Origin of the sequence: Streptococcus saliviloxodontae (genome assembly GCF_016908655.1) — a bacterium.
Classification (GTDB): Bacteria; Bacillota; Bacilli; order Lactobacillales; family Streptococcaceae; genus Streptococcus; species Streptococcus saliviloxodontae.
This window is the reverse complement of record NZ_JAFBEI010000021.1, coordinates 1-44,284: the sequence shown is the minus strand read 5'-3', so window position 1 is coordinate 44,284 and position 44,284 is coordinate 1. Positions and strand designations below refer to the sequence as shown.

Here is a 44,284-nt window from a genome sequence, read left to right as displayed (position 1 = left end):
TTTATCCTTTGACAAATATCTAAGCCGACTACTTTAGGTCAAAAAAGGTTCTGTCGTTCAGAAAATGAAATGGAGTATCTCATGCGTTTGTCGTGGCTTTTTAAAAAATAATTTGCTAAAATAGAATCATTATGATTCAGGAAACGAAAAAGAAAAAAATAGTTGCTATTTGGGCAGAAGACGAGGCAGGACTCATCGGAGTTGATGGCGGTATGCCGTGGCATTTACCCAAAGAGTTAAAACATTTTAAAGAAACAACAACTGGGCATGCTATTCTTATGGGTCGTGTGACTTTTGATGGCATGAATCGCCGCTTATTACCTAACCGTCAAACGCTGATTTTGACGCGAGATGAGCAGTATGACGTCGATGGTACCAGCGCCTTTACCTCACCAAGTGATGTCCTTACTTGGTTTGAACAGCAAGACAAGAATCTTTACATTGTTGGAGGTGCTGGGGTCTATAATAGTTTTGCACCTTATTTTGATGAAATCATCAAAACAGTTGTTCACGGGACTTTTCAGGGAGATACTTATGCACCAGATGCGGTGGATTGGTCGAGCTATCATTTAGCGTCAGAATCCTTCTATGAAAAAGATGAGAAGAATCCCTATGATTTTACCGTCTATACCTATTTGAAAAAGTAGAGAGGTCATTATGCAAAGAAGTATTTTTGGGGTCTTTACAGCATTCTTATTTATTATTTGTATCTTATGTGCTATTCCAGCTTTTCGTAAGCATCGTTATGGCTTAGGTGCTTTTTTTCTGTTGAATGCTTTTACAAACATCGTTAATACGATTCACGCCTTTTACGGCACCCTATTTTAAAAAATTAGATTAGATAAGAGGAAAAAATGGCAAATAGAACACACGATATTACCGTCAATTGCTCTTTCTGTGGTAAAAACCAAGATGAAGTTAAAAAGATCATTGCAGGAAACAATGTTTTTATCTGTAATGAGTGCGTTGCCTTATCACAAGAAATTATTCGAGAGGAAACTGCTGAGGAAGTCTTAGCTGATTTAGCAGAAGTTCCAAAACCAAAGGAGCTACTTGAAACCCTTAATCAATACGTTGTTGGACAAGACCGTGCCAAACGTGCCCTATCAGTAGCTGTTTACAATCACTATAAGCGTATCAGCTTTACTGAGAGTCGTGATGACAATGATGTTGAATTGCAGAAATCCAATATTCTTATGATTGGTCCGACTGGATCAGGGAAAACCTTCTTAGCGCAGACATTGGCAAAAAGTCTCAATGTTCCATTTGCGATTGCAGATGCGACATCGCTGACAGAGGCTGGTTATGTTGGTGAGGACGTTGAAAATATTCTGTTAAAATTGATCCAGGCAGCCGACTTTAACATTGAACGTGCGGAACGTGGTATCATCTACGTTGATGAGATTGATAAAATTGCCAAAAAAGGTGAGAACGTCTCTATCACTCGTGATGTTTCTGGTGAAGGTGTTCAACAAGCCCTTCTTAAGATTATCGAAGGAACTGTGGCTAGCGTTCCACCACAAGGTGGTCGTAAGCACCCTAACCAAGAAATGATTCAAATTGATACGAAAAATATTCTCTTCATCGTGGGTGGAGCTTTTGACGGTATCGAGGATATTGTTAAACAACGTATGGGTGAGAAGGTTATCGGATTTGGTCAATCAAGTAAAAAAATCGATGACGATTCTTCTTACATGCAAGAAATCATTTCAGAAGATATTCAAAAATTCGGTCTCATTCCAGAATTTATTGGACGCTTGCCAGTCTTGGCTGCTCTTGAGCAGTTGACAGTTGACGACTTAGTGATGATCTTAACTGAGCCTAGAAATGCCTTGGTAAAACAATACAAAGCCTTGCTATCTTACGATAATGTCGATCTTGACTTTGACCAAGAGGCGCTTGAAGCCATTGCTGCTAAGGCTATTGAACGTAAGACAGGGGCGCGTGGTTTACGTTCAATTATTGAAGAGACCATGCTTGATGTGATGTTTGAGATTCCCAGCCAAAGCGATGTTAAAAGTGTTCGTATCACCAAATCAGCGGTTGAAGGCTTAGATAAGCCGGTTATTGAAACAGTATAAGGGGAGCTAAATGGCAGAAGAACAGGTTTTAAACACACATAATGCCTCTATTCTTTTGAGCGCAGCCAACAAGTCGCACTATCCGCAAGATGACCTACCAGAGGTCGCCTTAGCTGGACGTTCAAATGTTGGAAAATCTAGTTTTATCAATACCCTTTTGGGACGCAAAAACTTAGCACGCACCTCAAGTAAACCAGGTAAGACGCAGCTGCTCAATTTCTACAATATTGATGATAAATTACGATTTGTCGATGTTCCTGGCTATGGCTACGCTAAAGTGTCAAAAACTGAGCGTGCCAAATGGGGTAAAATGATTGAAGAGTATCTCGTCACACGAGATAATCTCCGTGTAGTGGTCAGTCTTGTTGATTTACGTCACGACCCCTCTCAAGATGATATTCAAATGTATGAATTTTTAAAATATTATGAGATTCCTGTTATTGTTGTTGCCACTAAGGCGGATAAAATCCCACGTGGGAAATGGAACAAGCACGAGTCAGCAATCAAGAAAAAATTAAACTTTGATAAAAATGATCATTTCATCGTCTTTTCATCGGTTGACCGTACAGGACTTGATGAATCATGGGATACCATTTTATCGGAGTTATAATGAAGAAGCTATCCTAAAAGGGAGTCTATCATGATGTTTGAGAGCCTTCTTTTAGCAGTTATAGAAAAATGGCCTTTGTTTTAGACAAGCGCCATTTTTTTATTATGGCTTCGAGCCAGTTTTTCTCTGAGAGAAAAACAAGAAAACCACCAGCTATGCTGGTGGCTGATAAGACTTTGAGCTTCCATTTATTTTTCCTGTATAATCTAAGTGTTCAGGTCAGATAAGGAGGAGTAAACTAGTCCAGTGGACTAGTTTAGCATGGCAAAAACCAGTTACAGTTTATCACACACGAAATGGATGTGCAAATATCACATCGTTTTCACACCAAAATATCGCCGTAAGGTGATATAATACAAGGTTCGAGAGGATCTGATAAGTATTATTCGTCAACTTTGTCAATATAGAGGAGTTGAAATTATTGAAGGACATATGATGCCCGACCATGTTCATATGCTTGTTCTTATCCCACCAAAACTTGCGATTTCCGATTTTATAGGATATTTAAAAAGCAAGAGTTAATTGATGATATTTGATAAGCATGCCAATCTGAAATATAAGTATGGAAATCGTAAGTTTTGGGCAAGAGGGTATTACGTCGGTACGGTCGGACTGAACGAAAAAACTGTTGCGAAATACATACGAGACCAGGAGAGAGATGACATTGCTCTTGATTCTTGAGTGTAAAAGAATATGAAGATCCATTTTCAGATGGAGGCTTTAGAACATGATAAAAGCCCGTTGTTACGGGCATTAGTCTAGTAATCAAGCAAGACCTGAACAACGTTCAGCAAGCGTCTTTAGACGCTGCTGGTTTTCAACGCCTTACAGGCGGTGTACAAGCCACCCGTTTTCACGGGTGGTTATGACTGGTTATAGTTTTTGCCTAATGACTCATAGTTTCTGCCTATTACCCAAGCAAGGCATATTATGATAAGATGAAACTATTAGTTTTTTGGAGGTAATTATGGAAAATCATCGTTATGAAGATGAAGGAAAATTTCAACGTAAAATGACCAGTAGGCATTTGTTTATGCTGTCACTTGGTGGTGTCATAGGAACAGGTCTCTTTTTGAGTTCAGGTTATACGATTGCTCAAGCAGGCCCACTGGGTGCTATTTTATCTTACTTTATTGGTGCCATCGTGGTTTACTTAGTGATGTTATCCTTAGGTGAGTTAGCAGTTGCTATGCCCGTGACAGGCTCTTTTCATACCTATGCGACTAAGTTTATCAGTCCTGGGACTGGTTTTACAGTAGCTTGGCTTTATTGGATTTGTTGGACAGTAGCACTTGGAACGGAGTTTTTGGGGGCAGCCATGTTGATGCAGCGTTGGTTCCCGCAAGTTCCGGCTTGGGCTTTTGCGACCTTCTTTGCCTTGGTTATTTTTGGCTTAAATGCCTTGAGTGTTCGCTTCTTTGCCGAAGCTGAGTCTTTCTTTTCAAGTATTAAAGTTATTGCTATCTTGATTTTTATTATCTTAGGCTTAGGAGCCATGTTTGGCTGGGTGAGTTTTGACGGACAACATAAGGCTATCTTGTTTACTCATTTAACGGCTAACGGAGCTTTTCCAAATGGCTTTGTAGCTGTCGTTTCAGTTATGTTAGCAGTTAACTATGCCTTTAGTGGGACAGAATTGATTGGGATTGCAGCAGGAGAAACCGATAATCCACAAGAAGCCGTACCACGTGCTATTAAGACGACAATTAGCCGTTTGGTTATCTTCTTTGTATTGACTATTGTGGTCTTGGCTTCTCTGTTACCAATGAAAGAAGCAGGAGTATCGTCAGCCCCCTTTGTTGATGTATTTGACAAGATGGGAATTCCTTACGCAGCAGATCTGATGAACTTTGTTATTTTAACGGCGATCTTATCTGCTGGTAATTCAGGTCTTTATGCCTCAAGTCGTATGCTCTGGTCCCTGGCCAATGAAGGGATGCTTTCAAAATCAGTTGTTAAGATTAACAATCATGGTGTTCCGATGAGAGCTCTTCTCTTATCGATGGCAGGTGCTGTATTGTCACTCTTTTCAAGTATCTACGCAGCAGATACAGTGTACTTGGCACTGGTTTCCATCGCAGGTTTCGCAGTTGTAGTGGTTTGGTTGGCGATTCCGATTGCTCAGATCAATTTCCGTAAATCATTTTTGAAGGAGCATTCCTTGGAGGAGTTGGCTTATAAGGTACCTTTTACACCAGTACTTCCTTACCTAACAATTATCCTTCTGGTCATTTCGATTATCGGAATTGCGTGGGATAGCTCGCAACGTGCAGGTCTTTATTTTGGTATTCCTTTCATTGTGGTTTGTTATCTTTACCACAGATTACGTTATAAGAAATGGTGAATCAATGTCTCGATTAAAAGAACTTTTAAATAATAAAGCACCGCTTATTTTACACGGTGCTCTCGGAACGGAACTTGAACAAAGAGGTTATGATGTCTCTGGGAAACTCTGGTCTGGCAAGTATTTGATTGAAAATCCTATGGCAATCCAGGAGATTCACGAGGATTATATTCGCGCAGGAGCTGATATTGTGACGACATCAACCTATCAAGCGACCTTTCCAGGTTTAGCAGAAGTAGGAGTATCCTCAGCGAAAGCTGCAGAATTAATTAAGTTAACGGTTCATCTTGCGAAGGCAGCAAGAGATCGTGTTTGGAACAGCCTATCTGATGAAGAGAAATCTAAGCGCCCTTATCCGTTGATTTCAGGAGATGTGGGACCTTATGCCGCTTATTTAGCAGATGGTTCTGAGTACACTGGAGATTATAAGATTGATAAAGAAAGCTTGAAGGACTTCCATCGTCTTCGCATCCAGATACTACTTGATGAAGGAGTAGATCTCTTAGCTTTAGAAACTATTCCCAATGCCATTGAGGCTCAGGCTTTGATAGAGTTGTTGAGAGACGAGTTTCCCCAAGCAGAAGCCTACCTATCTTTGACCTCACAAGATGGTAAAACCCTGTCTGATGGGACAGAGGTAGGAGACATTGCACATCTGGTTGATTTGAGCGATCAAGTTCTCGCTGTTGGTATTAATTGTTCAAGCCCACTAGTGGTTGCGACATTTTTACAAGAACTTAGACAAGAAACCAAGAAACCATTGGTTACTTATCCAAATTCAGGAGAGGTTTATGATGGTGCGACTCAGTCTTGGACGGAAAGCCCTGTTCAATCACAAACCCTTTTGGAAAGTACCACAGCATGGCAAAGCCTAGGTGCAAAAATTGTCGGTGGTTGTTGTCGGACACGACCGGCAGACATTGCCAGCTTGGCAGCTCATTTACATTAAATACTCAAAAAGAGTTGGAAACCACTTGGTCTTCAACTCTTTTTTGTTTTATTCTGTGATGTAGATTTGTCCCTTATTGACATCTGCCTTAAGATGTTTAGCTTCTGTATGATCAAGGTAATAGTCTGTGATGCGATCTCTAATTTCTTGTTCAATCACACGACGTAGAGGACGTACCCCCATTGCCTTGTCATAGCCAAGCTCGATTAAATGCTCCTTAGCAGCATCAGAGACATCAAGCGTGATGCCTTTCTTGGCAATTGTTTGGTTAACATCGTCTAACATCAGATTGACGATATCTTTCAAATCTTCTTTACTTAAGTGAGTAAATTCCACTACCGCATTGAAACGGTTAAGGAACTCTGGACGGAAGAAAGGAGAGATACGTGTCATGATATCGCCTTTTTCGTCTTCGTTATCGAAGGTTTCATAACCAAATCCAGCATTTGAAGTAGCGATAATCACAGTGTTTTTAAAGTTAACCGTATTGCCTTGCCCGTCAGTCAAATGCCCATCGTCTAAGACTTGAAGAAGGAGGGTAATAACTTGAGGATCAGCCTTTTCGATTTCATCTAATAGAATAATCGCATAAGGATTCCGACGAACACGCTCAGTCAATGTATTGCTATTGTCATCGTATCCGACGTAACCAGCAGTAGCACCAATCAATTTTGAAACGGCAGTACGGTCGCTATATTCCGACATATCGAGTCGAATAATCGCTTTCTTAGATCCAAACATATCAAGTGCTAGCTGTTTTGCTAATTCTGTTTTACCAACCCCTGTAGGACCGACGAACAAGAAACTACCGATAGGACGGTTACCATCATCAAACCCAGCACGATTACGTCTAATAGCACGTGAAACAGCTTCGACAGCACGATCTTGACCGATAATCTTACCCTTAAGGCGACTATCGATTTCTTTTAATCGCTCAATATCACTCGCTCCCATATTAGAGACAGGAACCCCTGTCAGGCGTTCTACTGATTCGGCGATATCGTTGACAGTAGCAGTAGCTTTCTGAGTTTCAGAATGTTCTCCAAGTTGTTTTTCTAATTCTTGGATACGGGTTTTGGCATTGAGAGCAGCTTCATAATCTTCATTTTCAACAGCCTTTTCTTGTTTTTCTTTTTCGGCTGTGATTGCTTCTTCGAGGGATTTGACGTCAGTTACAGGATGTTGTGCTGCAAGATGGGCAGCAGTCATATCAAGCAAATCAATGGCCTTATCTGGTAAGCTACGTTGAGGAATGTATTGGACAGAATAGTCAACAGCAGCCTTTAGAACATCATCTGGAAGGACAATGTTGTGGTGACTTTCGTATAGGCTACGAATACCTTTTAAGATTGTTAACGTGTTTTCGGCGGACGGAGCATTTACCTTAACTTCATTGAATCGACGTGCCAAAGCAGCATTTTTCAAAATGGTGTTACGATACTCATCTTGAGTAGATGCACCGACCAATGTTAATTCACCACGTGAAAGAGCCGGTTTTAGAATATCAGCGAGCCCTTTGGAACCAGCGTCGCCACCAGTTGAACCTGCGCCTAAGATTTGGTGGATTTCATCAAAGAAGAGGATAATATTACCAGCTTCTTTAACTTCTGTCATCAGATTTTGAATGTTTTCTTCAAAAGAACCACGGTATTGAGTTCCAGCCTCTAGACCAGAGATATCGATGGAAATAAGCTCTTTATTTTTAATAGCCGCTGGGACATCACCATTGACAATAGCTTGAGCGAGTCCTTCAACAACGGCAGTCTTACCAACGCCGGCATCCCCAACAAGAACAGGGTTATTTTTAGTACGACGTGCTAGAATCTCAGCTGTTTCTTGAATTTCCTTGTTACGGCCGATAACAGGATCTAACTTACCTTGTCTAGCCAGTTCAGTCATATTGGTACCTAATTTCGCTAGGATTCCATCAGATTTAGGAGTAGTAGGCGTTTGTTTAATCTCTTCATTACCAGGAAGTTTTCCGGTATTACGATAGTGTTCGAACTCTTCTGGAGTGATCTCGCGACCGTTTATCATATAACGGCGTTTTTCTGAGTTATATCCTCCCATGTTTCCCATTAATTGATTAAAAATGTCATCCATATTTCCAAAAGGATCTCTGTTATAAAAGTTTGACATAAAAAACACCTCGTTTCAATTTGTACAATAATACTATTTAATAATAGTAGTCCGAAAGTTGTTCCCCAGTTCTTTACTCGTAAAATCACAGTAGAGAGGTCATATTTGGGGTTTCTTTTATATTTCCCATCCAACCTTCTGATACTATTGTATTACTTATTTGCAAATAAGTCAACAAAAAAGCTATAAAATAATACTATAATACCATTCCACCAGAAATAAATCCTACTTGACTAATCTCTTTAATATTTTCGTTTGAAAGATTATTAATGAAAGAAATAAAAAAATAGTATTTTTTTTTGCTAAAAAGTGTTGACAGTATATCGAATACGTGATATTATAAATGAGGTTTTGTAATAAAACTGACCTAAGACAGCAGGGGAGCAGTGCTCATAATATTCCTGCCGAGGCACAAAACGTAACTATAAATTTGTAACGTATTGTACTTTCGTGTCTAGGTTTAGGTGCGATTTTTTTGTGCCTAGCCCAAAAATAATTACGGAGGTAAAACTAAAAATGAGTGAAGCTATTATTGCTAAAAAAGCTGAACAAGTCGAAATTGTTGCTGAGAAAATGAAAGCTGCAGCATCTATCGTCGTTGTTGACTCACGTGGTCTTACTGTTGAGCAAGATACTGTACTTCGTCGTAATCTTCGTGAAAACGATGTTGAGTTCAAAGTTATCAAAAACTCAATCTTGACTCGTGCAGCTGAAAAAGCAGGTCTTGATGATCTTAAAGAACTTTTTGTTGGACCATCTGCAGTAGCATTTTCTAACGAAGACGTTATCGCACCAGCTAAAGTTATTAACGATTTTGCTAAAGACGCAGAAGCACTTGAAATCAAAGGTGGTGCAATCGAAGGCGCTGTTTCTTCAAAAGAAGAAATCCAAGCTCTTGCAACATTGCCAAACCGCGAAGGTATGCTTTCTATGCTCCTTTCTGTTCTTCAAGCGCCAGTGCGCAACGTTGCATACGCTGTCAAAGCTGTTGCAGAAAGCAAAGAAGACGGTGCTGCATAAGCATCTCTTCAAAACAAGTAGCTTAGGCTACGCAATTATTTAACATTTAATTTATATTTGGAGGAAATCACAATGGCATTGAACATTGAAAACATTATTGCTGAAATTAAAGAAGCTTCAATCCTTGAATTGAACGACCTTGTAAAAGCTATCGAAGAAGAGTTTGGCGTAACTGCTGCTGCTCCTGTAGCTGCTGTAGCTGGACCTGCTGATGCTGGTGCTGCTAAAGATTCATTCGACGTTGAATTGACTTCAGCTGGCGACAAAAAAGTTGGCGTTATCAAAGTTGTACGTGAAATCACAGGCGAAGGTCTTAAAGAAGCTAAAGCTCTTGTTGACGGTGCACCATCAGTTCTTAAAGAAGGTGTTTCTGCAGCAGAAGCTGAAGAACTTAAAGCTAAACTTGAAGAAGCTGGAGCTTCAGTTACTCTTAAATAATAAGGTAACTACGCAAGTAGCCTAAAAATATAATAAAACCGCTATTCTTCGGAATAGTGGTTTTCTTGTTTTTCTCTCAGAGAAAAACAAGAAAATCACCAGCTATGCTGGTGGCTGACAAGGCTTTGAGCTTCCATTTATTTTTCCTGTATAATCTAAGTGTTCAGGTCAGATAAGGAGGAGTAAACTAGTCCAGTGGACTAGTTTAGCATGGCAAAAACCAGTTACAGTTTATCACACACGAAATGGATGTGCAAATATCACATCGTTTTCACACCAAAATATCGCCGTAAGGTGATATAATACAAGGTTCGAGAGGATCTGATAAGTATTATTCGCCAACTTTGTCAATATAGAGGAGTTGAAATTATTGAAGGACATATGATGCCAGACCATGTTCATATGCTTGTTCTTATCCCACCAAAACTTGCGATTTCCGATTTTATGGGATATTTAAAAAGCAAGAGTTCATTGATGATATTTGATAAGCATGCCAATCTGAAATATAAGTATGGGAATCGTAAGTTTTGGGCAAGAGGGTATTACGTCGGTACGGTCGGACTGAACGAAAAAACTGTTGCGAAATACATACGAGACCAGGAGAGAGATGACATTGCTCTTGATTCTTGAGTGTAAAAGAATATGAAGATCCATTTTCAGATGGAGGCTTTAGAACATGATAAAAGCCCGTTGTTACGGGCATTAGTCTAATAATCGGCTCTATAATATCTGTAGTGGGTGAATCTCATTCAGATATTGTAGGACTTTTTGACGGTATGCAAACATACTAATCTTAGTATGTTTTTTGTATATTAATCTACAGTTGTAGTTTTTTGAAGTGGAAGCATTATTGTAGTTTGGAAGTATTTGCCTTGCTCACTGGTAATTTCCATACTTCCACCATGGAGAGCAACAATTTGGTTAGAAATTTTTAAGCCCATACCACTTCTACGAACTCCTGATATATCAAAATTGAATTTTTCAATTTTATTAATACTTTTAAGTCTATCTGAAGAAGTACCAACTCCATTATCTCGTACAGTAACAGAAAAACCATTCTCTCTTAGATGTTTAATAATAATTTGAATATCACAGCCTGAGTGGTTATGTAACACTGAATTATAAATAAGATTATGAATAACTCTTGAAATAAGAGCCCCTTCTACATACATTTTTTTATCAACTAATTTGTTATCAGGGACAAATTCAAAATTGAATTCATCCCAGATTTCTTGATTTATAATTTGGATTAATATTTCTTTGAAGAAAGGTACAATGTCAATAATTTCCTGTTTTAATTTTAAATTACCATTTGTTAGTCTAGCAAAAATATTTAAGTCATTAAGCAAATTTTGAATATAATGACTTTCAACTAAAGTAGGTTTTAAGTGTTTTAGTAAGTTAGAATCTTTTGTTTTTTCAATTGCTAGAGACGTGTTAGATACAATTACTGACAAAGGTGTTTTAATATCGTGAGCAATTCCAGAAATCCAATTTTCTTTAAATTCCTCATTTTCACGAAGTTTTTGGTTTGCAGAATTAATAGCAAGTGTCAATTTGTCGAGTTCTCTCACCGACCTAACCTGAGAGAGTTCACCATTTGGTAGTTTTATAATTGCATCAATAATTGGTTTAATATTTCTATTTACGAAAGTAATACTGTATATGTATAGTAATAAACAGAATAAAATATTAGCAAAAATAATTGCTAGCAAGATGATAGGAATTATTTGTATCCTTTTCAGATCAAAATAATTATTACTGTATCTAATTATACTATCTTTAGGAAATGCAATAATGTAAATATCCCCATCATCATCTTTTATTTGAGTAAAAACAGGATAATCTTCTAAGTAAAAGCGAGAAAATCGAATTACATCAGCAAAATCAAATTGACTATTAATCTCTTTTGGTTTATCAATACTGAACTTTTCCTTACCGCTATTTTTATCAATAATCATAATCCACAAATCATTTTTATCAATTAACTGTTTAGCTGCAGGACTAACAATATAATTACCATTTGATAAATTAATCTCAGAAGATACCGTCTCAATAATATTTGAGGCAGATTGTTGACTTCGAATATAGTTAGCAGCAATACTTAAAAGGGTAATATCAACTATAATAATAAACATAAATGATAAGATGAATCTTAGTATATTCTTTTTGAAAATATTCATAATATATACCTTAAATATTTAAATAATAAGCTTATAACCAAGGCCCTTGACTGTAATTAAATGATTGGGTTTAGAAGGTGTGATCTCGATTTTTTCTCTAATATTTCGAATATGGACCATAAGAGATTTTTCATACCCGAAACTTTCAATACCCCAAACAGTGTCACAAATAGTTTCAGTAGACACAATATAATTTTTATTAGCGTATAGTTTACGAAGAATCTGGATTTCTGTAGGTGTTAAGGATAGATTTTTACCATTTTTTTTGACACTTGCATTATTTAAATCTATAGTGCAGTTAGTTAATTCAATCAATTCAGATTCATCTTTATAGGATCTTCTCAATAGTGCAATAATCCTATAGGTTAAAGTTTTAGGAAGAAATGGCTTTGTAACATAATCGTCACCTCCAGAATCAAGCCCCTTTATTTCATCATCTGGATTGTTTTTTGCAGTTAAAAATATAATTGGAACATCAGAAGACTTTCTAACATATTTAGAAAGCAAGTATCCTTCACCATCTGGGAGCATAACGTCTAAAATTATTAAATCAATATGTGATACAGAGAAAATATCAATTCCCTCGCTAATACTGTAGGCACAGCTAATCTTCTTGAAACCTCGATTAACGAGTACTTCTTTTATAGAATCGTTCAATGCAATATCATCATCTACTATTAGTATACGCTTATTCAATAACTGTTCTTCAAAGTTCATGCAATCACCTCTAAATGTTTGTTAAAATTATATCACAAAAATTGTACTAAAAAATCTTAAAATTAAATTTATGTTTTCTTAACTCTAGCTTTAAGTTGTAATCGTAAAATGAACTCGTAACAAGGAGAGGATAACTAATCCAGAAACTAAATTATCCTAAACAGAAAGGAGAAACCAATTATGCAAAAGCAACAAGAATTAGTTGAAACTATCCGAGAACTCAGTCTCGAGGAACTCGATCAGATTATTGGTGCTGGGAAGAAAGTTGGTGATGGTATACAAAGATACTCATAAGAATCTTATGGAAACAAATCTAAGTTATAGAAAATTTATCGAGTCTAAGATTTAAGGTAAACTTTTCTCTGTCTTAATGTTATCTTTAACTTAGATGGATATAATTATAGTATAAAGAAAGGGTCTTAAAAGTTGAGACTTAGCAAAGGTGAGTAAAAATGAAAAATGTTATTGAACTCCATAACTTATCAAAAGTCTACAAAGAGGTTACAACTGTAGACTTGGAAACAATTACGGTCCGAGAAGGAGAGATTTACGGTTTTCTCGGTCCAAATGGTGCAGGTAAGACGACAACCATGAAAATGATACTGTCTCTAGTTACTCCAACTTCAGGAAAGATACTAGTTAATGGTCGAGATACTAAAAAAGATAAGACATACCTAGATCAGATTGGCTCAATGATTGAAGAACCATCTTATTATCCTAATCTGACGGGTTATGAAAATCTACTGGTTTTTCAAAAAATGCTAGGATTTGATGAAGAAGCGATTTGGCCGACCTTGGAATTGGTAGGACTATCAGAGGAGAAAAATCGCAAAAAACTAGTTAAAAATTATTCTCTAGGAATGAAGCAACGCTTGGCGTTAGCTTTTGCACTGGTTAAGAAACCTAAGATTCTGTTACTTGATGAACCAACTAATGGACTTGACCCCGCTGGTATTCACGAAATTCGTGAATTGATTGTAAAATTGGCAAAAGAAGAAGGATTAACAGTCTTTATTTCTAGTCATATCCTACCAGAGATTGAACATATTGCTGATCGAGTAGGTATTATCAATCGCGGTCGTCTAGTGTACGAAGGGGAAATTGAAGCCATTAAATCAAATACATGGATTGAAATTGGGGGAGATTTTTCGCATCAAAATATCGTTCAAAGCTTAGTCGAGTTTGATTTAGTAGAGGTTTTAGGTGTTTCTGCTAGTCATGTTAAACTAAGTAATATGGAAAACAGCCAATTGGCAGATCTTGTCAGCTATTTAACAGGAAATGGCTATCGTATTTTCCGCGTGGTCAGAGAAAGCGAAACACTAGAAGATATTTTCCTATCCTTAACGAAGGAGGCGTAAGATGAAAGGTATTTTTATTGAGTGGTTAAAAAGTAAACGTACAAAATCTTTTTCCATAGTTACTATTCTGATGCTGGTTGCTACACTATGGAATATTGCGACCTTTATGTCGGTTTTGTCTTCTCATCCAGATCTTAGAAACGTAGGTACCCTATTCAGTAATCAAAATGTCAATCTTCTGATGTTGCCTATTGCAATTTGTGTATTTGCAACTCGTATTGTAGCCAATGAACGGGAAGGACAGACTTTCAAACTTCAAGCAGCAAATGGACAAAGCCTGTTAGGTATTTTTTACCATAAATTCCTATTTATAATGGTATTCTTTGCTATTATGTTTGTTATCGAAATTGTCATCATTTATCTTTTTGGAACACAGACGGGAATTTCAATTCCTTTGCAGATTATTGGTATTCAATTTGTAGGGCAGATGCTTGCAATTTTTTCGCTAACTTGCCTTTATCTGACCTTAGCGATGATTTTGGAAAAGCAAGGACTGTTGTTAGCATTAGGTTTGTTAGGTGGTTTTCTAGGAATCCTCCTAAACCCAAGAAGTTACAGTTTTGTAAGTTTACTCAATCCCCTTACAGGTTCAGGGAGCCTAGCACCTTATAAATATCAATTCCTTGGTGAAGGGACATTTACTTATAATTTAGATGAACAGTTGATTTTGAAATTTATTGCTTACACCTTTTATTGCTTGGTGTTATTCATTATTGCTAAAATCATTATAGGAAAGAGAGTGGATTAAGATGAAAAGTTATTTCTTGGCTGAGTGGAAAAAAACTCGAAAAGTTCAGCTTTTAACGATTGGTATTACCTTCTTAAGTTTTTCTAGTTTTATTGGCTTAGGGATTTATTTTGCTAATCGATCTGTCTTGATTGATGGAACACAGTCTCTCATCTTGTGGGGGCAGTTGACTTTTTATTACAGTACTTTGCTTTATCCTCCTATGTTAGCAATTATTACGGGGTTATTACTTGTTCCTGAATTCGAGAGAAAAACTCTCGAAATGTTAAAGGCAAATCAAGTTTCAATGCATAAATTATATTTAGGAAAAATATTCAGTGGTTTTCTTATTATTCTTCCGATTCAATTTCTACTGTTGCTGGTTTTCTTTGTCACAGCAAAAATTGACGGTATTTCATTTGATCTCAGTTTGACAACTCATGTTAAATGGATTGCTTTGTCACTTTTATCCTCACTCCCAATCATTACCCTTCAGTCTTATGTGACAGTAAAAACTAGGAATTTTAGCAAAGCTATAGGGATCGCTACAATTGGAAGTATGATTAACTTTGTCCTTATTTTTATCAATGAAGGTTTGACAAAGTTTTTCCCTTATTCTCAACCGATGATTGCTCTTAGAAGTAGAGCACTAGAAGTAATGTCTTGGAATGATAGTATTTTACTTCTAGTGATTAATGTATTATTTAGTTTGATTTTCTATATCTTAACTGTTAATACCTTAAGAAGCAATGATTAAGAATTAAATAACATTATCAAACTAGAAGGAAAGTTTAGTTAAATGAGTCTCGACTAATCTAAATAGAGTGTCATCGTAACAACTTCCCTTCCTCAAAATTTTTTTTGCCAATTTGGCATAAAATTCATTATTCGTTCAAAACTCAGCTATAATTTTAATAGGAGTGAACGATGTGTAGGCGTGTCAAAGATTGAAAATGGTAAAAGACGATTATCTATTGATTATTTACTTGATCTAACAGATTACCCTTATCGCCTAGCAATGAAAACATACTAATCTTAGTATATTTGCATACCGTCAAAAAGCTCTATAATGTCTGAATGAGATTTATCCACTATGTTTTGTCACTTACAGTATAGTCCTTTAATATTCGATATTATCATTATCGTTGGTATAAATAATTCTATTATATTGCTTTGAAAACCCAGTATACAAAGTTTATTAAATTGCATAATAATTTAAGTTCAATAGGAAGTATTATGGAACAACCAACGTTGATAATTAGACCATTATACGATTACGTGATTTCGGAGCGGCTATTTAAAAAATTATTACAAAGGATGCCGTACGCAATTACTGAATTTATTCGTGGAGGACACAATGTAATCTATGAATTCCCTAAATTAATAGGTAGTTCTATCGCTCGTTTTATTTAGGAAAGATTATGAAATTAACTGTTTTTTTTGAGAACGCTTTTTGGTATGGCTTAATTGAATATATGGATAATAATCATTATAAAGTTATTAAACATCTATTTGGTAGTGAACCTAAAGATTTTGAGATTTTTGAATTTATTTATGAAAAATTGCCTCGTCTTATAGATGAAAATAATAAGATTGTAGTGTCGTCTTCTGCGATAAAATCAGTACCAAAAGATAAAAAAATCAATCCCAAAAGAATGCAAAGGGAGATAAATAAAGCAAAAAACAAGCCGGTAGTATCTACTAAAGCACAAATGGAATTATCCAAGGTTCATGAATTGATAAAGAAAGAAAAAAGAGCACATAGAAAAAAGTATAAAGAAGAAATGAAAGAGCGTCAATTTCAGTTAAAGAAAGAAAAACGCATGGAGAAAAGAAAAGGACACTAACAATATTGACTCTTTGTCAACTATAGTGGGTTGACTTATAATCAGCAGCGAGAGAGAATCAGATGGGTTCTCTTTTTGCTAGTTGTCCATCAAGACCTTCTCTGCAGGCAATCGTTTTTGCTAGTTATCAGATAGGCAGTTCACTTGAGTTATTGGCTATAAATTTTTCTTATAGTGGGCTATAAGAAATTTAGATTATGCAAGCTTCTAGTGGCGTGTTAAGATAGTATCAATCAATTAGATGAGGTGAAACAATGTCACAATTTACAATTCATACTATCGAAACAGCACCAGAAGAAGTGAAAGATGTTCTTCGTACCGTTAAAGAAGATAATGGTGGTTACATTCCGAACTTGATTGGTTTGCTTGCAAATGCGCCAACAGCACTTGAAACCTATCGCACAGTGGGTGCTATCAACCGTCGTAACTCATTGACACCTACAGAACGTGAGGTTGTTCAGATAACAGCCGCTGTCACAAATGATTGTGCTTTCTGTGTTGCAGGACATACAGCTTTTTCAATTAAACAGATTCAAATGGCTCCTAATCTTCTAGAAGCTCTACGAAATGCAACACCGATTGATGATGATCCAAAATTAGATACTTTAGCTAAATTTACCATTGCTGTTATGAATACTAAAGGTCGTGTTGGAGACGAAGCTTTGGCAGATTTTCTTGAAGCGGGTTACACACAACAAAATGCCCTTGATGTTGTCCTTGGTGTTAGCTTGGCAACGCTTTGCAACTACGCTAACAACCTAGCAAGCACACCGATTAATGACGAATTGAAACAATACGCTAAATAAAGAAGCAAAGGAGATGCCTATGGGCTATTTATCAAAAGAGTTTGTAGAGTGGTTAGAAGAAAACGCTCAGGTTATCGACCAAGAATCTGGTGAGATAGCTGACCAACTATTGGAGAAGATTGCTGCTGAAGGTATCTTCAAAATCGGTTTACCAGAATCTCTTGGAGGAGATGGGGCTGACAAGACCAAGGTTGTTGATTCCTTGTCAGAATTAGCTCGCTATTCATTGACTGCCTCTTTTATTGGATGGGGACAAAGAACCTTTATTGAAACGGTATTGGCGAGTGAGAATGACTATCTGATCGATAATTGGTTGGATGATTTGGTAACAGGACGATTGTCTGCAGGAACAGGGTTATCAAACGCCACTAAATTTCTTTCTCAGATTGAAGAGCTCAATGTTACGATTTTTGAAAGAGATGGTAAACGTTATCTCAGAGGTCGTTTACCTTGGGTAACTAATCTTCGTTCAGATTATTTTACAGCTAGTTTTGTAGCTGGTTACCAAGATAATAGTAAAAATCCTGTGGCTCTTGTCATTCCATCTACTGCTGAAGGTTTGAAACGCTCTAAAGATCTTGAATTTGTGTCTTTACAAGGGGGCAATACAGCAACTTTGACCTTTAATGATGTGGAATTAGATGATCGCTGGGTTCTATCTGAAAATGGTACTGAATTCTTGGCTGATATTAGACCAGAATTCTTAGGTTATCAGTTTGGTTTGGCTTTTGGTTTGGCAGAGCGTTCGCTTGATGAAGTTGAGCAATCGCTTAATAGCAGCCGTTCTGTCCTAGAAGGTGAGTGGCAGGCGACAAAACAGCAGTTGGAAGCTATCCGTCAACCTCTCTATAAAGGTTTGCAGACTGACGGTTACTTTATTGAAAATCCTAAAGAACTGTTCCAGTTGCGCATAGACATTGTTGATGTTGTTGCTAGTGCTTTATTGCTTGAACTTCAAGCAGGTGGCGGTAGAGCTTACTTTAAACACTCAAGTTCTAGTTTCACACGTCGCTGGAATGAAGGTGCCTTTCTTCCAATTGTATCCCCAAGTGCTGTCCAATTACGTCATATTTTAGCTGAAATCGCCTAGACAAGGTGGCTCTTTCATGATAAGATTGACTAAATTCTAAAGTGAGGTTAATCTTTTGTCACAAAAACCATCAAGTTCATTGTCCTATCAATACCTTTCCTCTTTCATCTTTATTACACTTTATTTCATTGGTATGATACGTGGCATTATGCGAGGCAATATTGTAATGGCTAGTCTATGGGGAGTCTTGTTAGTGATTAACATCAGCTACCTCATCTATTATTGGAAGAAAATAAGCAAAAACCAAGATAGCTCTAAGTAATCAGCTTAGAGCTATCTTGGTTTGGTGGCTTAGTTTGAAAAAATCTAGTTAGTAGTTATTTCTTGAAGAAGGCTGTCTGCAGTAGTGGTCGGTAACATCCGAACACGATTTAGGCTAAGTAGCCCATCGTCTTTACTGGCTAAACCTTCGTTAGTTGTAACGCCTAGCGAGTAGTTGTTAGATGCTAGAGACAGGGTTGTGTCAGAGTAGCGACCCGCTGGATAGGCGATTGCCATGACATCCTTATTGAGAGTTGTTTGAAGGTAATCGTCGGATTGGCTAATTTCAGATCTTTGCGTGTCAGTACTAGATACTTCTAAGTCTGGGTGTGTGACCGTGTGGCTTTCTATGGACATTCCATTAGACTGCATTTCTAACATTTGCTCAGGAGTATAGTAGCCTTTGGTACTATCTTGGACATAGCCTGTAATAGCAAAGCTGGTGGCTTTGACTTGGTATTTTTTCATGATAGGGTAAGCATTGCTATAAAAATCCCAAAGACTGTCATCAAATGTTAGCCAAACTATCTTGTCATTCCCGTTGGGGAGTACATTTTCTGTAAGAACCTTATAGGCCTCTTCAGGGGTTAGGAAATAGTAACCAGCCTCAACCATAGCTTTGATTTGACTCTCAAAATTTGTTGGGTCAATGATGAGATTTGCATTTTGTGACTCCTCGGGAGCCATGACATGAATGGCGTGATACATCAATATAGGAAATTTGATGGTATCTACTTGTTTAACCCATTCCACCTGTTGACTATCACTCTGAGAAGAGGAACTTTGACTTTGGCTTGAGTTTGAACTTGTAGTTACTGATGTCGATGTATTTGACGTCGTGTTTTTTGTTTTTTTTAGGTAGATATTGCCTGCGACTGTAAGGCAAATGACAATGGCGATTGCTAACAGACAATTTAATACTATTAACAGTTTATTTTTCTTAGATTTGAGCATGGAGACCTCCTGATGGTATTACTGCTCTATTATAGCACAAATAAAAATTATTTTTTTCTGTAAATTCAGATAATATTTTGGTATAATGTTAAGAAATATCATTGTATCTTACAAAGGAGAATTTCATGTCTATTAAAATTGGTTTACTAGGTTTTGGTACCGTTGCAAGTGGTATCCCGTTCTTGCTCAAGGAAAATGGAGACAAGATTGTCGCAGCAGCAGGTACTGATCTTGAGATTGCCAAGGTCTTGGTTAAAGATGATGATGAAAAAAATCGTCTTGTTGCGGCAGGCCACGATTATAACTTTGTTACAGCAATTGATGAAATTCTAACAGATAATGACATTTCAATCGTTGTTGAATTGATGGGACGTATCGAGCCAGCTAAGACCTTTATCACACGCGCTTTGGAGGCAGGTAAACACGTGGTATCTGCCAATAAGGACTTGATTGCGGTTCACGGAAAAGAGTTAATTAGCCTTGCTCAAGATAAAGGTGTGGCTTTCTATTATGAGGCAGCAGTTGCTGGTGGTATCCCGATTTTACGTACGCTAGCGAACTCATTGACATCTGATAAAGTAACTCGTATTTTGGGTGTGCTTAACGGAACATCGAACTTCATGATGACCAAAATGGTTGACGAAGGCTGGACTTATGAAGCAGCACTTCAAAAAGCGCAAGAACTTGGTTATGCTGAAAGTGATCCAACAAATGACGTAGAAGGTATTGATGCTGCCTATAAAGCAGTTATCCTCAGTCAGTTTGGATTTGGAATGACTATTGATTTTGAAGATGTTGCTCACAAAGGGATCACGACTATCACACCAGAAGACGTTGCTGTCGCTCAAGAATTAGGTTACGTTATCAAACTAGTCGGAGATATTCGTGAAGTTGAGTCAGGTATCTCAGCTGAGGTTTCTCCAACCTTCCTACCAAAAGATCACCCACTAGCTAGCGTCAATGATGTTATGAATGCTGTGTTTGTAGAGTCGATTGGTATCGGTGAATCAATGTACTATGGTCCTGGAGCAGGTCAAAAACCAACTGCAACTTCTGTTACTGCTGATATTGTGCGTATTGCTCGTCGTGTGACAGATGGAAATGTTGGTAAATTGTTCAACGAATTTAGTCGTCCAACACAATTGGCAAATGCAGAAGATGTGAAAAGTAACTACTATTTTGCAATCGATACAGCAGATGAAAAAGGTAAAATTCTTCGTTTAGCAGAGATCTTCAACTCAGAGGATATCTCATTTGAGCAAGTTCTTCAACAAAAAGCTAACGGAACAACTGCACGTATTGTCATCATCACACATTCTCTTTCAAAAACACAATTGGAGGCTGTTACAGCTAAACTCAATGCTGTTGAAGATTTCACGATTGTAAATACTTTGAAGGTGTTGGGAAACTAGACAGCTTTCTTTGATTGGGATGATCTTATTGTAAATAAGAGATAAAGACTTAGGTATAGGGGTTATCTCTAGATTACAGTTGATTTTATTGTTAGCTTTTAGTAGCAGGTTTTATGCGACAAAGTATGGCTAATTGTAGTGATAAAGGTCACTTTACAATTACCTTCTACCAGCAAAATTGCAAGCGTGAGAGGCTGGGAAGTTTTCCCAACCTCTCTTATGTTACATAGAAAAGGAGATGTAGGAGAGTCTTTACTAGCTTTCCTCTTAGTACTTATGAAAATTATTGTTCCAGCAACTTCAGCGAATATCGGACCAGGATTTGATTCTGTAGGTGTTGCTTTGTCAAAATACTTGATTATTGACGTTTTAGAAGCTAGCGATACTTGGTTTGTGGATCATGATCTTGGAGATGATATCCCAAATGATGAAAATAATCTCTTGTTATCTGTTGCTCTTAAAGTAAAGAGCGATCTGACACCCCACCGTCTGAAAATGGTCTCTGACATTCCGCTCGCACGTGGTTTAGGGTCTTCTTCGTCAGTAATTGTGGCAGGTATTGAATTGGCTAATCAGCTTGGCCAACTGGAGTTGAGTGATGAAGATAAGTTGACTATCGCAACAGAAATTGAAGGACATCCAGATAATGTCGCGCCAGCAATTTTTGGTAATTTAGTGGTGTCGTCCTATGTTGATCAAACGGTCAATAGTATTGTTGCAGATTTCCCAGAAAGTTCATTTATTGCTTTCATCCCTAACTATGAGTTGAAAACATCTGATTCTCGTGGCGTGTTGCCATCAGAGCTTTCTTACAAAGAAGCTGTAGCTGCTTCATCTATTGCTAATGTAGCAATCGCAGCGCTTTTCTCAGGAGACTTGGAAAAAGCCGGCCAAGCGATTGAAGGAGATCTTTTCCATGAGCGATATCGTCAGCAATTGGTTAAGGAATTTGCAAGGATTAAGGCAATTGGTCAAGAAAATAATGCCTACGCAACATACCTTTCTGGTGCTGGTCCGACAGTTATGGTCCTTGCTCCAAAATCTGTTGAAAATGATATCAAGTCAGCAATTGATGCTTTGGATCTTGATGGAGAAACCTTCTTATTAGAAGTTGATAAAGAAGGTGTACAAGTTGTCGACTAAACAAAAAGGGTTACTTTTAGCCTTAGGCACCTATTTAATGTGGGGGTTTTTATCTCTATTTTGGAAGCAACTCAGCCATGTCAATGCCTATAATACCTTTTCTTATCGTATTATTTGGACCTTAGTGACCATGTTAGTTTATATGGTATTGGCTAAAAAAAAGGATAAGTATCAGTCAGAGATAGCAGACCTCATATCTAGTCGTAAGAATCTCGCAATGATGCTATTAGCTAGTGTTCTGATTGCGACAAACTGGCTAGTCTATATCTATGCGGTCGGTAACGGTCAGGCAACCGAGGCAAGCTTGGGGTATTATATCTTACCCTTGTTTTCGGTAGTCTTATCCTTAGTTTTTCTTAAGGAAAAGTTGTCGATGTGGACCTGGATTTCAGTCTTTATCGCCGTGACTGGTGTGGGTCTTTTAGTGGCCAATACAGGTAGTTTACCAGTCATTTCACTGATTTTAACCATCAGTTTTGGTCTATATGGTTTTGTGAAAAAAGGCGTTAAACTATCTAGTGATGTTGCCATGCTCGTAGAAGCGGTAGTCATTGCACCTTTTGCTTTGGTATATCTCATCTTTTTTAGCAAGGAAAGTTTTCTAGATTATAGTTTGTATGAAAACTTCCTATTGATTATTTCGGGTGCTGTCACAGCGATTCCTCTTTTGTTGTTTGCTGAAGCGGTCAAGCGCGCTCCACTTAATCAAGTTGGTTTTATTCAATACATCAATCCAACCATTCAACTATTGATTGCTATCTTTATTTTTGGAGAAACCATTACAATAGGTGAATTAAAAGGTTTTGTCTGCATTTGGCTAGCGATCGGAATTTTTATTTTGGGTCAAGTGGTAGAGTTGAGACAACGAAAATAGATAACTCGTATCCTAGAGGTCTGGACTTTTGGTTCAGGCTTCTTTTTGTTATACTAGATTTATGCATAAGAAAACGGTTATTGATTTTAAAGAATTAGGTAAACGTCTTATTTTTCAGGAAGCCCTTCATGAGTTAAAAGCGCAAGAGTTGTCTGAAGTAAGAGGGATTTTGGAACGTGTCGAACAGTTTCAACAAAAAGGGTATTATGTTGTAGGTTATTTGTCCTACGAGGCTTCTAGGGCTTTTGATGACAAACTAGCTGTCGCTGACCATGCCTTGGCGGGTGAGTATCTAGCCTATTTTACGGTGCACAATGGTGTCAGGGAGGAAGAATTCCCTCAGACTTATGAGGCGGTCGAGATGCCAGAAATCTGGGAAGATTTAGATAGTAAAGAGCATTATGAGGAAGCGATTCGACAGATACACGATAACATTCGTCAGGGAAATACCTATCAGGTCAACCATACCATCCGTCTTAAATCTAGTCTTACTGCTGATAGTTTTGCAATTTACAATCGATTGATGGTAGAGCAGCAAGCAGGGTATAATGCCTATATTGCTCATGATGATGTTGCTATTTTGTCGGCCAGTCCAGAGCTTTTCTTTAAGAAGGAAGGGAGGACTTTGCAGACCCGTCCTATGAAAGGAACGACGAGTCGAGGTCTGACTTATCGTGAGGATTTGGCAAAGCAGTCTTGGTTAGCACAAGATACTAAAAACCGTGCTGAAAACATGATGATTGTTGATCTACTGCGTAATGATATGGGAAAAATCTGTCAGATTGGTTCTGTTGAAGTGGTTGACCTATGCCGGGTTGAACAGTTTTCAACAGTGTGGCAGATGACGTCAACAATAAAGGGTACCTTGAAAGAGGATGCTTTACTGAGTGTTTTTGATGCCCTCTATCCTTGTGGATCGATCACAGGGGCACCAAAGATTGCAACAATGGCTATTATTAATTCCTTAGAAACCCTGCCACGAGGTGTTTATTGTGGGGCTATCGGGGTATGTCTTCCCAATGGTTCAGCTATTTTTAACGTTCCTATCAGGACGATGCAAGTCCAAGGAGACCAAGCCTACTATGGTGTTGGTGGCGGTATTACCTGGGATAGCCAATGGCAGGGAGAATTTGAAGAGACTCGGCAAAAATCAGCTGTTCTTTATCGTCAACAGCCGGTTTATGAGCTTATGTCGACAGGTAAGGTGTCAGGTGGTAAGCTGTACTTAGCTGAAGCTCATACGAGACGTTTACGAGAGGCAGCTGTTTATTTTAACTATAGTTTTGATGAAGCTGCCTTTAGCTTGGAGTTGGAAAGAGTCATTGCAACTTTATCTAGCTCACCACATCGCCTCAGAATGAGGTTGGCTAAAGACGGTAAGGTGTCATTTGATGCTAGTCCTCTAACGGATCTTCCTGAGTCTTATACAACAGTTGCATTGCAAGAACGTGATGTCACTTTATCAGCCTTTGTAACCTTTAAAACGACTTATCGACCGCATATTCCTACAATGGCTAAGGATGTTATCTTTTTCGCTGAGGATGGTCGTTTACAGGAGACAAGTGTTGCCAATCTGATCCTAGAGATTGATGGGCAGTGGTTCACTCCTAAGGTATCAGATGGTTGTTTGGCTGGTCTTTACCGTCAGCGACTCATCGAACAAGGGCAAGTGGTAGAAAAAACCTTGTACTTAGAAGATCTACGACGTGCCGATCGTCTTTTTGCTTGTAATGCTGTTCGAGGATTGTATGACATAGAGCTGATAGAATAAGTAAGAGAGAAGATTGTTGCTAATGCTAGCGAAATCTCACTGTCGTTGAGCCAATTAGGCTTATGGTATAATAGAAGGTATTGTCTTGTAGAAAGAAGGGGTTTATGACTTATCAAGAAGTATTGGATTGGATTCACAGTAAATTGGCTTTTGGAATCAAACCTGGCTTAGAGCGGATGGCTTGGATGCTAAATGAACTAGGAAATCCTCAAGAGTCGCTTAAGGCGATTCATGTTGTAGGGACTAATGGAAAAGGCTCGACAGTTAATGATTTGCAGCATATTCTAACGGCGTCTGGCTATGAGGTGGGAACCTTTACTTCACCTTACATCATGGATTTTAGAGAGCGTATCAGTCTAAATGGCCACATGATGTCAAAGGAGGATTTAGTTGCAATCGCAGAATTAGCAAAACCAGTCGTTGAGCGCTTACCACTAGAGACAGACCTAGAAGCAGCGACAGAGTTTGAAGTCATCACGTTGCTGATGTTCTTATATTTTGGTGCTTATCATCCAGTAGATGTAGCCATTATTGAGGCTGGCATGGGAGGGCGATACGACTCGACCAACCTCTTCAATGCCTTGGCAGTGATCTGTCCGTCTATCGGATTAGACCACCAAGCCGTTTTGGGAAATAGCTACGCTGAGATTGCTAGAGAAAAAGCAGGGGTTTTAAAGGCTGGTGAACCTTTTATCTTTGCATCTGAGAATGCTGATGTTCTTGCCGTTTTTCAAGAGGAGGCGCAAAAACATGCTAACCCTCTTTACCAATATGGTAAAGATTTTGCTATGAAAGAAGCAGGGCAACTCAGCTACATTTCTCCAACCAGCCGTTTATCAGATATAGAGCTAGCGATGCCAGGACACCATCAGGTGGTGAATGCTGCTTTGGTATTGAAGACTTTAGAACTCTTGCAAATAGATTTCCCAAAAGTGACAGAAGAATCGATTCGTCAAGGGTTAGCACAAGCGAGCTGGCTCGGTAGGACAGAATTAATGAGGCCTAATCTGATGATTGATGGTGCTCATAATAATGAGAGCATCGAAGCCTTGGTTGAATTGATGACATCTCGATATCGTGATAAAAAGGTTCATATTCTGTTTTCAGCTATTGATACCAAGCCAATCGAAGGGATGTTGCAACAGCTAGAGCAGTTAGGTGATGTGACAGTCACTAGTTTTGATTACCCTAATGCAGTGGCTTTAGAGGCTTATCCTGAGCGTTACCAATCAATTTTAGATTTTAAAACCTGGTTATCTGAGTGCCAATCTGATAGCACTGACGATTTTTACTTGGTTACCGGATCGCTTTATTTTATTTCGCAGGTTCGACATTATTTATTAGAAAGTAGTTATGACTAAAAAACATTCCCTCTTTTTTGTTCCCGGTATTGTACTGGTTGGAACGGTTTTACGAATTCCTTTTACGACTATACCGACAGTTTTGACAGATGTGGCAGAAGGGCTATCTGTTCCCGTTAGTTCTCTAGGGATTTTGACAAGTATTCCTCTGATTATGTTTGCGACATGTTCTAGTTTGGCTCCCAAGTTAGCTGAAAAATTTGGGTTAGAAAAGCTCTTTACAATGGTACTTTTAACTATGGTTGTAGGCTCAGCGATGAGGGTATTGAACTTACCGTTACTTTATATGGGAACCATGTTGCTTGGTGCAGGGATTGCTATGATGAACGTTTTATTACCGTCAATCATTCAAGCCAATCAACCAGATCGTGTAGGTCCTTTAACGGCTATCTATACGACCTCCATGGGCTTGGCATCTGCCATTGCTTCTTCGGTCGCAGTTCCCGTGGTTCTTGCCACATCTTGGAAGGGGTTGATTTTGATTTTATCTGCGATCGTATTCGTAGCTTTTATCATTTGGCTTCCAAATACAAAATACAACCATTACCCTAAAGTTAATCAAACTGCCTCTTCACAAAATCTTTGGAAAAACAAGAAAGCTCTGGCTTTACTAGTCTTTGGAGGCTTGCAGTCACTGATGTTTTACACTGCTTTGACCTGGTTGCCGACAATGGCAACGCAGTCAGGTTTATCAGCTGAGGCAGCAGGGCTTTTAGCTTCGATTTATTCTCTGATTTCGCTTCCTTTTTCAATAGTTGTCCCAAATCTGACTGAAAAATGGCATGGGAAAAAACGCCAGATTTCTCTAGGCGTGGTTAGCTTATGCGGAGTCATCGGAGTGAGTCTTCTCTTTTTCCAAAACGCTTCTTTTGGCTATTGGTTGATGGTCAATTTACTCATTGGAGTAGCTGTTAGTGCCTTGTTCCCTTATCTACTTGTCATTTACTCGTTAAAAACAGATACGCCAGCACAAACAGCCCAATTATCTGGGATGGTACAATCAGGTGGTTACCTCTTAGCCGCTTTTGGTCCAGCCTTGTTGGGATTGAGTTATGACTACTTTGGGTCATGGCATTTAGCGGTATTTATTTGGCTTGTGTTAGCAATTGTGATGATAGCAGCTCTTTTTTACACAGAAAGATTTGACAAAATCAGTGATTAGAGAGTGGTCGTGTTGATAGAGGTAGAGAAGTTTTCAGGCCTTGGAGTCTAAGATGTCCTATGAAGTTGTAAGAGGCGCCGATGATGTCTGTCAAGGCTAATAAATCGCATCTAAAAAGACTTTTTCAAAATCAAAGAGGTTGGTGTTTCCAATCTCTTTTTGTGTTTTAACAGCTGTTTTTGACCTACCTCTCTTTTAGTTTCCTATAAAATAAGGTATAATAAAGCTATTATTGACAAAAAAGAGGTAGATATGATAGATCAGAAAAAAGCTGAAGCAGCTGTATACCAACTCCTGTTAGCTCTTGGTGAAAATCCTGAACGTGAGGGCTTACTTGATACACCAAAACGCGTTGCTAAGATGTATACTGAGATGTTTGCAGGACTAAAAGAAAATCCGAAGGATCAATTTACGGCAGTCTTTTCAGAAGATCATGATGAGTTGGTTCTTGTGAAGGACATTCCTTTTTATTCGATGTGTGAGCATCATCTAGTACCGTTTTATGGCGTTGCTCATGTTGCATATCTACCGAGTGATGGTCGAGTGACAGGGCTTAGCAAATTGGCGCGTGCTGTAGAGGTAGCAGCTAAACGTCCGCAGTTACAAGAACGATTAACAGCTCAGGTCGCAAGTGCTCTAGAAGAAGCTTTGAATCCCAAAGGTGTGTTCGTAATGGTTGAAGCAGAGCATATGTGTATGACAATGCGTGGCATTAAAAAACCAGGAGCTAAAACTGTTACAACCGTAGCAAGAGGCTACTATAAAGAAAATGCCGACGATCGTCGAGAATTGCTATCCCTCATCCGTGAGAAATAAGAGGTAAGGTATGAAAATTGGTAAGTATGAGGTGGCTGGAAATGCTGCTATAATGGGGATCTTGAATGTTACACCGGATTCTTTCTCAGATGGAGGTGCTTACACTCAGATTGAAGCTGCTTTGAGTCAGGTTGCAGAAATGATTGAGGCAGGAGCAAGCATTATTGATATCGGAGGAGAGTCGACACGACCGGGGGCGAGCTTTGTTTCCGCTGAAGAAGAAATCGAAAGAGTTGTCCCAGTTATTAAGGCGATCAGAGAGCGATTTGATGTGCTAATCAGCATTGATACCTATAAGACAGAGACGGCACGCGCCGCTCTTGAGGCAGGGGCTCATATTTTAAATGATGTTTGGGCCGGTCTTTACGATGGTCAGATGCTTGCACTTGCAGCTGAGTATCAGGCTCCGATTATCCTCATGCATAACCAAGAAGAAGAGATCTACCATAAGATAACTGATGATGTCTGCACCTTCTTGACAGAGCGAGCACAGGTTGCCCTTGATGCAGGTGTCTCTAAGGAAAATATCTGGATTGATCCAGGATTTGGTTTTGCTAAAACAGAGGCGCAAAATATCGAATTGCTAAAAGGACTGGAACAGGTTTGCCAGTTAGGCTACCCTGTTCTCTTTGGTATTTCACGTAAGCGTACGGTCGATTATCTTTTAGGAGGGCAAACCAAGGCATCTGAGAGAGATATGGGAACAGCTGCCTTATCAGCGCATGCTATTTCAAAAGGCTGTCAGATTGTTCGTGTTCATAATGTTTTGGCTAACCGTGATATCGTCAAAGTGGCTAGCCAGTTGGTGTAAGGAGTTTTGATGGATAAGATTATCTTAAATGCCTGTCGTTTTTATGGTTATCATGGTGCATTTCAAGAAGAGCAAACTTTGGGTCAAATCTTTGTCATTGATGTCGAGCTGAGTGTGGACTTACAAAAGGCATCTCAGTCAGATCTTTTAGAAGATACTGTCCATTATGGTCATGTTTTTGAGGTTATTCAAAGACATGCAGAGCAAGAAAAATACGTACTGATTGAACGGTTAGCAGGTGCTATTTGTGATGATTTATTTGAGAAATTTCAACCGATCCAAGCTATTTCAATCAGAATCACCAAAGAAAATCCTCCGATAAACGGTCACTATACGTCAGTCGGTATCGAATTGGAGCGCAGTCGATGAGTTCAGTTTTTTTAAGTTTGGGATCTAACATGGGAGATCGCAAATGGTATTTGCAGACCGCTATTGAGTTACTAGATCAACTGCCTCAGACTCGCCTCGTAGAGGTATCGTCTCTCTATCAAACAGCTGCTTGGGGAAAGACTGATCAGGATGATTTTTTAAATATGGCTTGTCAACTAGAAACCAGATTAGATAAGTTTGATCTGCTTCATCATTGCCAAAGAATTGAAAAGGAACTCGATCGTGTTCGCCATGAGCATTGGGGGCCTAGAACGGTTGATATCGATATCTTACTTTATGACGATGAGATAAGTCAACAAGACGAATTACAGCTTCCTCATCCTTTCATGACAGAGCGCGCCTTTGTTTTGGTACCACTGTTGGAAATTGTCCCAACCTTGAAAAGCCCTGTGAGTCAGGTTGAATATGCCACCCATTTAGCGCAGTTAGATTCTAGTGATGTGGTGAAGGTAGAAAGCTAACAGCTATTATCCTTTATCCTTGCTGAAAAGTAATAGTAGCTACTCGTCAAGAGAAGACTTTTTTGATATAATATTGAGGTTAGGATGAACGTCCTACCTCTTTTTAAATGACTATAGAAATACTTATTTAATATAGTGGATGATTGGTTATTCTAGCCCCTTTGTGGTAAGTGATAACCTCATCCGTAGAGGTCGGATATCTTAAGTGATTTTGATTAAAGTCAGCTTGAGGTCCTACCTCTTTTTCATAGAGGATGATAAGATTGTTAGAGAAAGAAAAAAATGATTGAAAAAATGAAAGAGCTCTTAGTCGGTATCGATATCCGTCATAATGAGCCATTGAAGAAGTACACTTATACGAAAGTTGGAGGACCGGCAGATTACCTTGCTTTCCCACGAAATCGTTATGAGCTTTCACGCATTGTCAAATTTGCCAATACTTATAATATTCCGTGGTTGGTCTTAGGAAATGCAAGTAACCTTATTGTTCGCGATGGTGGTATCCGTGGATTTGTCATCATGTTTGACCGCCTAAATACCATCACCTTGAATGGTTATACGATTGAGGCAGAAGCTGGTGCTAACCTGATTGAGACAACTAAGGTTGCTCAATTTCATAGTCTAACGGGATTTGAGTTTGCTGCAGGTATCCCTGGTAGCGTCGGTGGTGCTGTCTTTATGAATGCTGGTGCTTACGGTGGTGAGATTGCTCATGTCCTTGTATCCGCTCAAGTGATGACTAAAGAAGGTGATATTAGAACCATCGAAACTCGTGACATGCAGTTTGGTTATCGTCACTCTGTTCTACAAGAGACTGGTGAGATTGTCATTTCTGCGAAATTCGCACTCAAACCAGGTGACTATACGATGATCACCCAAGAGATGCACCGTCTTAATCACTTGCGTGCCTTGAAACAACCGCTGGAATACCCCTCTTGTGGGTCAGTCTTCAAACGTCCACTGGGTAATTTCGCTGGTCAGCTTATTATGGAGGCTGGACTCAAAGGGCACCGAATTGGTGGTGTAGAGGTGTCTCAAAAGCACGCTGGCTTTATGGTGAATGTTGCTGACGGTAGTGCTAGAGATTATGAAGACCTTATTGAGGATGTCATTAACAAAGTTGAAGTATCATCAGGGATTACTTTAGAACCTGAGGTTCGTATCATCGGCGATATTGAAAAGGAGTCGTAAGCTCGTTTCGGTTTTAATGATAAGAATAGAAGATGAAGGTGGGATACACTTTGGGTATCCCCTTTGTACTGCCACTTGGCATTAGTGATTGAGCCATCAAATCGAGATAGATAAGGTAGGCTTGTGGAGGATTTATGACAATTGACTAATTCAATTATTGCATTTAATCACGTATCCAAAGTATTTGAGGATAGTGGTACGGTTGTTTTAAAAGATATTAATTTCGAGCTGGAAGAGGGAAAATTTTACACTCTTCTAGGAGCTTCAGGGTCAGGGAAATCAACGATTCTGAATATTATTGCAGGGCTTTTGGATGCGACAAGTGGTGACGTCTTTCTAGATGGCAAACGTATTAATGACATCCCCATTAACAAGAGGGATGTCCATACTGTTTTTCAGTCCTATGCGCTCTTTCCACATATGACAGTCGCAGAAAATGTGGCATTCCCCTTAAAATTAAAGAAAGTTCCTAAAAAAGAGATTGATCAACGTGTTCAAGAAGCTCTTCGCATGGTGCGCCTTGATGGCTTTGGCAAACGTTCCATTCAAAAGTTATCAGGAGGGCAACGCCAACGTGTTGCAATTGCACGTGCTATTATCAACCAACCCAAGGTTGTCTTGCTTGATGAACCCTTATCTGCCTTGGATTTGAAGCTTCGTACTGAGATGCAGTATGAGCTTCGTGAACTCCAACAGCGATTGGGGATTACCTTTGTCTTTGTCACGCACGATCAAGAGGAAGCTTTGGCAATGAGTGACTGGATTTTTGTCATGAACGAGGGAGAGATTGTTCAATCAGGGACGCCTGTCGATATTTATGATGAACCGATTAATCATTTTGTGGCAACCTTTATTGGTGAGTCAAATATCTTACCAGCTGTCATGATTGAAGACTATCTGGTTGAGTTTAACGGCAAACGATTTGAAGCTGTTGACGGTGGTATGAGACCTAATGAACCTGTTGAGGTTGTTATTCGTCCAGAAGATCTACAAATTACCTTGCCAGAAGAAGGAAAACTCCAGGTAAAAGTAGATACGCAACTCTTTCGTGGAGTTCATTATGAGATTATTGCATACGATGATCTTGGAAATGAGTGGATGATTCACTCAACTCGCAAGGCGATCGAAGGTGAAGTCATTGGTCTTGATTTTACTCCTGAAGATATTCACATCATGCGTCTCAATGAGTCCGAGGAAGAATTCGATGCCCGTATTGAAGAATACGTTGAAGTAGAAGAACACGAAGATGGCTTGATCAATGCCATTGAGGAGGAGCGTCATGAAGAGAACCTTTAATCTTTTCTCGATTCCTTACCTTCTGTGGATATTTCTCTTTGTATTGGCACCACTTGCTCTCATTGTCTATAATTCTTTTTTTGATATCAATGGTCGAGCAACTCTGGCCAACTACCAGACCTTCTTTTCATCGTGGACCTATCTACGTATGGGATTCAACTCGATACTTTATGCAGGAATTGTCACCGCTGTTACTCTCCTGATTTCCTATCCGACAGCACTCATCCTTACTCGACTTAAACATAAGCAACTCTGGTTGATGCTGGTTGTTTTACCGACATGGATAAATCTCTTGCTTAAGGCTTACGCTTTTATGGGGATTTTAGGACAAAATGGAAGTATCAATCATTTTCTAACCTTTGTAGGAATTGGTCCTAAGCAAATTTTGTTTACTGATTTTTCATTTGTTTTTGTTGCGAGTTACATTGAAATCCCATTTATGATTTTACCAATTTTCAATGCTCTTGATGATATTGATAACACTGTTATCAATGCTAGTCGAGACCTTGGAGCTAATAGTTGGCAAACCTTTACAAAGGTTATTTTTCCTTTATCACTAAATGGTGTTCGTTCAGGTGTGCAATCTGTTTTTATTCCCAGTCTTAGCTTGTTTATGCTGACGCGTTTGATTGGGGGTAATCGCGTGATTACACTTGGAACTGCCATTGAGCAACACTTTTTAACGACGCAAAACTGGGGTATGGGCTCTACTATAGGTGTCGTCTTGATTGTTGCTATGTTAGCTATTATGTGGGTGACTAAGGAGAGACAACGATGACAAAACTATCTAAAATTTATTTGGCTGTGGTTTTTTTGATCCTCTACCTACCCATTGCTTATTTAATCTTCTATTCCTTCAACAGTGGCGGTGATATGAATGGCTTTAAAGGGTTCACTCTTGAAAATTACCAAACCATGCTATCTGATAGCCGTTTGATGTTGATTTTGGTGCAGACCTTCTTTTTAGCTTTTCTGAGTTCCTTGCTAGCTACAGCGATAGGGACCTTTGGAGCCATTTTTATCTACGAATCACGTCGTCAGTACGAGACAGCTCTCTTATCCTTTAATAATGTGTTGATGGTGGCACCAGATGTTATGATTGGTGCAGCCTTCTTGATTTTGTTTACACGGATACATTTTTCATTGGGACTACTTTCAGTTTTGTTGAGTCACGTTGCCTTTTCAATCCCGATTGTTGTCTTAATGGTTCTGCCTCGATTAAAAGAGATGAATCCTGATATGATTAATGCAGCCTATGATTTGGGTGCAACTAGATCGCAAATGCTTAGAGAGGTCATGTTGCCTTATCTGACACCAGGGATTATCGCAGGTTATTTTATGGCATTCACCTACTCATTAGATGACTTTGCGGTTACCTTCTTTGTGACTGGTAATTCCTTTTCAACCCTTTCAGTTGAAATTTATTCACGAGCACGTCAAGGAATCTCACTTGAAATAAATGCCCTATCAACCTTGGTTACTCTCTTCAGTATTCTTTTGGTAGTCGGCTATTACTTTATCTCTAGTGATAAAAAGGAGGACAAGAATGCGTAGATTATATAGTTTTCTAGCTGGTATTGTACTCATTGTAGCAGCGCTTTGGTCTCTTTCATTTTGGATGCAAAAGCAATCTGGTACCGCATCAGATAAGCTGGTTATCTATAACTGGGGAGATTATATTGACCCAGAATTATTAACCAAGTTTACTAAGGAAACAGGTATCCAAGTTCAATACGAGACCTTCGATTCCAACGAAGCCATGTATACTAAGATCAAGCAGGGGGGAACCACTTACGATATCGCTGTTCCATCTGATTATACGATTGATAAGATGAAAAAGGAAAACTTGCTCGTTAAGTTAGATAAGTCTAAGATCCAAGGGCTAGATGCGATCAGTTCGGATTTCTTAGGGCTTAGTTTTGATCCCAACAATGATTATTCGATTCCTTATTTCTGGGGAACCGTAGGTATTGTTTACAATAAAAAGTTACTGAAGGATTATCCAGAACACTGGTCAGATCTCTGGAAGTCCGACTATAAAAATCAGATTATGCTAGTGGATGGTGCTCGCGAAGTAATGGGGGTTGGTCTCAGTAAGTTAGGTTATAGTTTGAACACTAAAGACTTATCACAACTGAAGGCGGCTGAATCAACCTTAACCCAGCTTATGCCTAATGTGAAAGCCATAGTTGGTGATGAAATGAAGGGGTATATGATTAATGGCGATGCAGCTATTGGAATTACTTTTTCAGGAGAGGCTAGCGAGATGTTAGAGGGTGATAAGGATCTCGTTTATGTGGTGCCAAGTGAAGGATCCAATATTTGGTTTGATAATATTGTCATCCCTAAAACAGCTAAACACTATAAAGAGGCCTACGCCTTTATCAATTTTATGTTGAAGCCAGAAAATGCTGCGCAAAATGCGGAGTACATCGGTTATTCGACACCAAATAGTAAAGCTAAAGAGTTGTTACCATCACAAATAACCAATGATAAGGCATTTTACCCATCTGAATCAACCTTGAAACGTCTAGAAGTTTATGACAACCTAGGGTCGAAGTGGCTCGGTATATACAATGACCTTTATTTACAGGTAAAAATGTATCGTAAATAACTATAGTTGAAAAGAAGTTGGAGCAATTATCTCGAGCTTCTTTTTGTTTATCGTTTCATTCGCTTTAAAAGGAGTTATCAGCTTTGTTAATATGCTTCTTAAAATAACCCTATACTTCAAAATACTTTTGGAAGCACTTTATTTTATGGTTTTTATCTGATACAATGGAAATCAAAAGAAGACGTACTCATTGATGTAAAAGAGGAAATTATGATAATTGACAAGGTATTTAATAACAATATTGTGCAAGTTATAGGACAAAATCAGCTAGAATATATCGTCATGGGGAAGGGATTGGGCTTTCAAAAGAAACCAGGAGATTTTGTCGACCTTGATAAAATAGAGAAAAAGTTTGTTTTAGAAGACGGCGAAACTACTCAAGAACTCTATCGTGTTTACTTGGATTTGCCTACTGAGCAGATGGAGCTGTTTTTAACCATTATTAAATTTGCAGAAGCAGTTTTGGATCAGTCTTTTGAACCGTCACTTTTTATTGCTTTGGCGGACCATTTACAATTTGCTATCCAACGGACCAAAGATAACCTTCCCCTTCACAATCCGCTTGCTTGGGAGGTTAGAAAATTTTACCCTCGGGAATATGAGATTGGCAAGCAAGCTTTGAGACTAACCCAGCATTATTTAGGTATTGAAATGGCAGAAGATGAAGCTGCCTCAATTGCACTCCATTTTGTAAATGCTCAAAAAGATGGTGGCTTGGTGGAAAAAAATCATCAAATCACTCAAATTGTTGTTGATATTTTAGAAATTGTCCGTTTGCACTTTGGTGTCATACCTACTACAGACTCGATTTCTTATAACCGATTTGTGACACATATTCAGTATTTTGCCCAACGTGTGGCAAATGGCTTGATTCAAGGAAAAAATGACGCCTTCTTATTTGAGCAAGTCCAAGTGAATTATCCTAAAGCCTTTCAATGCACGTCACGTGTCAAAAATTATGTAGAACAAGCCAATCCTGACTTTAAAATGGGGCAAGACGAACAGGTGTACCTAACAATTCACATTCAACGTCTGAATGAGAGTCATCACTCCTAAAATTTTCCGTCAAATTGTTTGCAATGTTCAGAACAAACTGATACTATTTGTGAGTAGAGTAAGATAATTATTAGAGCTGAATGGATACAGGATAAACAGCAGGCGGTATGTGTGCTTGTTGCATTTATTTGGTATTTGTTTGGTTTTTTATGTTTTCTTAGCCTAACAAATGGAGAGGAGCCAAACATGGCCTTGTATACAAAGTTAGCCCAAGCTATTTTAACCCATATCGGTGGTAAAGAGAACGTCGATAGTTTGCAGCATTGTGTGACCCGTTTACGGTTTGAATTGAAAGATGAGTCAAAAGTGGACGAGGAGTCACTGAAAAAACTATCTGGTGTTGTTTCAGCTGTTCAAGCTGGTGGACAATACCAAGTCGTTATTGGAAACCACGTCGCAGATGTCTACGACGAACTAGATCGTCTAGGAGGTTTTTCAAGGACAGGCTTATCAGAAGAGAACCCTACAGCAAAAAAAAGCAATCCGTTTAATCGTTTTGTTTCGCTTGTTTCAAGTATTTTCCACCCCTTCCTAGGTCCTTTGGCCGCTGTTGGTATCATTAAGGGTGTGATTGCTATTATGGCTGCTTTTGGGCTAACTGCTACGAATAGCTCAATGTATGTGATTCTAAAAGCAGCAGGAGACGGATTCTTCCAATTCTTCCCAATTTTGATTGCTATAACATCGGCGCGTCGTTTCAAAGTGAACGAATTTACCGCCTATGCGATTGCGGCAGCTTTGGTGTATCCAGATATCTCAACGGCAGTAGGAGATTTGGCTAAAGCACATTCTGATCAGGTTTTAGGTGTCATTCCATTTGCCTTGCCATCAGGTGGTTACCTGTCAACAGTTATGCCAGCTATTTTAGCTATCTGGGTTGCTTCTTATGTTCAACATTTCTTCGAAAAAATCACCCCTAATGTTATCAAGGTGTTTATGGTACCATTGTTGACGATTGTGATCACTGTCCCACTGACTTTCTTGGTGGTTGGACCTGTTGCTAATACCTTATCAGGCTGGTTAACCTCAATCTTCCAAGCGATTATGGGACTTAGTCCAGTAGCCTATGGCTTTATTTTAGGGCTTTTGTGGCAAGTTCTCGTTATGTTTGGACTTCATTGGGCCTTGGTACCACTCGGTATTTTGGATATTGCAACCAATGGACACTCAGCAATCTTATCAGCAGGCTTATTGCCTTGCTTTACGCAAGTCGGTGTTCTAGGGGCTATTATGTTGAAAACAAAAGAAGATAAGGTTCGTACTATTTCTGTACCCGCTTTTATCTCAGCTATCTTCGGTGTCACTGAACCAGCGATTTACGGGGTAACGCTACCTATGAAGGTACCGTTTTACATTTCATGTCTTGTCTCAGGGTTTATGGGAGCTGCAATGATGGGACTCAATATTCCTATGTATGCTGCAGGAGCAAAAGGAGTCTTTTTATTCCCAACCCTAATTGGGGCAGATGGTAATTTGGAAAAACTTTGGTTTGCCCTTATGATTGCTGCTGTAGGAACGGTCGTGTCATTTGCTGCTCAATTGATGCTACCTGTTTCTGCCCTTTATGATAAAGATCTTGAAAATAATATTTAGTTAAGAATTGTTGTTTAAAAAGTCACTTTTGTGTGACTTTTTTTCTTATTATTGTGATGAAACCACTTGCAATTTTCAGAATAAACTGTTAATATAACAACATAAGGATTGTTACTGGTTAGCAGGCAAAACCTAAATAAATACGAAATAGATGACGAGTTTTTGGCTTGTTGGATTTATTTGGTATTTGTTTAGGTTTTTTCTATTTTAGCTTTAAAATACCAGTAAAGATGGAAAGGAGCCGTATATGGCTAAAGATTATACAGAATTAGCTAAAGACATTTTAGATCACGTCGGTGGTAAAGAAAATGTTAATAGTCTAAAACATTGCGTGACCCGCTTGCGTTTTGATTTGAAAGATGAATCAAAAGCAGATGATGACTACTTGAAACAACGTGATGGCGTTGTAACGGTTGTCAAAGCAGGGGGACAATACCAAGTGGTTATTGGAAACCACGTTCCAGATGTCTATGCAGATGTGATTAAAGTAGGAGGTCTTTCTGCTGGAGGAAGTATAGACGTGGATGAAGGAGATGCTCCAAAAGGAAATTTATTTGACCGCTTTGTTTCTTTAGTTTCAAGCATTTTCCAACCTTTCTTGGGGCCTTTGGCAGCTGCAGGTATTATCAAGGGTGTTGTTGCTATTATGGCAGCGTGCGGGTTGAGCGCAGCAAATAGCTCTATGTATGTTATCTTGAATGCGGCTGGAGATGGATTCTTCCAATTTCTTCCAATATTAATCGCTATTACATCAGCACGTCGCTTCAAGGTTAATGAATTTACAGCTATTGCGATTGCGGCTGCCTTGGTTTACCCAGACATCTCAACTGCTGTAGATGGCCTTGCAAAGGCTAATGCTAACCATGTTTTGGGGCTTATTCCTTTCGCTCTACCTTCAGGGGGCTACCTTTCTACTGTAATGCCTTCTATTCTAGCGATTTGGGTAGCATCTTATATTCAAAAATTCTTTGCAAAATTCACACCTGATGTTATCAAGGTTTTCGTTGTCCCTTTCTTTACCATTGTCGTTACGGTTCCATTAACCTTCTTACTAGTAGGGCCAATTGCTAATGCCTTCTCAGGATTCCTAACTTCTTTCTTCCAAACTATCATGGGATTCAGCCCGATCGTTTATGGTTTTGTTCTTGGTATGCTATGGCAAATCCTTGTTATGTTTGGAATGCACTGGGCCTTGGTACCACTTGGATTATTAGATGTGGCGACAAATGGACACTCTACTATTCTAGCAGCGGCATTGTTACCATGTTTCACTCAGACTGGGGTTTTGGGAGCAATCATGCTTAAAACTAAGGAAGATAAAGTCCGTACAATCGCTATGCCAGCCTTCATTTCATCTATCTTTGGGGTGACTGAGCCAGCAATTTATGGTGTGACTCTTCCGATGAAAGTACCATTTTATATCTCATGTGCGATCTCAGGTCTTCTGGGAGCTGCGATGATGGGATTCAATATTCCGATGTATTCTGCTGGGGCAATGGGTATCTTTGTTTTCCCAACTCTTATCGGACCAGACGGTAATCTCAGCAAACTATGGTTGGCTATTATTATCGCTATTGTAGGTGGTATTCTTGCCTTTGTTATTCAATTATTTGCTCCCGTTCCTTACCTCTATGGTGGACCAAAAGAAGAAGCTCCAGCTCCTAAAACAGAAGAAGCTGACTTGAAAGAACTTCAACAAGAAATTATTGCTAGTCCAATGATTGGTAATGTTATCGCTCTTGAAAATGTGCCAGATGAAGTCTTTGCATCAGGTGCTATGGGAAATGGTATTGCCATCGATCCATTGGATGGTGTGGTTGTCGCACCTGCAAATGGTGAGATCACCCTAGTATTTCCAACAGGACATGCGATTGGAATGCGTACAGATAATGGCGTAGAACTCTTGATCCATGTCGGCATGGACACCGTATCTTTGGCAGGTAAAGGCTTTAAGACATTTGTAGAAGTTGGGCAAAAGGTGCAAGCAGGACAAAAAGTGTTAGAGTTTGATCTAGCAACCATTCGAGATGCAAAATTGCCTGTTATTTCTCCAGTTATCGTGACTAATTCAGCAGATTTTGAGGATGTGTTAACAACCCAAGAAGCTCGTGTCAACAGTGGTGATTACCTACTAACAACTGTAAAATAACTAAAAAACGTTTGACCAATTAGTCAAACGTTTTTTGATTAGCGATTGTAAGTAAAAGGTTAGTCATCTAACCAATCATGATTGGCGGGGTTGATAAGCGTACGTCCTTCTTTGGGTTTCGTAAACTGTTTACGGTATTGACTTGGAGTCATCTGGTAGTAGCGTTTGAACTGTCGATTAAAATTAGATAGGTTATTAAATCCAATGCTGGTAGCAACTTCTAGAATAGGAGTTGTCGAATTGATTAAGATATCACAAGCCTTGTTTAAACGGACTTGTATCACAAATTCAGTACAAGATGTCCCTGTATGTTGTTTAAAAATGGTCATAAAATGTGTTTTGCTGTAACCTACAAACTCAGACAGAAATTCAATCGATAGACTTTCTTGGTAATTATTATTGATGTAATCAATAAGCTCACGGATTTTTTCATTTTTTCGGTAAGTGTCATCAGTATGCTTTCGAACAACATAGCGATAGTAGTAGAGGAGATAGATAAATTCGTGTAGTTTTGATTTTAGCAAAATTTCAAAGTGACGTCCTTCGTCTCGGCAGAGAGATAGGATAGACATCAAACAGCTTTTTATAGCATCGTAGCCCTCCATACCCTTTTGAATACGGGGAATAAACTTGAAATTACTCGTTTGTAAAGGCTGAAGATAACGCAAACTCACCTGATCAACGATAGAATAGCCAATCATATCTAAGTGAAATTTGACAGTCTCCATGTCATGCTCTGTTTTGATGATGGGGTGAATAGAGTGCATCCCGTTAGGACGAATCAGTATGATATCCCCTTCTTGGCTATCAAAATAATCGTAGTCAATGTGAAATCGTGCAGATCCCTTATGGATGTAATTGATTTCCATCTCGGGGTGCCAATGAAAGAGGATATCGGGTCTGCTATCAATCACATGCGTTTGGAAATAATCATAGGGTAACAAATGCCCTAGAGATGATGTTTGAGTTGTATTAGAAACCATAGGCCTCCCTCCGTATGAAAGATTTTGATAGTACTATTCTACCATAAAACGGCTGAAAATTCAGACGATAAAAGAGGATAGTACTAGTTTTTGACAGGATAGTGTTGGTAAGGTTTTCAAAAATCATCTATAATAACAGTATCTTAAAGCAATGATGGAGGTTAACAAATGACAAACGTATTTCCAGAGAATTTCTTATGGGGTGGAGCAACAGCAGCCAATCAGTTTGAAGGAGCTTATAACGTGGATGGCAAGGGACTTTCAGTCCAAGATGTGACACCAAGAGGAGGTGTTCCAGCAAATGAAGGGGACCTTAATCCCTTGATCACTGAGGAACCAACAGTTGACAACTTAAAACTTGAGGGGATTGACTTTTATCACCGTTATAAAGAAGACATCGCTCTTTTTGCAGAGATGGGCTTCAAAGTGTTCCGTCTGTCTATCGCCTGGAGCCGTATTTTTCCAAATGGTGACGATAAAGAGGCTAATGAGGCGGGGCTGGCCTTTTATGATGCTGTTTTTGACGAGTTGGCTAAGTACGGCATTGAACCACTAGTGACCTTATCACATTATGAAACTCCTCTTAACCTTTCTAGAAAATATAATGGCTGGGCTAACCGTGATTTGATTGGCTTTTATGAAAACTATGTTCGTACTGTTTTCACCCGTTATAAGGACAAGGTAAAGTATTGGCTAACATTTAACGAAGTCAACTCAGTGCTTCATGCACCTTTTATGTCAGGTGGTATTGCAACACCTGTTGAAGACTTGTCAAAACAAGACCTTTATCAGGCTGTCCATCATGAGTTAGTTGCTTCAGCCTCTGCAACAAAGATTGGTCATGAGATTAACCCTGATTTCAAAATTGGTTGTATGGTTTTAGCAATGCCTGCCTATGGGATGACGTCAAATCCATTGGATCAACTAGCTGTTCGTGATTTTGAAAATCAAAATTATCTGTTTTCAGATATTCATGCCCGTGGAAAATACCCAAATTACATTAAACGTTTCTTCAAGGAAAACGGTATTGATATCCAATTTGCTCCAGAAGACGAAGCCATTTTAAAAAATACAGTGGATTTCATTTCCTTCTCTTATTACATGAGCGTAGCAGCCGCTCACGATCCTGAGACCTATGCTTCTGGACGTGGTAATGTCTTGGGAGGATTGACAAACCCTTATTTGGAATCATCTGAGTGGGGTTGGCAAATCGATCCAGTCGGACTCCGTTTAGTTCTTAACGATTTCTATGACCGCTATCAATTACCTCTCTTTATCGTAGAAAATGGTATAGGTGCCAAGGATATTCTTGTTAACGGTGTCAATGGACCAACTGTTGAAGACGACTACAGGATTGATTATCTCCAAAAACACTTGGTGCAGGTTGCTGAAGCACTTCAAGATGGCGTTGAGCTTTGGGGTTACACAACCTGGGGACCAATTGATTTGGTATCTGCCTCAACAGCAGAGCTAAGCAAACGTTATGGCTTTATCTACGTTGACCGTAACGATGATGGCAGCGGTAGCTTGGCACGTTACAAGAAAAAATCATTTGACTGGTACAAGGAAGTGATTGCGACAAATGGACAATCCTTACTGAATTAAATTAGTTAAAATCCCTAAAGAGGCAGACTCTCCAGTGCTCTTTAGGGAATTTTTGTGTATTGCTAATTTTGAACCTGTACTATTTTTGTAAAAGCTTAGCATTTTGGGAGAAAAAGTAGTAGAATGAAGCTATTATGAGATAAGGAGATTCATGTCATGAATGAGTTGAATAAGGTAACTCCAGAAGCTACCAATAATCCTTCTAAAGAGGTTGAAACAGGAAGTGAGCAACTGCATCACTATCAATTAGAGAGACTAGCTTCCTTTGGGGAAGAAAGAGTTTATAACAATCCAATTATATTTGCGGGAGATTCAATTATAGAGTTTTTTCCTTTAAAAAAATTTCTCGGACGAGACTACCCTTTAGTGAATAGAGGAATAGCTGGAACCGATAGTATTTGGCTACTGAATCATCTTGAAGAACAAGTTTTAAAGTTTTCTCCAATAAAGTTAGTCATTGCTATAGGGGTTAATGATTTAGGGCGCGGCTATCCTATTGCAGATATTATCAATCGTCTGGCAGAGTTGGTGGGACAGATTAAGATTTTTTTACCTCAAACCACTCTCTACGTTCAGTCTGTTTTGCCTGTTAACGAGAGCCCTGCCTATGCTGACAAGGTTAAGGTGAGACGAAATACTGCTATTCAAGAGTTAAATACGCGCCTAGCCTTGCTTTCGGGTATCGAGTTTATCGATGGGTATGATCTTTTGTTAGATGAGACAGGACAATTAGCAGAGCCCTACACTACAGATGGCCTCCATCTCACACAGGAAGGCTATGCTCGACTAGCTCCAGCATTCAAAGCTGTGTTAGAGGAGTAGGAGGTCAGTATGGCAGTTGGATTAGTCTTAGAAGGTGGAGGCATGCGAGGTCTCTATACAGCAGGCGTTTTAGATGCTTTTTTAGAAGCAGGAATTAAGGTTGACGGTATTGTCTCTGTGTCTGCAGGAGCTCTTTTTGGTGTTAATTACGTCTCCGGTCAAAAGGGGCGGGCACTACGCTATAACAAACGCTTCATCAAGGATCCCAATTACATGGGCTTGAGGTCTTGGTTAAAGACTGGAAATGTCGTTAATAAGGAAATGGCCTATTATCGCATCCCCATGGAGCTAGATATTTTTGATCAAGACGCTTTTGCTCAAGCAGACATCCCTTTTTATGTTACAGTAACGAATGTAGAGACAGGTCAAGCAGAGTATCTTAAAATCGATGATGTCTTTAAACAGATGGAAGCACTGAGGGCTAGTTCAGCTCTCCCTATTGCCTCTAAAATAGTCAACTACCAAGATCGTCTTTATTTAGATGGAGGTCTATCTGATTCGATTCCTCTTACGTTTGCTAAGAGCCTCGGCTATGAGAAACTGATTGTTATTTTGACGCGTCCCAAAGGCTATCGTAAAAAGTCTTCTTCAGGGCGTCTCTATAAATTACTTTATCGTAAGTATCCTAACTTTGTTAAGACAGCCATCAAACGACCTGAAGCCTATAATCTCAGCTTGTCACAAATCGAAGCAGCAGAAGAAACAGGAGAGATATTTGTCATTAGACCTAGTCAACCATTGTCTATCGGACGCTTAGAAAAAAATCCTGATAAATTTGATGAGATTTACCAAATAGGTACTGCAGATGGTGACAATGTAAGTGGTTCTTTAAAAGAGTATTTAGATACTATATAAAAGTATCTGACTACTTGTTGTGGTTGCGTTTTTTTTTATGATGTCGCTAGAAAGTCAATAGAAGAAAAGAGGACTAAAAATTGATCATAAGGTTAGATGAGCAGTTGAGGCTTAGATCATTTGATGGTGAATATGCGTTTGCGCTAACGTGGTATCAAGATAAGGAATACCCGTTGTGCTAGTTAATTAGGCATAATCAAGAGAATATTTCAAACTCAACCCCAATTCATTATGACTACTTTCAAGCATAAGAGAATAGGTAAGCAATATTGCCTCTGTTCTAAATTTGAATGCCCTTAAGTTTCGGCAACGTAAACACTCGATTCCAAATCGCTCTAAATTCGAAAATACGGTCTCTATGGGCTTTCTCAAACGACTGATTCTGTAATTGT

General features: G+C 38.9%; 40 protein-coding genes, 3 pseudogenes and 1 other annotated feature. Of the genes and pseudogenes, 37 read left to right on the top strand and 6 right to left on the bottom strand.

The genetic code is table 11. The annotated features are described in order from the left end of the window. Positions 1-131 precede the first annotated feature (131 nt). The 6 genes and pseudogenes from JOC31_RS05860 (at position 132) to mmuM (ending at position 5,984) form a co-directional block, all read left to right on the top strand. Positions 132-647 carry a dihydrofolate reductase gene (locus tag JOC31_RS05860; RefSeq protein ID WP_205017229.1) on the top strand — a complete coding sequence of 172 codons (516 nt, stop codon included), beginning with the start codon at positions 132-134 and terminating at the stop codon, positions 645-647. A 207-nt stretch (positions 648-854) separates the two neighbouring features. Then, positions 855-2,081, top strand: coding sequence for an ATP-dependent Clp protease ATP-binding subunit ClpX (gene clpX, locus JOC31_RS05855; protein ID WP_205017228.1), 1,227 nt, complete (start codon positions 855-857; stop codon positions 2,079-2,081). Between the two features lie 10 nt (positions 2,082-2,091). Then, positions 2,092-2,691, top strand: a complete 600-nt coding sequence (gene yihA, locus JOC31_RS05850; protein ID WP_205009987.1) for a ribosome biogenesis GTP-binding protein YihA/YsxC — start codon at positions 2,092-2,094, stop codon at positions 2,689-2,691. A gap of 261 nt (positions 2,692-2,952) precedes the next feature. Beyond that, a pseudogene (tnpA, locus tag JOC31_RS05845) lies at positions 2,953-3,422 on the top strand (IS200/IS605 family transposase). A gap of 236 nt (positions 3,423-3,658) precedes the next feature. Then, on the top strand, positions 3,659-5,035 hold the full coding sequence (locus JOC31_RS05840) for an amino acid permease (RefSeq protein WP_205017227.1): 1,377 nt from the start codon (positions 3,659-3,661) through the stop codon (positions 5,033-5,035). Between the two features lie 4 nt (positions 5,036-5,039). Then, a complete protein-coding gene (mmuM, locus tag JOC31_RS05835) occupies positions 5,040-5,984 on the top strand; it encodes a homocysteine S-methyltransferase (protein ID WP_205017226.1) in 945 nt (314 codons plus the stop codon). A 48-nt stretch (positions 5,985-6,032) separates the two neighbouring features. Here mmuM and JOC31_RS05830 read toward each other — a convergent pair whose 3' ends face one another. Then, positions 6,033-8,123 carry an ATP-dependent Clp protease ATP-binding subunit gene (locus JOC31_RS05830; protein ID WP_205017225.1) on the bottom strand — a complete coding sequence of 697 codons (2,091 nt, stop codon included), beginning with the start codon at positions 8,121-8,123 and terminating at the stop codon, positions 6,033-6,035. A gap of 348 nt (positions 8,124-8,471) precedes the next feature. Further along, positions 8,472-8,608, top strand: a sequence feature (ribosomal protein L10 leader region). A 31-nt stretch (positions 8,609-8,639) separates the two neighbouring features. Between JOC31_RS05830 and rplJ the strand changes: the two genes are divergently transcribed. The 3 genes and pseudogenes from rplJ to tnpA (JOC31_RS05815) all read left to right on the top strand — a co-directional run bounded on the left by rplJ (position 8,640) and on the right by tnpA (JOC31_RS05815) (position 10,261). After that, entirely contained in the window at positions 8,640-9,143 is a 504-nt protein-coding gene (gene rplJ / locus JOC31_RS05825; protein WP_205009762.1) for a 50S ribosomal protein L10, read from the top strand. Between the two features lie 72 nt (positions 9,144-9,215). Then, complete coding sequence (gene rplL, locus JOC31_RS05820; RefSeq protein WP_205017224.1) at positions 9,216-9,581, top strand: 50S ribosomal protein L7/L12; 366 nt, start codon at positions 9,216-9,218, stop codon at positions 9,579-9,581. Between the two features lie 210 nt (positions 9,582-9,791). Then, positions 9,792-10,261: pseudogene (gene tnpA / locus JOC31_RS05815) on the top strand (IS200/IS605 family transposase). Positions 10,262-10,393: 132 nt separating this feature from the next. On the opposite strand, the gene JOC31_RS05810 reads toward tnpA (JOC31_RS05815), so the two are convergent. Together JOC31_RS05810 and JOC31_RS05805 are read right to left on the bottom strand one after the other, a co-directional pair. Next, a complete protein-coding gene (locus JOC31_RS05810; RefSeq protein ID WP_205017223.1) occupies positions 10,394-11,764 on the bottom strand; it encodes a sensor histidine kinase in 1,371 nt (456 codons plus the stop codon). Between the two features lie 18 nt (positions 11,765-11,782). Further along, complete coding sequence (locus JOC31_RS05805; protein ID WP_205017222.1) at positions 11,783-12,481, bottom strand: response regulator transcription factor; 699 nt, start codon at positions 12,479-12,481, stop codon at positions 11,783-11,785. A gap of 180 nt (positions 12,482-12,661) precedes the next feature. Between JOC31_RS05805 and JOC31_RS05800 the strand changes: the two genes are divergently transcribed. From JOC31_RS05800 to JOC31_RS05770, 7 genes are all read left to right on the top strand, one after another. Next, positions 12,662-12,775 (top strand): type A2 lanthipeptide, encoded by a 114-nt coding sequence (locus JOC31_RS05800; RefSeq protein ID WP_205017221.1) that lies wholly within the window; start codon positions 12,662-12,664, stop codon positions 12,773-12,775. Positions 12,776-12,933: 158 nt separating this feature from the next. Next, the gene (locus JOC31_RS05795; protein ID WP_205017220.1) at positions 12,934-13,842 is read left to right on the top strand and encodes an ABC transporter ATP-binding protein; all 909 of its coding nucleotides are present in this window, start codon (positions 12,934-12,936) and stop codon (positions 13,840-13,842) included. A gap of 1 nt (position 13,843) precedes the next feature. Then, positions 13,844-14,590: an ABC transporter permease gene (locus JOC31_RS05790; protein WP_205017219.1), complete on the top strand. Its 747-nt coding sequence runs from the start codon at positions 13,844-13,846 to the stop codon at positions 14,588-14,590. 1 nt (position 14,591) lies between these two features. After that, the gene (locus tag JOC31_RS05785) at positions 14,592-15,326 is read left to right on the top strand and encodes an ABC transporter permease (protein ID WP_205017218.1); all 735 of its coding nucleotides are present in this window, start codon (positions 14,592-14,594) and stop codon (positions 15,324-15,326) included. A gap of 664 nt (positions 15,327-15,990) precedes the next feature. Next, positions 15,991-16,416 (top strand): YjdF family protein, encoded by a 426-nt coding sequence (locus JOC31_RS05780; protein WP_205017217.1) that lies wholly within the window; start codon positions 15,991-15,993, stop codon positions 16,414-16,416. Positions 16,417-16,670: 254 nt separating this feature from the next. Continuing rightward, the gene (locus JOC31_RS05775; RefSeq protein ID WP_205017216.1) at positions 16,671-17,222 is read left to right on the top strand and encodes a carboxymuconolactone decarboxylase family protein; all 552 of its coding nucleotides are present in this window, start codon (positions 16,671-16,673) and stop codon (positions 17,220-17,222) included. 19 nt (positions 17,223-17,241) lie between these two features. Then, positions 17,242-18,312, top strand: coding sequence for an acyl-CoA dehydrogenase family protein (locus JOC31_RS05770; protein ID WP_205017215.1), 1,071 nt, complete (start codon positions 17,242-17,244; stop codon positions 18,310-18,312). Positions 18,313-18,618: 306 nt separating this feature from the next. On the opposite strand, the gene JOC31_RS05765 is transcribed toward JOC31_RS05770, so the two are convergent. After that, on the bottom strand, positions 18,619-19,527 hold the full coding sequence (locus JOC31_RS05765) for a polysaccharide deacetylase family protein (RefSeq protein WP_205017214.1): 909 nt from the start codon (positions 19,525-19,527) through the stop codon (positions 18,619-18,621). A 125-nt stretch (positions 19,528-19,652) separates the two neighbouring features. On the opposite strand from JOC31_RS05765, the gene JOC31_RS05760 reads away from it, so the two are divergent. The 18 genes and pseudogenes from JOC31_RS05760 (at position 19,653) to JOC31_RS05675 (ending at position 39,627) form a co-directional block, all read left to right on the top strand. After that, entirely contained in the window at positions 19,653-20,939 is a 1,287-nt protein-coding gene (locus JOC31_RS05760) for a homoserine dehydrogenase (RefSeq protein WP_205017213.1), read from the top strand. 276 nt (positions 20,940-21,215) lie between these two features. Further along, positions 21,216-22,082: a homoserine kinase gene (gene thrB / locus JOC31_RS05755; RefSeq protein WP_205017212.1), complete on the top strand. Its 867-nt coding sequence runs from the start codon at positions 21,216-21,218 to the stop codon at positions 22,080-22,082. Then, positions 22,072-22,956, top strand: coding sequence for an EamA family transporter RarD (gene rarD, locus JOC31_RS05750; protein ID WP_205017211.1), 885 nt, complete (start codon positions 22,072-22,074; stop codon positions 22,954-22,956). The genes thrB and rarD overlap by 11 nt, the downstream gene beginning before the upstream one ends. A 61-nt stretch (positions 22,957-23,017) precedes the next feature. Next, on the top strand, positions 23,018-24,727 hold the full coding sequence (gene pabB, locus JOC31_RS05745; RefSeq protein WP_205017210.1) for an aminodeoxychorismate synthase component I: 1,710 nt from the start codon (positions 23,018-23,020) through the stop codon (positions 24,725-24,727). Positions 24,728-24,831: 104 nt separating this feature from the next. Further along, positions 24,832-26,088: a bifunctional folylpolyglutamate synthase/dihydrofolate synthase gene (locus JOC31_RS05740; RefSeq protein ID WP_205017209.1), complete on the top strand. Its 1,257-nt coding sequence runs from the start codon at positions 24,832-24,834 to the stop codon at positions 26,086-26,088. Beyond that, positions 26,081-27,250, top strand: a complete 1,170-nt coding sequence (locus JOC31_RS05735) for a CynX/NimT family MFS transporter (protein ID WP_205017208.1) — start codon at positions 26,081-26,083, stop codon at positions 27,248-27,250. The genes JOC31_RS05740 and JOC31_RS05735 overlap by 8 nt, the downstream gene beginning before the upstream one ends. A gap of 252 nt (positions 27,251-27,502) precedes the next feature. Next, a complete protein-coding gene (folE, locus tag JOC31_RS05730) occupies positions 27,503-28,066 on the top strand; it encodes a GTP cyclohydrolase I FolE (RefSeq protein WP_205017207.1) in 564 nt (187 codons plus the stop codon). A 10-nt stretch (positions 28,067-28,076) separates the two neighbouring features. Next, entirely contained in the window at positions 28,077-28,877 is an 801-nt protein-coding gene (gene folP, locus JOC31_RS05725; protein ID WP_205017206.1) for a dihydropteroate synthase, read from the top strand. A 9-nt stretch (positions 28,878-28,886) separates the two neighbouring features. Continuing rightward, complete coding sequence (gene folB, locus JOC31_RS05720; protein WP_205017205.1) at positions 28,887-29,246, top strand: dihydroneopterin aldolase; 360 nt, start codon at positions 28,887-28,889, stop codon at positions 29,244-29,246. Further along, positions 29,243-29,728, top strand: coding sequence for a 2-amino-4-hydroxy-6-hydroxymethyldihydropteridine diphosphokinase (gene folK / locus JOC31_RS05715; protein WP_205017204.1), 486 nt, complete (start codon positions 29,243-29,245; stop codon positions 29,726-29,728). The genes folB and folK overlap by 4 nt, the downstream gene beginning before the upstream one ends. 282 nt (positions 29,729-30,010) lie before the next feature. Further along, the gene (murB, locus tag JOC31_RS05710) at positions 30,011-30,919 is read left to right on the top strand and encodes a UDP-N-acetylmuramate dehydrogenase (RefSeq protein ID WP_205017203.1); all 909 of its coding nucleotides are present in this window, start codon (positions 30,011-30,013) and stop codon (positions 30,917-30,919) included. Positions 30,920-31,060: 141 nt separating this feature from the next. Beyond that, the gene (locus JOC31_RS05705) at positions 31,061-32,215 is read left to right on the top strand and encodes an ABC transporter ATP-binding protein (protein ID WP_205017202.1); all 1,155 of its coding nucleotides are present in this window, start codon (positions 31,061-31,063) and stop codon (positions 32,213-32,215) included. Beyond that, entirely contained in the window at positions 32,199-32,993 is a 795-nt protein-coding gene (locus JOC31_RS05700; protein WP_205017201.1) for an ABC transporter permease, read from the top strand. The genes JOC31_RS05705 and JOC31_RS05700 overlap by 17 nt, the downstream gene beginning before the upstream one ends. Then, positions 32,990-33,769 carry an ABC transporter permease gene (locus JOC31_RS05695; protein WP_205017200.1) on the top strand — a complete coding sequence of 260 codons (780 nt, stop codon included), beginning with the start codon at positions 32,990-32,992 and terminating at the stop codon, positions 33,767-33,769. The genes JOC31_RS05700 and JOC31_RS05695 overlap by 4 nt, the downstream gene beginning before the upstream one ends. Continuing rightward, a complete protein-coding gene (locus JOC31_RS05690; RefSeq protein WP_205017199.1) occupies positions 33,762-34,829 on the top strand; it encodes an ABC transporter substrate-binding protein in 1,068 nt (355 codons plus the stop codon). The genes JOC31_RS05695 and JOC31_RS05690 overlap by 8 nt, the downstream gene beginning before the upstream one ends. A gap of 210 nt (positions 34,830-35,039) precedes the next feature. Beyond that, a complete protein-coding gene (gene licT, locus JOC31_RS05685; protein WP_205017198.1) occupies positions 35,040-35,885 on the top strand; it encodes a BglG family transcription antiterminator LicT in 846 nt (281 codons plus the stop codon). A gap of 186 nt (positions 35,886-36,071) precedes the next feature. Continuing rightward, positions 36,072-37,451 (top strand): annotated as a pseudogene (locus tag JOC31_RS05680) (PTS transporter subunit EIIC); the annotation flags it as partial. A 274-nt stretch (positions 37,452-37,725) separates the two neighbouring features. Continuing rightward, positions 37,726-39,627 carry a beta-glucoside-specific PTS transporter subunit IIABC gene (locus JOC31_RS05675; RefSeq protein WP_205017196.1) on the top strand — a complete coding sequence of 634 codons (1,902 nt, stop codon included), beginning with the start codon at positions 37,726-37,728 and terminating at the stop codon, positions 39,625-39,627. A 59-nt stretch (positions 39,628-39,686) separates the two neighbouring features. On the opposite strand, the gene JOC31_RS05670 is transcribed toward JOC31_RS05675, so the two are convergent. Beyond that, positions 39,687-40,610, bottom strand: a complete 924-nt coding sequence (locus JOC31_RS05670; RefSeq protein ID WP_205017195.1) for a helix-turn-helix domain-containing protein — start codon at positions 40,608-40,610, stop codon at positions 39,687-39,689. A gap of 168 nt (positions 40,611-40,778) precedes the next feature. Here JOC31_RS05670 and JOC31_RS05665 point away from each other — a divergent pair, with 168 nt between their 5' ends. The 3 genes from JOC31_RS05665 (at position 40,779) to JOC31_RS05655 (ending at position 43,892) form a co-directional block, all read left to right on the top strand. Further along, on the top strand, positions 40,779-42,215 hold the full coding sequence (locus tag JOC31_RS05665) for a glycoside hydrolase family 1 protein (RefSeq protein WP_205017194.1): 1,437 nt from the start codon (positions 40,779-40,781) through the stop codon (positions 42,213-42,215). A 156-nt stretch (positions 42,216-42,371) separates the two neighbouring features. After that, positions 42,372-43,037, top strand: coding sequence for an SGNH/GDSL hydrolase family protein (locus JOC31_RS05660; RefSeq protein WP_205017193.1), 666 nt, complete (start codon positions 42,372-42,374; stop codon positions 43,035-43,037). 9 nt (positions 43,038-43,046) lie between these two features. After that, positions 43,047-43,892 (top strand): patatin-like phospholipase family protein, encoded by an 846-nt coding sequence (locus JOC31_RS05655; RefSeq protein WP_205017192.1) that lies wholly within the window; start codon positions 43,047-43,049, stop codon positions 43,890-43,892. 186 nt (positions 43,893-44,078) lie between these two features. On the opposite strand, the gene JOC31_RS05650 is transcribed toward JOC31_RS05655, so the two are convergent. Beyond that, on the bottom strand, positions 44,079-44,284 hold a 206-nt coding region (locus JOC31_RS05650; protein ID WP_205017191.1), incomplete at its 5' end, for a transposase.

Coding starts and splice junctions, on each gene's coding strand:
- JOC31_RS05665 (WP_205017194.1), top strand. CDS start 40,779: ATGACAAACGTATTTCCAGAGAATTTCTTATGGGGTGGAGCAACAGCA.
- JOC31_RS05700 (WP_205017201.1), top strand. CDS start 32,199: ATGAAGAGAACCTTTAATCTTTTCTCGATTCCTTACCTTCTGTGGATA.
- JOC31_RS05670 (WP_205017195.1), bottom strand. CDS start 40,610: ATGGTTTCTAATACAACTCAAACATCATCTCTAGGGCATTTGTTACCC.
- rplL (WP_205017224.1), top strand. CDS start 9,216: ATGGCATTGAACATTGAAAACATTATTGCTGAAATTAAAGAAGCTTCA.
- JOC31_RS05740 (WP_205017209.1), top strand. CDS start 24,832: ATGACTTATCAAGAAGTATTGGATTGGATTCACAGTAAATTGGCTTTT.
- mmuM (WP_205017226.1), top strand. CDS start 5,040: ATGTCTCGATTAAAAGAACTTTTAAATAATAAAGCACCGCTTATTTTA.
- JOC31_RS05840 (WP_205017227.1), top strand. CDS start 3,659: ATGGAAAATCATCGTTATGAAGATGAAGGAAAATTTCAACGTAAAATG.
- JOC31_RS05810 (WP_205017223.1), bottom strand. CDS start 11,764: ATGAATATTTTCAAAAAGAATATACTAAGATTCATCTTATCATTTATG.
- yihA (WP_205009987.1), top strand. CDS start 2,092: ATGGCAGAAGAACAGGTTTTAAACACACATAATGCCTCTATTCTTTTG.
- JOC31_RS05780 (WP_205017217.1), top strand. CDS start 15,991: ATGAAATTAACTGTTTTTTTTGAGAACGCTTTTTGGTATGGCTTAATT.
- JOC31_RS05795 (WP_205017220.1), top strand. CDS start 12,934: ATGAAAAATGTTATTGAACTCCATAACTTATCAAAAGTCTACAAAGAG.
- licT (WP_205017198.1), top strand. CDS start 35,040: ATGATAATTGACAAGGTATTTAATAACAATATTGTGCAAGTTATAGGA.
- folB (WP_205017205.1), top strand. CDS start 28,887: ATGGATAAGATTATCTTAAATGCCTGTCGTTTTTATGGTTATCATGGT.
- JOC31_RS05800 (WP_205017221.1), top strand. CDS start 12,662: ATGCAAAAGCAACAAGAATTAGTTGAAACTATCCGAGAACTCAGTCTC.
- murB (WP_205017203.1), top strand. CDS start 30,011: ATGATTGAAAAAATGAAAGAGCTCTTAGTCGGTATCGATATCCGTCAT.
- JOC31_RS05790 (WP_205017219.1), top strand. CDS start 13,844: ATGAAAGGTATTTTTATTGAGTGGTTAAAAAGTAAACGTACAAAATCT.
- pabB (WP_205017210.1), top strand. CDS start 23,018: ATGCATAAGAAAACGGTTATTGATTTTAAAGAATTAGGTAAACGTCTT.
- JOC31_RS05785 (WP_205017218.1), top strand. CDS start 14,592: ATGAAAAGTTATTTCTTGGCTGAGTGGAAAAAAACTCGAAAAGTTCAG.
- JOC31_RS05760 (WP_205017213.1), top strand. CDS start 19,653: ATGTCTATTAAAATTGGTTTACTAGGTTTTGGTACCGTTGCAAGTGGT.
- rplJ (WP_205009762.1), top strand. CDS start 8,640: ATGAGTGAAGCTATTATTGCTAAAAAAGCTGAACAAGTCGAAATTGTT.
- JOC31_RS05695 (WP_205017200.1), top strand. CDS start 32,990: ATGACAAAACTATCTAAAATTTATTTGGCTGTGGTTTTTTTGATCCTC.
- JOC31_RS05775 (WP_205017216.1), top strand. CDS start 16,671: ATGTCACAATTTACAATTCATACTATCGAAACAGCACCAGAAGAAGTG.
- JOC31_RS05830 (WP_205017225.1), bottom strand. CDS start 8,123: ATGTCAAACTTTTATAACAGAGATCCTTTTGGAAATATGGATGACATT.
- folE (WP_205017207.1), top strand. CDS start 27,503: ATGATAGATCAGAAAAAAGCTGAAGCAGCTGTATACCAACTCCTGTTA.
- JOC31_RS05690 (WP_205017199.1), top strand. CDS start 33,762: ATGCGTAGATTATATAGTTTTCTAGCTGGTATTGTACTCATTGTAGCA.
- folK (WP_205017204.1), top strand. CDS start 29,243: ATGAGTTCAGTTTTTTTAAGTTTGGGATCTAACATGGGAGATCGCAAA.
- JOC31_RS05655 (WP_205017192.1), top strand. CDS start 43,047: ATGGCAGTTGGATTAGTCTTAGAAGGTGGAGGCATGCGAGGTCTCTAT.
- clpX (WP_205017228.1), top strand. CDS start 855: ATGGCAAATAGAACACACGATATTACCGTCAATTGCTCTTTCTGTGGT.
- JOC31_RS05735 (WP_205017208.1), top strand. CDS start 26,081: ATGACTAAAAAACATTCCCTCTTTTTTGTTCCCGGTATTGTACTGGTT.
- JOC31_RS05660 (WP_205017193.1), top strand. CDS start 42,372: ATGAATGAGTTGAATAAGGTAACTCCAGAAGCTACCAATAATCCTTCT.
- JOC31_RS05770 (WP_205017215.1), top strand. CDS start 17,242: ATGGGCTATTTATCAAAAGAGTTTGTAGAGTGGTTAGAAGAAAACGCT.
- JOC31_RS05805 (WP_205017222.1), bottom strand. CDS start 12,481: ATGAACTTTGAAGAACAGTTATTGAATAAGCGTATACTAATAGTAGAT.
- thrB (WP_205017212.1), top strand. CDS start 21,216: ATGAAAATTATTGTTCCAGCAACTTCAGCGAATATCGGACCAGGATTT.
- JOC31_RS05765 (WP_205017214.1), bottom strand. CDS start 19,527: ATGCTCAAATCTAAGAAAAATAAACTGTTAATAGTATTAAATTGTCTG.
- JOC31_RS05675 (WP_205017196.1), top strand. CDS start 37,726: ATGGCTAAAGATTATACAGAATTAGCTAAAGACATTTTAGATCACGTC.
- folP (WP_205017206.1), top strand. CDS start 28,077: ATGAAAATTGGTAAGTATGAGGTGGCTGGAAATGCTGCTATAATGGGG.
- JOC31_RS05860 (WP_205017229.1), top strand. CDS start 132: ATGATTCAGGAAACGAAAAAGAAAAAAATAGTTGCTATTTGGGCAGAA.